Annotated in this window: 51 protein-coding genes and 2 pseudogenes (2 of these 53 cut by a window edge); 23 read left to right on the top strand and 30 right to left on the bottom strand. The window is 70.2% G+C overall.

Translation table 11 applies throughout. The features are described 5' to 3' along the window. On the top strand, positions 1-248 hold the 3' portion of the coding sequence (locus tag ACT3S3_RS01905; protein ID WP_441582224.1) for a hypothetical protein. 46 nt of this gene lie to the left of the window's left edge; only the last 248 of its 294 coding nucleotides appear in the window; its start codon lies beyond the left edge, outside the window; its stop codon occupies positions 246-248. A 111-nt stretch (positions 249-359) separates the two neighbouring features. Here ACT3S3_RS01905 and ACT3S3_RS01900 read toward each other — a convergent pair whose 3' ends face one another. From ACT3S3_RS01900 to ACT3S3_RS01875, 6 genes are all read right to left on the bottom strand, one after another. Next, a complete protein-coding gene (locus ACT3S3_RS01900) occupies positions 360-1,328 on the bottom strand; it encodes a TauD/TfdA dioxygenase family protein (RefSeq protein WP_441582225.1) in 969 nt (322 codons plus the stop codon). Between the two features lie 274 nt (positions 1,329-1,602). After that, entirely contained in the window at positions 1,603-3,963 is a 2,361-nt protein-coding gene (locus tag ACT3S3_RS01895) for a sulfatase-like hydrolase/transferase (protein WP_444626121.1), read from the bottom strand. Further along, entirely contained in the window at positions 3,963-5,573 is a 1,611-nt protein-coding gene (locus ACT3S3_RS01890) for a dipeptide ABC transporter ATP-binding protein (RefSeq protein WP_444626119.1), read from the bottom strand. The genes ACT3S3_RS01895 and ACT3S3_RS01890 overlap by 1 nt, the downstream gene beginning before the upstream one ends. 27 nt (positions 5,574-5,600) lie before the next feature. Further along, entirely contained in the window at positions 5,601-6,539 is a 939-nt protein-coding gene (locus ACT3S3_RS01885) for an ABC transporter permease (RefSeq protein ID WP_444626117.1), read from the bottom strand. Next, on the bottom strand, positions 6,536-7,537 hold the full coding sequence (locus tag ACT3S3_RS01880; RefSeq protein WP_444626115.1) for an ABC transporter permease: 1,002 nt from the start codon (positions 7,535-7,537) through the stop codon (positions 6,536-6,538). The genes ACT3S3_RS01885 and ACT3S3_RS01880 overlap by 4 nt, the downstream gene beginning before the upstream one ends. A 19-nt stretch (positions 7,538-7,556) precedes the next feature. Then, positions 7,557-9,143 (bottom strand): ABC transporter substrate-binding protein, encoded by a 1,587-nt coding sequence (locus ACT3S3_RS01875; protein ID WP_444626113.1) that lies wholly within the window; start codon positions 9,141-9,143, stop codon positions 7,557-7,559. A 456-nt stretch (positions 9,144-9,599) separates the two neighbouring features. Here ACT3S3_RS01875 and ACT3S3_RS01870 point away from each other — a divergent pair, with 456 nt between their 5' ends. From ACT3S3_RS01870 to guaD, 4 genes are read left to right on the top strand one after another with little or no spacing between them, the layout of a single operon-like run. Next, positions 9,600-10,154 (top strand): 2-oxo-4-hydroxy-4-carboxy-5-ureidoimidazoline decarboxylase, encoded by a 555-nt coding sequence (locus ACT3S3_RS01870; protein WP_444626111.1) that lies wholly within the window; start codon positions 9,600-9,602, stop codon positions 10,152-10,154. Then, positions 10,151-10,480, top strand: coding sequence for a hydroxyisourate hydrolase (gene uraH / locus ACT3S3_RS01865; RefSeq protein WP_301444141.1), 330 nt, complete (start codon positions 10,151-10,153; stop codon positions 10,478-10,480). The genes ACT3S3_RS01870 and uraH overlap by 4 nt, the downstream gene beginning before the upstream one ends. Positions 10,481-10,488: 8 nt before the next feature. Continuing rightward, on the top strand, positions 10,489-11,949 hold the full coding sequence (locus ACT3S3_RS01860) for a nucleobase:cation symporter-2 family protein (RefSeq protein ID WP_444626110.1): 1,461 nt from the start codon (positions 10,489-10,491) through the stop codon (positions 11,947-11,949). Then, positions 11,946-13,229, top strand: a complete 1,284-nt coding sequence (guaD, locus tag ACT3S3_RS01855) for a guanine deaminase (protein WP_444626108.1) — start codon at positions 11,946-11,948, stop codon at positions 13,227-13,229. Before ACT3S3_RS01860 ends, guaD begins: the two co-directional genes overlap by 4 nt. A 15-nt stretch (positions 13,230-13,244) precedes the next feature. On the opposite strand, the gene ACT3S3_RS01850 is transcribed toward guaD, so the two are convergent. After that, a complete protein-coding gene (locus tag ACT3S3_RS01850; RefSeq protein ID WP_444626107.1) occupies positions 13,245-14,117 on the bottom strand; it encodes a hypothetical protein in 873 nt (290 codons plus the stop codon). Positions 14,118-14,249: 132 nt separating this feature from the next. Between ACT3S3_RS01850 and ACT3S3_RS01845 the strand changes: the two genes are divergently transcribed. Further along, complete coding sequence (locus ACT3S3_RS01845; protein ID WP_444626105.1) at positions 14,250-15,317, top strand: MBL fold metallo-hydrolase; 1,068 nt, start codon at positions 14,250-14,252, stop codon at positions 15,315-15,317. A 6-nt stretch (positions 15,318-15,323) separates the two neighbouring features. Here the strand turns inward: ACT3S3_RS01845 and ACT3S3_RS01840 are convergent, their stop codons facing one another. After that, entirely contained in the window at positions 15,324-15,812 is a 489-nt protein-coding gene (locus ACT3S3_RS01840; RefSeq protein ID WP_301442786.1) for a glutathione peroxidase, read from the bottom strand. A gap of 352 nt (positions 15,813-16,164) precedes the next feature. Between ACT3S3_RS01840 and ACT3S3_RS01835 the strand changes: the two genes are divergently transcribed. Next, a complete protein-coding gene (locus ACT3S3_RS01835; RefSeq protein WP_444626104.1) occupies positions 16,165-17,553 on the top strand; it encodes an MFS transporter in 1,389 nt (462 codons plus the stop codon). 9 nt (positions 17,554-17,562) lie between these two features. Next, a complete protein-coding gene (locus ACT3S3_RS01830; protein ID WP_301442788.1) occupies positions 17,563-18,447 on the top strand; it encodes a helix-turn-helix domain-containing protein in 885 nt (294 codons plus the stop codon). 271 nt (positions 18,448-18,718) lie between these two features. Here the strand turns inward: ACT3S3_RS01830 and ACT3S3_RS01825 are convergent, their stop codons facing one another. The 5 genes from ACT3S3_RS01825 to ACT3S3_RS01805 all read right to left on the bottom strand — a co-directional run bounded on the left by ACT3S3_RS01825 (position 18,719) and on the right by ACT3S3_RS01805 (position 24,940). Then, the gene (locus tag ACT3S3_RS01825) at positions 18,719-19,225 is read right to left on the bottom strand and encodes a GtrA family protein (RefSeq protein WP_444626102.1); all 507 of its coding nucleotides are present in this window, start codon (positions 19,223-19,225) and stop codon (positions 18,719-18,721) included. Between the two features lie 83 nt (positions 19,226-19,308). Continuing rightward, entirely contained in the window at positions 19,309-20,820 is a 1,512-nt protein-coding gene (locus ACT3S3_RS01820; RefSeq protein ID WP_444626101.1) for an NAD(P)-binding domain-containing protein, read from the bottom strand. Between the two features lie 131 nt (positions 20,821-20,951). Then, on the bottom strand, positions 20,952-22,001 hold the full coding sequence (gene alc, locus ACT3S3_RS01815) for an allantoicase (protein ID WP_301442790.1): 1,050 nt from the start codon (positions 21,999-22,001) through the stop codon (positions 20,952-20,954). An 18-nt stretch (positions 22,002-22,019) separates the two neighbouring features. Then, positions 22,020-23,588 (bottom strand): allantoinase AllB, encoded by a 1,569-nt coding sequence (allB, locus tag ACT3S3_RS01810; protein WP_444626099.1) that lies wholly within the window; start codon positions 23,586-23,588, stop codon positions 22,020-22,022. Then, positions 23,585-24,940, bottom strand: a complete 1,356-nt coding sequence (locus ACT3S3_RS01805; RefSeq protein ID WP_444626098.1) for a DUF6986 family protein — start codon at positions 24,938-24,940, stop codon at positions 23,585-23,587. Before ACT3S3_RS01805 ends, allB begins: the two co-directional genes overlap by 4 nt. Positions 24,941-25,154: 214 nt before the next feature. Between ACT3S3_RS01805 and ACT3S3_RS01800 the strand changes: the two genes are divergently transcribed. Next, on the top strand, positions 25,155-26,672 hold the full coding sequence (locus tag ACT3S3_RS01800; RefSeq protein WP_301442795.1) for an MFS transporter: 1,518 nt from the start codon (positions 25,155-25,157) through the stop codon (positions 26,670-26,672). Further along, complete coding sequence (locus ACT3S3_RS01795) at positions 26,659-27,213, top strand: TetR/AcrR family transcriptional regulator (protein ID WP_301442796.1); 555 nt, start codon at positions 26,659-26,661, stop codon at positions 27,211-27,213. Before ACT3S3_RS01800 ends, ACT3S3_RS01795 begins: the two co-directional genes overlap by 14 nt. A gap of 21 nt (positions 27,214-27,234) precedes the next feature. Here the strand turns inward: ACT3S3_RS01795 and aztA are convergent, their stop codons facing one another. Then, the gene (gene aztA, locus ACT3S3_RS01790; RefSeq protein WP_444626096.1) at positions 27,235-27,870 is read right to left on the bottom strand and encodes a zinc ABC transporter ATP-binding protein AztA; all 636 of its coding nucleotides are present in this window, start codon (positions 27,868-27,870) and stop codon (positions 27,235-27,237) included. Between the two features lie 29 nt (positions 27,871-27,899). Here aztA and aztB point away from each other — a divergent pair, with 29 nt between their 5' ends. From aztB to aztD, 4 genes are all read left to right on the top strand, one after another. Beyond that, positions 27,900-28,751 (top strand): zinc ABC transporter permease AztB, encoded by an 852-nt coding sequence (aztB, locus tag ACT3S3_RS01785; protein WP_444626095.1) that lies wholly within the window; start codon positions 27,900-27,902, stop codon positions 28,749-28,751. A gap of 9 nt (positions 28,752-28,760) precedes the next feature. Then, entirely contained in the window at positions 28,761-30,029 is a 1,269-nt protein-coding gene (locus ACT3S3_RS01780; protein WP_444626094.1) for a hypothetical protein, read from the top strand. Then, positions 30,029-30,943 carry a zinc ABC transporter substrate-binding protein AztC gene (gene aztC / locus ACT3S3_RS01775; protein ID WP_444626092.1) on the top strand — a complete coding sequence of 305 codons (915 nt, stop codon included), beginning with the start codon at positions 30,029-30,031 and terminating at the stop codon, positions 30,941-30,943. The genes ACT3S3_RS01780 and aztC overlap by 1 nt, the downstream gene beginning before the upstream one ends. 75 nt (positions 30,944-31,018) lie before the next feature. Beyond that, positions 31,019-32,305 (top strand): zinc metallochaperone AztD, encoded by a 1,287-nt coding sequence (gene aztD, locus ACT3S3_RS01770; RefSeq protein ID WP_444626172.1) that lies wholly within the window; start codon positions 31,019-31,021, stop codon positions 32,303-32,305. Positions 32,306-32,562: 257 nt separating this feature from the next. Here the strand turns inward: aztD and ACT3S3_RS01765 are convergent, their stop codons facing one another. Beyond that, positions 32,563-34,122, bottom strand: a complete 1,560-nt coding sequence (locus ACT3S3_RS01765) for a bifunctional NAD(P)/FAD-dependent oxidoreductase/class I SAM-dependent methyltransferase (RefSeq protein WP_301444017.1) — start codon at positions 34,120-34,122, stop codon at positions 32,563-32,565. Between the two features lie 66 nt (positions 34,123-34,188). After that, positions 34,189-35,631 carry a YibE/F family protein gene (locus tag ACT3S3_RS01760; protein ID WP_444626090.1) on the bottom strand — a complete coding sequence of 481 codons (1,443 nt, stop codon included), beginning with the start codon at positions 35,629-35,631 and terminating at the stop codon, positions 34,189-34,191. A gap of 162 nt (positions 35,632-35,793) precedes the next feature. On the opposite strand from ACT3S3_RS01760, the gene ACT3S3_RS01755 reads away from it, so the two are divergent. After that, positions 35,794-36,246 carry a hypothetical protein gene (locus tag ACT3S3_RS01755; RefSeq protein WP_444626089.1) on the top strand — a complete coding sequence of 151 codons (453 nt, stop codon included), beginning with the start codon at positions 35,794-35,796 and terminating at the stop codon, positions 36,244-36,246. Continuing rightward, positions 36,246-36,470 (top strand): hypothetical protein, encoded by a 225-nt coding sequence (locus tag ACT3S3_RS01750; RefSeq protein WP_301443988.1) that lies wholly within the window; start codon positions 36,246-36,248, stop codon positions 36,468-36,470. Before ACT3S3_RS01755 ends, ACT3S3_RS01750 begins: the two co-directional genes overlap by 1 nt. Positions 36,471-36,491: 21 nt before the next feature. Here the strand turns inward: ACT3S3_RS01750 and ACT3S3_RS01745 are convergent, their stop codons facing one another. The 3 genes from ACT3S3_RS01745 to ACT3S3_RS01735 all read right to left on the bottom strand — a co-directional run bounded on the left by ACT3S3_RS01745 (position 36,492) and on the right by ACT3S3_RS01735 (position 38,615). Further along, a complete protein-coding gene (locus tag ACT3S3_RS01745; RefSeq protein ID WP_301443989.1) occupies positions 36,492-36,626 on the bottom strand; it encodes a hypothetical protein in 135 nt (44 codons plus the stop codon). Between the two features lie 149 nt (positions 36,627-36,775). Continuing rightward, a complete protein-coding gene (locus ACT3S3_RS01740) occupies positions 36,776-38,011 on the bottom strand; it encodes a Dyp-type peroxidase (RefSeq protein ID WP_444626088.1) in 1,236 nt (411 codons plus the stop codon). After that, complete coding sequence (locus ACT3S3_RS01735) at positions 37,998-38,615, bottom strand: copper chaperone PCu(A)C (RefSeq protein ID WP_444626087.1); 618 nt, start codon at positions 38,613-38,615, stop codon at positions 37,998-38,000. The genes ACT3S3_RS01740 and ACT3S3_RS01735 overlap by 14 nt, the downstream gene beginning before the upstream one ends. Before the next feature lie 184 nt (positions 38,616-38,799). Between ACT3S3_RS01735 and ACT3S3_RS01730 the strand changes: the two genes are divergently transcribed. Beyond that, positions 38,800-40,302 carry a PepSY-associated TM helix domain-containing protein gene (locus ACT3S3_RS01730; protein WP_444626085.1) on the top strand — a complete coding sequence of 501 codons (1,503 nt, stop codon included), beginning with the start codon at positions 38,800-38,802 and terminating at the stop codon, positions 40,300-40,302. On the opposite strand, the pseudogene ACT3S3_RS01725 reads toward ACT3S3_RS01730, so the two are convergent. Next, positions 40,283-41,643 (bottom strand): annotated as a pseudogene (locus ACT3S3_RS01725) (L-serine ammonia-lyase). The gene ACT3S3_RS01730 and the pseudogene ACT3S3_RS01725 overlap by 20 nt on opposite strands. A 44-nt stretch (positions 41,644-41,687) precedes the next feature. Next, complete coding sequence (locus ACT3S3_RS01720) at positions 41,688-42,887, bottom strand: amidohydrolase (RefSeq protein ID WP_301443758.1); 1,200 nt, start codon at positions 42,885-42,887, stop codon at positions 41,688-41,690. Between the two features lie 96 nt (positions 42,888-42,983). On the opposite strand from ACT3S3_RS01720, the gene ACT3S3_RS01715 reads away from it, so the two are divergent. Together ACT3S3_RS01715 and ACT3S3_RS01710 are read left to right on the top strand one after the other, a co-directional pair. Then, positions 42,984-43,997: an Lrp/AsnC family transcriptional regulator gene (locus ACT3S3_RS01715; RefSeq protein WP_301443759.1), complete on the top strand. Its 1,014-nt coding sequence runs from the start codon at positions 42,984-42,986 to the stop codon at positions 43,995-43,997. Between the two features lie 183 nt (positions 43,998-44,180). Further along, a pseudogene (locus ACT3S3_RS01710) lies at positions 44,181-45,583 on the top strand (DUF3100 domain-containing protein). A 105-nt stretch (positions 45,584-45,688) separates the two neighbouring features. Here ACT3S3_RS01710 and ACT3S3_RS01705 read toward each other — a convergent pair. Genes ACT3S3_RS01705 through ACT3S3_RS01690 form a run of 4 tightly spaced genes read right to left on the bottom strand, consistent with a single transcriptional unit; the run spans position 45,689 to position 49,381 of the window. Continuing rightward, entirely contained in the window at positions 45,689-46,447 is a 759-nt protein-coding gene (locus ACT3S3_RS01705; RefSeq protein WP_444626083.1) for a class I SAM-dependent methyltransferase, read from the bottom strand. Then, a complete protein-coding gene (locus ACT3S3_RS01700; RefSeq protein WP_444626081.1) occupies positions 46,444-47,244 on the bottom strand; it encodes an ABC transporter ATP-binding protein in 801 nt (266 codons plus the stop codon). Before ACT3S3_RS01700 ends, ACT3S3_RS01705 begins: the two co-directional genes overlap by 4 nt. Continuing rightward, complete coding sequence (locus ACT3S3_RS01695) at positions 47,241-48,245, bottom strand: ABC transporter substrate-binding protein (protein ID WP_444626079.1); 1,005 nt, start codon at positions 48,243-48,245, stop codon at positions 47,241-47,243. Before ACT3S3_RS01695 ends, ACT3S3_RS01700 begins: the two co-directional genes overlap by 4 nt. Further along, positions 48,242-49,381, bottom strand: coding sequence for a FecCD family ABC transporter permease (locus ACT3S3_RS01690; RefSeq protein WP_444626077.1), 1,140 nt, complete (start codon positions 49,379-49,381; stop codon positions 48,242-48,244). Before ACT3S3_RS01690 ends, ACT3S3_RS01695 begins: the two co-directional genes overlap by 4 nt. 117 nt (positions 49,382-49,498) lie before the next feature. Between ACT3S3_RS01690 and ACT3S3_RS01685 the strand changes: the two genes are divergently transcribed. After that, entirely contained in the window at positions 49,499-50,437 is a 939-nt protein-coding gene (locus ACT3S3_RS01685; protein ID WP_301444123.1) for a hypothetical protein, read from the top strand. 58 nt (positions 50,438-50,495) lie between these two features. Here ACT3S3_RS01685 and ACT3S3_RS01680 read toward each other — a convergent pair whose 3' ends face one another. From ACT3S3_RS01680 to ccmA, 3 genes are read right to left on the bottom strand one after another with little or no spacing between them, the layout of a single operon-like run. Next, positions 50,496-51,134 (bottom strand): TetR/AcrR family transcriptional regulator, encoded by a 639-nt coding sequence (locus ACT3S3_RS01680; protein ID WP_301444122.1) that lies wholly within the window; start codon positions 51,132-51,134, stop codon positions 50,496-50,498. Beyond that, the gene (locus ACT3S3_RS01675; RefSeq protein WP_444626076.1) at positions 51,131-51,859 is read right to left on the bottom strand and encodes an ABC transporter permease; all 729 of its coding nucleotides are present in this window, start codon (positions 51,857-51,859) and stop codon (positions 51,131-51,133) included. Before ACT3S3_RS01675 ends, ACT3S3_RS01680 begins: the two co-directional genes overlap by 4 nt. After that, on the bottom strand, positions 51,856-52,611 hold the full coding sequence (ccmA, locus tag ACT3S3_RS01670; RefSeq protein WP_444626074.1) for a heme ABC exporter ATP-binding protein CcmA: 756 nt from the start codon (positions 52,609-52,611) through the stop codon (positions 51,856-51,858). Before ccmA ends, ACT3S3_RS01675 begins: the two co-directional genes overlap by 4 nt. Before the next feature lie 116 nt (positions 52,612-52,727). Between ccmA and ACT3S3_RS01665 the strand changes: the two genes are divergently transcribed. The 3 genes from ACT3S3_RS01665 to ACT3S3_RS01655 all read left to right on the top strand — a co-directional run bounded on the left by ACT3S3_RS01665 (position 52,728) and on the right by ACT3S3_RS01655 (position 55,039). Continuing rightward, positions 52,728-53,111, top strand: a complete 384-nt coding sequence (locus tag ACT3S3_RS01665; protein WP_444626073.1) for an ArsR/SmtB family transcription factor — start codon at positions 52,728-52,730, stop codon at positions 53,109-53,111. Between the two features lie 9 nt (positions 53,112-53,120). Further along, the gene (locus ACT3S3_RS01660; RefSeq protein WP_444626072.1) at positions 53,121-54,116 is read left to right on the top strand and encodes a calcium/sodium antiporter; all 996 of its coding nucleotides are present in this window, start codon (positions 53,121-53,123) and stop codon (positions 54,114-54,116) included. 80 nt (positions 54,117-54,196) lie between these two features. Then, a complete protein-coding gene (locus tag ACT3S3_RS01655; protein WP_444626071.1) occupies positions 54,197-55,039 on the top strand; it encodes an alpha/beta fold hydrolase in 843 nt (280 codons plus the stop codon). A gap of 4 nt (positions 55,040-55,043) precedes the next feature. Here the strand turns inward: ACT3S3_RS01655 and ACT3S3_RS01650 are convergent, their stop codons facing one another. Further along, the gene (locus ACT3S3_RS01650; RefSeq protein ID WP_444626170.1) at positions 55,044-55,664 is read right to left on the bottom strand and encodes a DUF6308 family protein; all 621 of its coding nucleotides are present in this window, start codon (positions 55,662-55,664) and stop codon (positions 55,044-55,046) included. A 130-nt stretch (positions 55,665-55,794) separates the two neighbouring features. Continuing rightward, positions 55,795-55,842 carry the final stretch of a TetR/AcrR family transcriptional regulator gene (locus tag ACT3S3_RS01645; RefSeq protein WP_444626069.1) on the bottom strand. It continues 594 nt past the right edge of the window, so 48 of the gene's 642 nt are visible here — the last part of the coding sequence; its start codon lies beyond the right edge, outside the window; the stop codon is at positions 55,795-55,797.

Here is a 55,842-nt window from a genome sequence, read left to right as displayed (position 1 = left end):
CTCTCCTCGCCCTCTCCTTGCTCCTCCTGGTGTCCGGACTCTCCTTCATGTTCCCCGTGCCGGCGCTGCTTGGCGCATGGTCACTCTGGCGCGCGCGTCAGATGCCGGCCGACCGGCGCCCGGTGGTGCTCGCCGTCCTGTCGTTCGCGCTGGCCGCGATGATGATCGTCGTGCTGACGGTCCTGACCCCCGTGAACTACGTGGACACGGAGGAGTTCCCGTCGACCGGCTGGGCGGAGCAGGAGTAGCGGGTCTGCCGAAAGCGGCGGCGAGGGGCCAAGATCGAGCGTGGGATGTTTGAATCCGGTGATTCAGGCATCCCACGCTCGATTTTGGCCCCTTGCCCGTGAGGTGTGGGGTCAGAGGTCGGCGGCGTCGCCGAGGTAACCGACCAGCGGACGCGGTTCGTCGATGACGGAGAAGTCCGTGGCGTCGCCGGTGATGATGCGTGACCTCTCGCCGCCGACCGCGGTCGGCACCGCGCCGGCCAGCGTCACGCGTCGGATCTTGCGGTGGTGGTCGCCGAAGTCCTTCACCCCGTAGTGCTGGGTGGCGTGGTTGTCCCAGAGCACCACGTCGCCGTCGTTCCAGTTCCAGCGGAAGGTGTTGTCCTCCTTGGTGATGCGGTCCTGGAAGGCGGAGAAGAGGTCCTGGAACTCGCGCGGCTTCAGCCCGGTGAAACCCTTCACGAAGTGGCCCAGCAGCAGGGAACGCTCGCCGGTCTCCGGGTGGACGTGGACGACCGGGTGCTCGGTCTCGAAGACGTTGCGGGTGAACTCGCGGCGGTGTTCGGAGTTGTCCTCGGACTGGTGGCCGGCGGCGTAGTCGTATTCGTTGGAGTGCGTGGCCCAGAGGTTGTCGGCGAGGATGCGCAGGGGTTCGGGCAGCGCCTTGTAGGCGGCGGTGGTGTTCGCCCAGATCGTCGCCCCGCCGTAGGGAGGCAGGTCGATGGCGCGCAGGATCGAGATCTTCGGGATGCGGTCGACGAAGGTCACGTCGGTGTGCCAGGAGTTCGCCGCACCTTCGAGTGTGAGACGTTCCAGGCCGGTGGAGTGCACGGTGGGGTGCGCCTGGGTGGGCGTGCCGAGTCGTTGGGCGAAGGCGTACTGGGACTCGTCGGTGAGGTTTTGGTCCCGGAAGACCACGGCCTTGTGGGTGGCCAGGGCGGTGCGGATGAACTCGACCTCGTCGTCGGTGATGTCGCCGCCGAGCCGGATGCCGTCGACCCGGGCGCCGATGTTCTGGCCGAGGCGGGTGACGGACGGGGCGGGTGCTGTGTTCCGGGTGGCTGCTGCGTTCTCGGTGGGCGCGGTGAGCGTGCTGGTCATGGTGGTTCCTTCTTTCCGTGGTGGACTCGAATAGACTGCTCTGTCTGCTCCGGTACGCTACGGAAGGGCCACCACGCGCGGCCAGCCTTCGCCTCACCCTGAACGGAAGTGCCGGGGGCCGAAATCGAGCGTGGGATGTCTGAATCACCGGGTTCAGACATCCCACGCTCGATTTCCGCCCCTCTCCCAGGTCCAACTTGGTACCCCTGGCGCCGCGTCCCCGCCTCGCCGCGGTGCGCGCAACGGCCTGCCGCCCGTCGATTGGCTGGGCGGCTCAGTCGAAGGCGTCGGCGGCGTCGCGGGCCAGTTCGGCGAGGACGGCGGGGCTGTACGGTGCGCGTTCGCCGGGCACGTAGCGCACCGAGTGCAGGTCACCGCTGTACCGGTGGGAGCCGTGCGCCTCGTAGAGTCCCCAGTGCACCGGCCCACCACGGTTCACGCCCACGTCGATGCCGCTGAACGGTGCCATGCCCACGAACGCCCACAACCCCGCCAACGTGCCGGACGTGCCGGACGCGCCGAGCTCCGCCTCCAGCGTCCACGTCGTGCGGAAGTCGGGCAGCGCCGTCGAGCGCAGCAGGACGCTCCGGCGTCCCTCCCGCAGGACGCCGGCGGCGACCTCGTGCAGCCGCCCGTACTCGTTGACCGCCAGGCGCACCTCGCAGGACCCGCCGTCGACGTAGACCACGTACCCGCCGCCCTGGTCGCCGTGGGCGACCAGCACCCCGGCGTCCCCCGGCGTGTACGTCACGTCGATGACCACCTCGAAGGAGCGCAGCTGGGTCAGCGCCGAGGAGCGGTAGCGCTCGAGTTTCGGGGTGCCCGGCAGCAGCGTCACCGGGTCCGACAGGCGGGACTCGGCGGGACGACGCAGCGCCGCACGCGGGTCGCTGTGGTCGTTGAGCGGGAAGACCGTGTTCTCCCACGCGGCCTTCTCCCAGCGTGCGGCGAGGTCGCGCAGCACGTCCGGGTGCCCGGCGGCCACGTCGTAGAGCTCGTTGGGGTCGGACGCCACGTCGTAGAGTTCCCACTCGCCGTCGTCGAAGGGGGTGCCGGGACGGTGGTCGGCGACGACTTTCCAGCCGTCGGCGTAGTAGCCGCGGTTGCCGCCGAGCTCGGCGTACTGCTCCGGGTGGGTGGACGGGTGCGCGGCGTCGCGCAGCACCGGCGCGAAGCTCACGCCGTCCGGCGTCTTCGCCGGACGCCCGCCGCGGGTGCCCGGGTGGGCCACGCCGGCGAGGTCGAGGATGGTGGGGGTCAGGTCGGTGACGTACTGGTACTGGTCGCGCAGCGAGGAACCGTCGGAGCGTCCCAGGCCTCCCGGCCACGACACCAGCAGCGGTACCCGTACGCCGCCGGCGTAGGTCTGCCCCTTGTAGAACCGGAAGGGCGTGTTCGACGCGTGGCCCCAGCCCTCCGGGTAGTGCGCCATCGAGCGGGGTCCGCCGATGAAGGACGGGTCGACGTCCACGTCGCCGTCCCAGTCGGACGGCAGCCCGGCGACGTGGGCGAAGCGGCTGAAGTAGGAGCGTGTGCCCTCCGGCCCGCCCTCGGCGGTGCCGCCGTTGTCGGAGGTGAACACCACGATGGTGTTGTCGCGTTCGCCCAGCTCGTCGAGCAGGTCGAGGACCCGGCCGAGGCTCTGGTCCACCGAGTCGACCATCGCGGCGTAGACCTCCTGGTAGCGCGCGTAGATCGACCTGGTCTCCTCGTCGAGGGAGTCCCAGGCGGGGATCTCGCGGCCGAGCTTGCCCTCGCGTTCGGGCAGCGGCGTGCCGGCCGGGATCACGCCGAGCTCGACCTGCCGGGCGTGACGGTCCTGCCGGACGCGGTCCCAGCCCACGTCGTAGCGTCCGCGGTGGTTCCCGATGTCGGAGTCCTTCGCCCCCAGCGGGCCGTGCATGGCGGTGTGCGCGAAGTAGAGGAGGAAGGGTTTGTCCGCGTCCGAGGCACGCAGGGCCTTGATCGAGCCCAACGCCTCCTCGGTGTAGTCGTCGGTGAGGTAGTAGCCGTCCGGGGTCTGCTCGTGCTGGACGACGGTGTTGTCGCGCACCAGCTGGTTCGGGTGGAAGAAGGAGTTCAGCGCCTCCATGGAGCCGTAGTAGTGGTCGAAGCCGCGCTGCACCGGCCAGGACGACTGGTCCGCCGCGGCGTTCAGCAGGGCGTCGCGGGTGAGGTGCCACTTGCCCACGCCGAGGGTGGCGTAGCCGGCGTCGCGCAGGATCTCCGGGAGCGTGGCCACGTCGTCGCCGAGCTCCAGGCGGACGCCGGGGAAGCCGGGGTCGGAGTTGGCGACGTGGGCGAAGCCCGCCCGGTGCGGGTTCAGCCCGGTCAGCACCGCCGCGCGCGCCGGGGAGCACACCGGGGTGGTGTGGTAGTTGGTCAGCACGCGTCCCTCGTCGGCGAGGCGGTCGAGGTTCGGGGTGGGGATCTCGGAGCCGAAGGGGCCGATGTCGGAGTAGCCCATGTCGTCGACGAGCACGACGACCACGTTCGGTGCCCCGGGTGCGGCGCGGTTCTCCGCAGGCCAGGACGGTTCGGAGTCGGACAGGGTGCGTCCCACGCGGCCGTCGAAGTGCTCGTAGCCGCGGGCATTGGCGGGGATGTGGCCAGGGATGTGGTCGGGTGTTCCCATCACGCACCCACCGTCGCGGGCCGCACGCGGGCGTCGCCGATGGACGGCACGGCCGCCAGCAGCTCACGGGTGTAGTCGGCGTCCGGGTGGGCGAACACGGCGTCGGTGTCGCCGTACTCGACCAGCTGGCCGCGGCGCAGCACGGCGACGGTGTCGCTGACCTGCGAGACCACCGCCAGGTCGTGGCTGATGAACACCATGGCGAACCCGAGGCGACGCTGGGTCTCGCGCAGGAGCCCGATCACCTCCGCCTGCACGCTGACGTCCAGCGCACTGGTCGGTTCGTCGGCGATGACCAGTGTCGGGTCCAGCGCCAGGGCGCGGGCGATCGCCACGCGCTGACGTTGCCCGCCGGAGAGCTCGGCCGGGTGACGCTCGGCGGTCCCGGGCGGCAGGTGCACGGCGCGCAGCAGTTCCTCGACGCGGTCGCGCCGGGCGGCCCGCGTGCCGACCCGGTGGATGTCCAGGGGTTCGCGCACGCTCCACCCCACGCTGTGGCGCGGGTCCAGGGAGGACGCCGGGTCCTGCGGCACCACGGCGACGAGCGCGTCCGTGGTCACCGTGCCGCCGGTGGGGTGCTGGATCCCGGCGATCACACGCCCCAGGGTGGACTTGCCGGAACCGGACTCGCCGACCAGCCCGAGCGTGGCCCCGGGGGCCACGGACAGCGTCACCGCGTCGAGCGCGGGGGAGGACGCCCGGGGGTCGTAGACCACGGTGACGTCCTGCACGGCCGCCGCCGGCGGCACTGCGCCGGACGTGCCGGACGTGCCGGACGCACCGGCGTCGTGGCGTCCTGGGGCGAAGCGGGGGACCGCGGCGATGAGCGCGCGGGTGTAGGACTCGCGCGGGGCGTCGATGATGCGGCGGGTGGGGCCCTGTTCCACGACCTCGCCGTGGCGCAGCACCACCACCCGGTCGGCGTGCTCGGCGACCACGCCCATGTCGTGGGTGATCAGCAGCACGCTCAGCCCACGGGTCTCGCGCAGCCGGTCGAGCAGGGTGAGGATCCCGGCCTGCACGGTGACGTCCAGCGCGGTCGTCGGCTCGTCGGCGAGCAGGACGTCCGGCTCTCCGGCGAGCGCCAGGGCGATGGCCACGCGTTGACGCTGCCCGCCGGAGAGCTGGTGCGGGTAGGCGTCGAGCCGGGCGGCGGCGTCGGGGATCTCGACGGTCTCGAGCAGCTCCACGGCGCGGCGCCGCACGGCGGCCCGCTGCGTCCTGCCGTGTTTTCGACCCTGTCTCCGGTCCTGCGTGTGCGCGGTGATCGCCTCGGCGAGCTGCCAGCCGACGGTGCGCACCGGGTTCAGCGCGGACTGCGGCTCCTGGAAGACCAGGCCCACCCTCGCGCCGCGCACGGCCAGCAGGTCGGACTCGTCGGCGTTGAGGATCTCGGTGCCGTCGAGCGTCACCGAGCCGGTCGCCCGGGCGCCGGCGGGCAGCAGGCCCAGCACCGCACGCGCGGTCATCGACTTGCCCGAGCCGGACTCGCCGACCAGGGCGAGCAGCTCGCCACGGCCCAGGTCGAAGGACACCGAGACCACCGCCGGACGCGGGTGGGAGAAGGAGATGGACAGGTCACGGACGGAGAGGACGGGGGAGTTGTTCATGGTCGCCTTTCGGGACATTTCAGGACGTCAGGGGTTGCGGGTGGCGCCGGACAGCGCCCGGGAGATGAGCAGCAGGCCGAGGATGAGCACCACGACCACGGCCAACGGGCCGACGGCGAAGAAGGGCGCGTGGTAGGCGTAGGCCACGCCCTCCTGGATCAACGTGCCCAGCGACGGGGTCGGCGGGACCACGCCCAGGCCGAGGAAACTCATCGCGCCCTCGATGAACACGCCCACCGACATCGCCAACGCCAGCTGCACGACCAGCGGCTCCAGACTGTTCGGCAGCACGTGGTGGCGCAGGATCCAGGTCTCCGAGGCGCCCGCGGTCCGGGCGGACTCCACGTAGCCACGCTCGCGCACGGACAACGCCACCGAGCGGGCCAGACGCCCGAAGACCGGCACCTCCGCCAGGGCGACCACGATGAACACGGTGGTCAGCCCCGGGCCCAGCACCATCGTCAGCGCGATGGCCAGGATGATCGTGGGGAACGCCAGCACCAGGTCGAAGGAACGCTGCAGCACCGTGTCCGCCCAGGGGCGACACCGGGCCCACTGCGCGCCGGCGAGGCCGGCCAGCGTGCCCGTCGCCGCACCCAGCGGGACGGCGAGCACGATGATCAGCAGGTTCACCCGGATGCCGTACAGGGTGCGCGAGAGGATGTCCTGGTTGGCGGTGTCCGTGCCGAACCAGTGCGCGGAGGACGGGCCGAGCAGGTTCGCGCCGGGGATCTGCTCGTCGGGGGCGTACGGGGCGATCAGCGGGGCGAGCAGTCCGGCGAGCACCACGGTGCCGGTCAGGAGCACGCCGACGAGTCCGCGGCCGTGCGTGAGCGCGCGCAGGAGGGGACGGTCTGGGCGTCCGGTGCGTCCGGCATGTCCGTCGCGGCGCGCGAGTGCCGGGTCGTCCGGCGTGAGGTCGGGGCGGTTGAGCGAGGTGGTCGGGGTGGTCGGGGTGACAGTCATCGTGCGCCCTCCAGTCGGATGCGGGGGTCGAGGTTGGCGTGGATCAGGTCGGTGACCAGCTGGATCACCACGAACAGCACCACGGAGAGCAGCAGCAGGACCTGCACCACCGGGTAGTCGCGCACGGCCACCGCCTGGTGGATGAGGTGGCCCAGGCCGGGCCAGGCGAACAGGGCCTCGATGATCACCGCGCCGCCGAGCAGCTGGCCGATCTGCAGGCCCAGCACGGTGACCGCCGGGGGCAGGGCGTTGGGCAGGACCTGGGTGAGCAGGATGCGTCGCCGCGGGATGCCCAGGGCGCGGGCGGTGGTGGCGTAGGGCTGGCCAAGTTCGGTGCGCACCGACTCGTCGAGGAAACGGGTCAGTGCCGCCGCGGCCGGCAGCGCCAGGCACACGGCGGGCAGCAGGAGGTACTGCGCGGTGATGTCGGGGCGGTCGAGCAGCCCGTCGCGCGGCACGCCGCCGGCGGGCAGGACGACGAACACCACGCCGAAGACGATGATCGCCAGCGCGCCGGTGACGAACGTCGGCAGTGCCACGCCGAGGGTGGCGAAGGCGGTCGCGGCGGAGCGCGCCCACCGTCGGTCGACGAGTTCGGCGCCGACGCTGACCACCAGGGCGAGGACGACGGCCAGCAGGACGGCGGTGGCGGTGAGCAGCAGGGTGCGTCCTGCGGCCTCCCCGACGAGGGTGGCGATGTCGCCGCCGATGACCAGCGAGCGCCCCGGGTGCAGGGTCAGCAGCGAGCCGATCCAGGAGAGGTACTGGCTGACGGGGGAGGCGGTCAGCCCGAGGTCGTCGCGCAGGGCGGCGACGGCCTCCGGCGGGGCGTCGGACCCCGCGAGGGCCTCGGCCGGGTCGCCGGGGATCAGCCGGAGCAGGGCGAAGACCACCACGGACCCGGCGGCGACGACGGCGATGGCGGAGGGCAGGCGTCGCAGGAGGAAGGGCAGGACGGTCGGGCGGGTTCTGGTCGGAGTTGTGGTTGCGGTTGTCACGGTGGGGTTCCTCACGGGGTCAGGAGGTGAAGGTGGCGTGGGCGAAGACGGGTTCGGAGCGTTTGGTCCAGGTCACGCCCTTGAGGTTGGAGGCGGTGACCAGCGGGGCGTCGGGCCGGATGAGTTCGACGAGGAAGGCCTCGTCGAGCAGGATGTCGTTGAGCCGGCGGTAGGCGGCCTGCGTCGCGGGGGAGGACGGGTCGCCGGCGAGCCAGGCGTCGGCGGCCGCGGCGGAGTAGGCGTCGCTGCGGAAGTTGGAGGTGTTGTGCTCGGAGTTGAAGGGGAAGGCGCTCACGGTCAGGGTGGCCGGGGTGTACTGCACGAAGTCGTGGCTGAGCAGCCACATGCCGTCGAAGCCGGCGTTGCGCAGCTTCTCGCCGTGCACGCCGGCCTCCAGGGGCTGCAGGTCCACGGTCACGCCGATCTCGGCGAGGTCGGCGCGGATGATCTGGGCGGTGTTCTGCTCGGTGGGGTCCGCCCCGCGGTAGGACAGGGTCGCACCCGGCAGCGGGCCGTCCTCCTCCTCGACCTGCCCGACGAGCTCGCGGGCACGGTCGAGGTCGCGCTGGTAGGTGTCGTTGCGTTCCTCGTCGTAGGCGGCGGAGTCGGCGGGCCACGGCAACGACTGGGTGTAGCCGCGGCCCTGGTAGACCTCGTCGAGGATGCGGTCACGGTCCACGGCGTAGGCCACGGCCTGGCGCACACGCCGGTCACGGAAGGTCGGGGCCTGCACGTTCATGCCCGTGTAGTAGGTGGCCCCGGTGCCGGACTTCTCCGTGACGTCGAAGAGGTCGTTGTCCTCCAGGGCCTCGGCGTCGCGGGGGTCGACGGCGGGCAGCACGTCGAGCTGCCCGGAGCGCAGCTGGGCGAACTGCGTCTGGCTGTCGGGGACGACCACGACCTCGATGCCGTCGATCGCGGGCGCGCCGGTGCGGTATCCCTCGTAGGCGCCGAGGTTGAGGTGGCTGCCGCGCTGCCAGTCGTCGAAGCTGAAGGGGCCGGTGCCGACGAAGGCGGTGCCGTCGTTGAAGCCGTCGATCGTGGAGGCCTCGATGACCGGCACGAACTCGAAGAGGTCGAAGACGTTGTTCACCGCCTGGGCGAACGTGAAGTCCACGGTGAGGGGGTCGGGGGTGTCGATGCGCTCGATCTGCTGGGCGGTGCGGGCGAGCTGTCCGGAGCGCGCCGGGTCGGAGTAGTTCTCGAAACTGGCCTTGACGTCGCCGGAGTCCAGGTCGGCACCGTTGTGGAAGGTGACGTCGTCGCGCAGGTGCACGGTCACGTCCGTGCCGTCGTCGCTGACGTCCCAGGACTCGGCGAGGACGGGCTGCGGCTCGAGTTCACCGCCGTCGTTCTCTCCCTCGGCGTCGTACTTGGTGAGGGTCTCGAAGACGTTGCCGGTCACGGTGAGTTCGGCGATGCCGCCGCCGGAGTACAGCGTCTTCGGGCTGAGGTCGTTGGGCGTGCCGACGCGGGCGGTGCCGCCGTCGACGGGTTCGCCGTCGGCCGCGGCGAGGCGTTCGCCGACCGCGGAGGTGCAGCCGGCGAGCACGGCGAGGACGGTGACGCCGGCGAGGAGCGTCAGGACGGGGGAGTGGCGGGTCACGGCGGGTGGCCTCATTTCATTCCGGTCAGAGCGGATCGGTTGCAGGCGGGGCCTGCGGGAGGGGTGTGCTGAGCCAGAAGTAGACCATGCTGTCTATGTAGGTTCACACCGTTCCATTCCCGGTGAGCCGATCGGGCCCGCCGTCGCGGCGGCGTGTGCAGACGGCGAGGGGCGGAAATCGAGCGTGGGATGTTTGAATCCCCGGGTTCAGACATCCCACGCTCGATCTCCGCCCCTCTCCCCGAACCTGTAGGGGTGCCAGGTCCAGCTTGGTCCCCCGGGGCCAGGCGGTCGGCCCGGAAGCAGCCCGAAGCAGGACGCCGCGCGCCGGGGGTGGCGCGGGCAGGTGCGCTCAGCGGCGGCGTCGGCGTCCGGCGGGGGTAGCCACCGGGAAGTTCTCGACCGGGAAATTGCGGTTTAACCCGCGAGAAACAGAAAACGTCGACACTGTTACCTATGACAACATCAGTGACACCTATACCGGCCACCGTCACGCCCGAGGTCTTCAACGCGGCACCCGCCGCCGCCCTCGTCGACCGGGTGGCGGAACTGTTCGCCAGCAGGACGCTCGCCGCGTCCGTCGTCGAGGCACGCCCGTTCGCCTCCGTCGACGCGCTCTGCGCGGCGGCGTCCGACCTGCTGCGCGCGCAGGACGACGCGGGCGTCCTGGAGTCCGTCAACGCACACCCGCCGATCGGCGGCACCGTCGCCGCCGGCAGCCTGTCCGCCGCCGAACAGTCGAAGGCCCAGGACTCGGCGCAGGACGGCGACAGCGAGCTCCAGGCGCTGCGCAACCTGCAGCCCACCTACCGGGAGAAGTTCGGCTGGAACTTCCTCATCCGCGCCGCCGGACGCGACAGCCGCCAGATCCTCGACAACCTCGTCGAACGTCTGGCCCGGGAGCCGCAGGACGAGTGGCCGACCGTGGTGGACAACCTCGACGCCATCAACCAGCTGCGACTGCGCGGCTTCGTCACCGATTCCGAGAACACGAAGGAGGTCCAGGCATGAGCCTGTCCACCCACGTCCTGAACACCACGACCGGCCTGCCCGCCGCGGGCCTGGACATCGCCCTGGTCACCGACCAGGGAGCGCCGGTGGAGTCGGGCGCGACCGACGCCGACGGCCGTCACCGGTTCACCACCCCGCTGGAGCCGGGCACCTACCGCCTGCGCTTCGACACCGGCGCCTACCTGGACGCCTCGCAGACCGCCTCGCTGTACCCCTTCGTGGACATCACCTTCCACGTCACCGCGCAGCGCGGCGGGGCGGACGGGCACCTGCACGTCCCGCTGCTGTTGTCGCCGTTCGGCTACTCGACCTACCAGGGGAGTTGAGGCGCTGGATGAGCACCACCGACGAGTACATCCCCGGCACCATCGGCGCCGTCGCCCCGGACGGCACGCACCCGGTCGACCAGAAGCCACCGTTGCTCAGGACATTCATCCTGGGCCTGCAGCATGTCCTGGCGATGTACGCCGGGGCGATAGCCGTGCCGCTGATCGTCGGTGGTGCACTCGTCGCCGCCGGCGAGTTCGAGGCGGAGCACATGCACCACCTCATCGTCGCCGACCTCTTCGTCGCCGGCATCGCCTCGGTGATCCAGTCGCTGGGTTTCTGGCGCTTCGGGTCGCGATTGCCGTTGATCCAGGGTGTGTCGTTCGTGTCGGTCGCCCCGATGATCTCCATCGGGTCCGAGCACGGCATCACCGCGATCTACGGGTCGGTCATCGCCACGGGTGTGCTGATGATGCTCATCGCACCGTTCTTCGCCAAGGTGGTGCGGTACTTCCCGCCGCTGGTCATCGGCACGGTGATCACCGTGGTGGGGCTGTCCCTGCTGTCGGTGGCGGCGGGGTGGCTGTTCAACCAGAACGGTCCGGCGAACGAGCAGGGTACGGGGCAGAACTTCCTGCTGGCCCTGGGCACGCTCGTCGTGGTGGTGTGCATCCACCGTTTCGCCCCGGCGGCGTGGAAGTCGATGGCGGTGCTCGGCGGCATCGTGGTCGGCACGGTCGCCGGCGTGTTCGTCGGCGCCAGCGACTTCTCGGCGGTGGGCGAGGCCGACTGGGTGGGTGTGCCCATGCCGTTCCAGTTCGGTACCCCGACGTTCGACATCGCCTCGATCCTCACGATGCTGCTCGTCGGTCTGGTGATCATGACGGAGACCAGCGGTGACATCGTCGCCGTCGGCGACATTACCGGACGCCGTGCCACGCCGCGCAGCCTCGCCGACGGCCTGCGCGCCGACGGTCTGGCGACGCTGCTCGGCGGCGTCTTCAACACCTTCCCGTACTCCGCGTTCGCGCAGAACGTGGGGCTGGTGTCGTTGTCGCGGGTGGCGAGCCGTTACGTGGTCACCGCCGCGGGCCTGATCCTCATCGTGCTGGGCCTGCTGCCGAAGGTCGGCGAGATCGCCACGGGCATCCCGTCGCCGGTGCTCGGCGGTGCGGGCGTGGCGTTGTTCGGCATGGTCGCGGCGTCCGGCATCAGGACGCTGGCCACGGTGACGTGGACCGAGACGCGCGCGTTGATCGTGGGCGTCTCCGTTGCGCTGGCAATGCTGCCGGCCGTGTTCGACGGCCTCTACGCCAACCTGCCGGACAGCCTGGAGATGATCCTGGACAGCGGCATCACGGTGGGCGCGGTGTCGGTGATCCTGCTGAACCTGCTGCTCAACCGGGAGGGTGGCGGCCACCTCGCCGAGGACACGCTCCTGGAGGACGAACTGCAGGACGCCCCGGCCGCGCCGTCCGGCCTGCGCGCGGTGCCCGCGCCGGCCCCGACGGGGAGCGTGGAGCGATGACGGCCGCCGCGCGTCCCACCGTCGTGCTCGGCCACGTCGTGACGCCGACGTCGGACGGCACCACGCTGGACGTCGCGTCCGGCGCGGTCGCCCACGCGGGTGGACGCATCCTCGACGTCGGTGCGGCCCGCGACGTCCTGCCGCGTCACCGTGGCGCGCTCGTCGAGGACCACGGCGACGCCCTGCTCGTCCCCGGCCTCGTCGACGCCCACGTGCACTTCCCGCAGGTCGGCATGATCGCCTCGCCGGGACTGCAGCTGCTCGAGTGGCTCGACAACTACACCTTCCCGGCGGAGGCCCGGTTCGCCGACGACGCCCACGCCGACGCCGTCGCGGACTTCTTCACCGACCAGCTCGTCGACAACGGGGTGACCACCGCCTGCGTGTACGCCACCGTGCACCCGGGCAGCGCGGAGGCGCTCTTCCGTCACGCGCGGCGCAGGAACCTGCGCGTCATCACCGGCAAGGTGTGCATGGACCGCAACGCCCCCGAGGTCCTGCTCGACACCCCCGACTCCGCCGTGGCGGACAGTGCCGCACTGCTGGAGCGCTGGCACGGGGTGGGACGCCTCGAGTACGCCATCACCCCGCGGTTCGCGCCGACGTCCTCGGACGCGCAGCTCGCCGCGCTCGGTGAACTCGCCGCGTCCCACCCGGACGTCGTGGTGCAGACGCACCTGTCGGAGAACACCGGCGAGATCGACTGGGTGCGTTCCCTGTTCCCGGACGCGCTGGACTACACCGACGTCTACGACCGTGCCGGGCTGGTGCGCCGGCGTGCCGTGTTCGGCCACGGTGTGCACCTGGGTGACCGCGAACTCACCCGGCTGGCACAGGCGCAGGCCTCCGTGGCGCACTGCCCCACGTCGAACTTCTTCCTCGGCTCGGGCATGTTCGGCGTGACCCGCGCGCAGTCCTTCGACGGCCTGCGCGTGGGCCTGGGCTCCGACGTCGGCGCGGGGACCAGTCTGTCGCCACTGGTCACCCTGGGTTCGGCCTACACGGCGTCCCGGATGCTGGGCGCCCCGCTGGACGTCGCCGCGCTGTTGCGCCTGGCCACGCTGGGAGGGGCGGAGGCCCTGGGAGTGGAGGCCTCCGTGGGGTCCCTGGAGACCGGGAAGGACGCCGACCTGGTCGTCCTCGACCCCCGCGCGGGCGCCAACTCCGACGTCCTGCGCCGACGCGCCGACGAGGCCACCACCACCGACGAGCTGCTCTTCGCCACGATGGTGCTCGGCGACGAGCGCGCCGTGGTCCGCACCGTCGTCGCCGGCGTGTGAGGGGGCCGGCGCCGGTCAGGACGGCAACTCCGAGTCGAATACGCGGTTGAGGGTCGCTGCCTGGGGGAAGTCCAGGTGGGCGACACCGGGGAGGACCTCGAGTTCCACGTCCGACGCACCGTGGCCGCGGTACCAGGCGGCTCCCTCCCGGGCGGCGGTGAGCGCGTCGAACCGGTCGTACCCGCGCGTTCCGTCGTCGAGGTCGCCGACGGACCACCGCAGCGGCACATCGGGGATGCCGGAGGACGGCGCGTCCGACGCACCGGGGGCACCGCCGCCGGCCATCATCACCGCACCTCCGGTGACGAGCCCGTGGGTGCGGCACAAGATCCCGTAGCTGATCATCTCGGCACCACCGGAGTAGCCGGACCACCAGATGTTGCCCGTGTCCAGGCCGGGATCGTCCCTCACCCGGTCCGCCACCAGCGCGCCGAGCCAGTCGGTGTTGCTGTCGAGCCGGCGCCACCAGGTCGACCCACGACGATGGTCGGGGGTGCGGGGTGCGATGAGCACCATGTTGCGCGAGGCGGCGACCCGGGCGAGTTCACCCAGGGTCGGTTCGGCGTTGGCGCCGTGGTCGAACTCGTCGGCACCGTCGCCGTGCAGGTGGATCAGCACGCCCTTCGGGGGCGTCCTGCCGCCGGTGCTGCTGCCGCTACTGCCGCTACTGCCTAAGCTGCCGAAACTGCTGCCGCTGCTGCCAGCACCTGGGTTGGTGCTGCCGCCTGCGCAGTCGAAGGTGTAGACCTGGCTGCTCCTGCCGTCGTGCCGGAACTCGCTGACCTGCGGTGGACAGGCGGCGGTGTCCGATCCGTCGCCCCGGTCACGCGGCAGGGCGGGGGCGATGATCCCGACCGTGACCCCGACGCCGACGGCCGTGAACGCCACGGCGGTGGCACCTCGGGTCCACCATCCGTGCCGCCTCTGTGTGGGTTCTCTGCTCACACCGCCAAGCCTAACCGTCCCGGGCGGACGGCCGGACGGTTCAGCCCGGCTGCGGTGCGGGTACGCTGACTGCACATGGCGACACGTTCAGACAGCCGCATCACCCCCGTCTTCCGCGTCCAGCACCAGGCCGCGACGGCCGGCAAGGTCCCCTCGCCGGTGCGCGTGAGCACCGTCGACGGGGAACTGTGGGTACGCGCGGTGCCGATGCCGGGCGCGGGCGTGATGAACAGTGTGCTGTCCACCGTCCACCTCGGCGACGGCGGCGTCACCGTCGTCGACCCGGGCTGGGCCGGCGGCAAGGCGCAGGACGCCGCGGCGAACGTCCTGCGTCCGCTGGACGCCTTCCTGCGCGAGCACGGCCGACGTCTCGAGGACGTCACCGACGTCGTCGTCACGCATGCGCACCCCGACCACGTCGGCGCGGCCGCGGAGATGCTGGGCGCCACCGGCGCGCGCTACCACCTCGGCGCGGTGGAGCAGCGCAGCGTCGACGCCGCACGCACCGGCACCTCGCAGGACGACTACGCCGTCGAGCACCACGCGGTCGGCGCGCCGGACGGCGTGCTGGAGAAGTTCCCCTTCTCGGAGAGGGAGCGGCGGCTGCCGCCGTTCATCCCGCGGCAGCGTCCGGACGTCCTGCTGCAGGACGGTGACCTGCTGCCCGACCACGGGGTGACCGGGGAACTGGGCTGGCGGGCGGTGCTCACACCCGGGCACACCCCAGGGCACCTGTGCTTCGCCGACGACGCCCGCGGACTGCTGATCGCCGCCGACCAGGTGCTGCCCGAGATCTTCCCCGGCATCGGCCTGGGGGTGGGCTCACTGGGCGGCAACCCGGTGAAGGACTACCTGGCGTCCGTGGAGCGCCTGGCGGAGTTCGACGACTACACCGTGATCCCGGGGCACGGGTTCTGCTTCACCGGGCTGGCCGAGCGGCGCGCGGAGACCACCGCGCACGTCATGGAACGTGCCGAAGAGGTGTCGCGTGTGCTCGAGTGGAACCCGGGCATCAGCGTGTGGCGCCTGGCGGGACGGCTCACGTGGAGCGGCGGATGGGACTCGCTGGCGGACTCGCCGATGGTGTGGTCGGCCATCCGGCAGACGATGATGTACCGCGACCTGGTGCTGGAGAAGGCGTAGCTTTTCCTACAGCGCCGCCTCGACGGCGGCGACGACCTCGGGGGCGTCCGGCACGGTGGCGGGGCGGAAGCGGGCGAGCACCGCGCCGTCCTTGCCGACGAGGAACTTCTCGAAGTTCCACTCGACGTCGCCGGCCTTCCCGTCGGCGTCGGGGGTCGTGGTGAGCTCGGCGAAGAGCGGGTGGGCGTCCGGCCCGTTGACGTCGAGCTTCTCGGTCATCGGGAAGGTGACGCCGTACGTCGCCGAGCAGAACTCCGCGATCTCCTCGGCGCTGCCCGGCTCCTGGCCCATGAACTGGTTGCACGGCGCACCGACGACGGTCAGGCCGCGGTCCCGGTAGTCCTGCGCGAGTTTCTCCAGGGCGGTGTACTGCGGGGTCAGCCCGCACTTGGACGCCACGTTGACGACGAGCAGCGGGCCGTCGAACGCGGCGAGGTCGAGCTCGCCGCCGTCGAGGGCGCGGACGGGGATGGTCTTGATGTTCGTGGAAGCCATGTCCGCGAGGATACTGCCGGCGGCGGCGCAATTCACTGCGGCCGCCGGTGCCGTCGGTGCCGTCGGTGCTGACGGGGCCGACCCCGCGCCACGTGCCGGATCCGGGGTCCCCGTGCCACGAATCGACCGGATTGTGCACGCGGCGCGGGGGCACGAGGATCACAAATTCTCTCAATGAACGCTGAGAAAAGAGCGTGGCCAGGGGGTCTGCGCGCCACAGATGCAAGGGGAATCATCGGTTGCCGGTCTCTGCCGGGCGGAGATGTCATGGATGCAGAAACTGCCCTCGACGAGAGCGGACATCAGTCCGCTAATGCTTCCTCGTCCCCGAACCAGAATCCGGAGTGACACTGTGTCTGCCACGACCCCTCAGAACCCACGGAGTGATGCGCTGCCCGGGCTCTCCACCGGCACCACCGCGGTGATGCTCCTGGCCTCGATCCTTCCGTTGATCGATTCGAGCCTGGTCAACGTCCTCCTCCCTTCCATCAGCGCTTCTCTGGGGGTGCCTGAAAGCTCTGTGCAGCTCGGCATCTCCGGCTACATGCTCGCCGCGACGGGCGGCATCATCCTGTCGACGACCTGTCTACGACGCTTCGGCTCACGGCAGGTCTGGTTCGTCGCGGTGGCCGGGTTCGCGGTTGCCTCCGCACTCGTCGGATTCGCGACGAGTCTCCCCTTCTTCGTCGCGGCCCGCGTCGTGCAGGGCGCGGCCTGTGGGTTCATCATGCCGGCCGTCCAGCAGCTCACCGCGGAGATCGTCGGACGCCAGGGGATGCGGGCCGCGTTGGCGACGCTGGGTCTCCCCGCCGTCGTCGCACCGGCGCTCGGGCCGCTGCTCGGCGGCATCCTGGTGGACGCCGTCGGCTGGCGCGTCCTGTTCCTCGTCAACGTGCCGGTCGCCGCGGCGGCCGCGCTCATCGCGGTGAGCGTCCTGCCGCGCACCCGGGGCGTCCGGACCCGGCTGGGGATCGCCCAGGCGGCCCAGGCGGTGCCGGCACTTCTCGGGATGGTCGGGTTGTTGTGGGTCGTGAGCAGCGCGCCGACCCTGCCGACGTGGGGCGTCGTCACGGCGTCCTGCCTCGCCGTCGCTCTCATTACGGTGTTCTGCGTCCTGGATCTGCACGCCCGGACGCCGCTGCTGGACGTGTCGTTGTACCGTCGTGCCTCCTTCGCCACGGTGATGGGGCTCTGCCTGGTTGTGGGGGCGGTGTTCTACGGGACGTTGCTGTCCACGTCCCTGCACGTGCAGGGAGATCTCGGTCAACCTTCCTGGATGGCCGGGGTGCTCCTCGGCGTGCAGGGCCTCGGTGCCTGGGTGGTGCGGAGCCTGATCAGGGGGCCGTGGAAGTCGGCCAACGCCTTCGGCGTCATCGCCGTCGGGCTGCTGGTCGCGTCGGCGGGGACGGTGGGGGTTCAGGCAATCACCACCTGGGACGCTGTGGCGTTCGGCGTGGCTGTGACCTGCTCCTTCATTCGCGGGTTGGGGCTCGGTGCCTGCACATTGCTGGCGCTCTCTGCCGCGTACGAGGTGGTCACGGATGATCAGGCGCCGGCGGTCGGCGCGCATTCCAGGTTGATGCTGCAATTCGGTGGGGCCCTCGGCACTGCTCTCGTCGGGGTGTGGCCTGGCTCGGCGGTCGGGCTCGGTGTGGCGGTGGCGGTCGTCGCGGTGCTCGGGGCGTCCGGCGCGGCCGTGCTGGTGGTGAGACAGCGGACGGCAGGGGTACCGACACCGTAATCTGGGCGCATGGATGACGCGGTGATGTTCGGACGTCGACTGCGGCACGCACGTACCGACCGCGGGGTGTCACAGGCGGGGCTGGCGTCCGGGATCTGCTCGACGAGCGCGGTGTCGCGCTGGGAGGGCGGCCAGAGCGTCCCGCCTGCAGATATCATCGTTGACCTGGCTGAACGACTGGGCCTGGGTGTCAGCGTTCTCACCGGCCGGGGCTTCGACTCCCGCCTCGCGGAATCCCCGGACGGCTTCGACGCCCTGGTGACGGTCGCCTTCGGATCATCACCGAGGGATGCCACCTCGCCGATGTCCGCCTGGATCTCACGGGCGCGCCTGGCACTGGAGCGCGCCGACCCGTGGTCGCAGGGAGACCCACGACCTGTTGTCGATGACCTGCAGGTTGATCCGCTCACGGCGACGACACCGGCAACCTTGGAGATCGTCGAACTGCTGGACGCGTTGGCCCATGTCGCAACAGACTCGACTGCCCGGACGGTGGACACGCTAGTCGCGACCCTGACGTGGACGCAGGACGCCCCGGGGATCTTCCGGCGTGCGGCGATGGAGACGGTGGTGTCAGTTCTCCTCCTCGCGGACATGCCGCTCGCCGCCCGCGGAGCGGTGGCCCGGGTGTCGCCGGCCTCCATCACCGAGACGACGCGTCTCCTGCTGACCTGGGATGATGCAGTTTCCGCGGAGGGTGCGACATCGGTGCCGCCTCTGCCGGCAGCGCACGCCCGGCGATCGGCGCGGGACGTGGCCTTCTCCGTCCTGCATGGCACGAGGAATAGAGGGCCCCTGGATCCTGGGATCGTCGATGCAGTGGTAGCGTCCTGCCCCGGCGACGGGCTCGTCGCCGAGTGGGTTGAGGCGCGCTCGGAACCTGACGGTCGGTGATCACGGGGCCGACCCCGCGCCACGTGCCGGATCCGGTGTTTCCGTGCCACGGATCGACCGGATTGTGTACGGCACGCGGGGATAGGTGGGGCACCCAACCGGAGCCGGCTCCGCGGTACCGACCAGGCCGCCTACGCCGGGCCGAACTTCAGGACCTCGACGCGTCCCATCCCCACCCAGCCGATGGAGTCGGAGACCATGCGCGGCTGGTGGACGTGGGCCAGGATCCACCGGTCGTAGCGGCACGGCGGTCTGAGGTACGTCTGGAGAACTACGTCCGGCTCGGCGACGTCGTGCGGAACACCCAGAAGTTCTGCAGTAGGAAGTTCAGTACCGTGGCCACACCCTGGGACACGAACCAGGACCAGAAGAATACGTTCGGCAGTGTGGGGACGATGATGCCCACGAGATGGTCCACGAGCACCGCCGCGCTGAAGCACAGAAGGTAGGAGACGGCGGCCCGGGTCTTCTCCGCCCGGGTGCGTTCACCGTTGAAGGTGACGTGGCTGTTCAGGTAGTAGGCGACGGTGCTGCCGACGATGTAGCTGCCTGCCCGGGCGAGGGGCTCGGGGACTCCCAATGCGTAGAGCAGGGCCTTGGTCGAGAAGTCGACGACGGCACCGACGACGCCGACCGTGCCGAAGCGAAGGATCTTCCGGAACAGGGCGGCCTCCGGTGAGGGTCTCGGGGGAGTGGGGCACAGAACCGGTTCACGGTAGCAGCCGGTGATCAGGGGCCGACCCCGCGCCACGTGCCGGATCCGGAGTCCCCGTGCCACGGATCGACCGGATCCGGCACGTGGCGCGGGGTTTGGTGGGTACGGCTGGCTCTACCGAGCCAGTGCCCCGCCAGCGACGCGTGTCAGTACCGGGGCGCCTGGGCGAACCAGGCCTCGCCCTCGCGGTGGCGTCCCACGTTGCCGACCTCCTGGTGCTCGAAGGAGGTGAAGTCGGCGAAGAAGTCCGACCAGTTCTCCTTCGTGATGTCGGTGGCGATCCGGCTGCTCATCCGCGTCAGGCCCGCGTAGATGCCGGACAGCTGGTTGCCGGCCACGCCGTGGGAGGCGCGCGCACCGGTGGACAGGTGGAAGAGGCGCGACACGTAGGACGAGTCGCCACCGTCCTTCGCCTGGAACTGGAAGCCGTCGCCCAGGTACGGGCACTGGCCCAGCGGGTGGTTCTCGGCCGGGCCGAACCGGTCGGACCACAGGGCGATGTCGGGCAGGAACTCGCCGAGCTCGGGACGCAGCCCCAGGTCCACGGTGTACCCGGTCGCCGAGATCACGTAGTCGCCGACGTGTTCGGCGCCCTTGTCGTCGGTGACCACGACCTCGCCGTCGCGAACCCCGGCGTCCGCCCAGCGGGTGTCGGTGGACAGGTGGAAGTTGTCGTGGGAGAAGGCACGCCACACCGAGGGTTGCGTCGGCGGCTGCGGGAGACCACCGTTGAACAGGGAGAACTCCCACTTCTGCTCATCGGTGAGGTCGTAGAAGTGCTCCTGCATGCCGGGGAACTCCATCCAGCGCAGCGAGTTCTGCCGCGGGATGTCCGCGCGGCGCACATGCATCTCCACGCTCGCGGCACCGGCCTCGAGGGCAGCGGAGGCGTTGTCGAAGCCGCTGGCACCGCCGCCGAGCACGATCACGCGCTTGCCCTGGAGGGCGGTGAAGTCGATGTCGTCCTCGGTGTGGGCGCGCACGTTCTCCGGCAGGGCGTCGACGAGCGGCGGCAGGAAGGTTCCGCCGCCACCGACGAGGCCCATGGCGAAGACGATGCGTCGGGTGCGGTACTCGACCGGCGTCCCGTCCTGCGTGGCGGTGATGTGGAAGCACCCGTCGGCGTCCGGCCGGGTCACCCCGGTGATGCGGGTGCCGAAGTCGACGTCCGCACCGGTCACGCCGCGGTACCAGGTGAGGTACTCATTCCAGTCCTCACGCGGGGTGAGGTCGGTGGCGGCCCAGGCATCCACGCCGTACTTGGCCTCGAACCAGCGTCCGGTGTGCAGCGAGGGGATGTCGAGCTCGATGCCCTTCATGTTCTTCGGGCTGCGCAGCGTGTGCATGCGGGCGTAGCGGGTCCAGCAGCCGACCTCCTGCTCGGGGCCGGCCTCGATGACCTTCACCCCGCCGATGCGGTGGCGCGACAGGGCGAACGCGGCGCCGAGTCCGGCCTGGCCGCCACCGATGACCAGCACGTTGTAGGCGTCCTCGGCGGGGGCGGGGACCCAGTCGTGGTTGTGGCCGATCAGCGCCATGTCGGCGCGGGCCTGCGCGGCGAGGGCGTCCAGGTTGGCCTGGGCGACGTCGGCAGGCAGGGGTTCCGGGCGGTGTCGCTCGGGCAGGGTGGTGTCGTTGCGGGGGATCACGCGGGTCATCGCGAGCTCGGCTCCGTTCTCGTCATCGGTGCCTGGGGGCAGGCGGTCGTCCGAAGGGAAATATTAGGGGTGCACTGTTTCGGGAGGGTTTCGCACAGAATGCGGCGCGAATGCGCCGCAGGAGAGGTGGCCTACCAGCGGCTTTCGATGTCGAGCTGGCCGTCGTCGGTCAGTTCGCCCCACACGCGCAGGCGGGAGATGCCCCCGTCGGGGTACACGTCGGCGCGCACGGCGACGATCGGGGTGGGACCGGTGGTGCCCTCGGCGGCGTCCGAGATGGCGAAGCGGTGGCGGGTGTCCGGCAGCACACGGGTTTTACCGACGAGTTCGAACTCGGAGCCGTCGGCGGTGATGCCGGTGAGTTTCACGTCGCCGGGGGCGTTGAAGACGAAGTAGGACGTGTCGAATTCGATCCAGCGCACGCGGCCCTCCCCGGCGAGCTGCACGGTGACGGAGTCGTTGCCGGCGTCGCGGCGTCGGGCGTTCTCCCAGCCGCCGCCCATGTTGTGCGCGCGTCCCAGGGAGATGATCTGGTTGGGGTGCGAGTAGAACATGTTGGTGCACTCGGTGACGCGCCCGCCGTTCTCCACGGCGGCCAGGTCGATGGTGCCGGTGATGAAGCGGGGGTCCGGGGCGGGCTGGCCGTGGACGCGCAGGCGGGCGATGCCGCCGTCGGGGATCATCTCCAGCTTCACGTGGGTGACGCGCCTGGCGGCGGCGTCGCCGGCGGGGAAGATCTCCACGTGGTGCTTGTGGTCGCCCGCGGCGTCCATCGGGGCGACGAGGGTGAACCACCGGTCGTCGGGCAGGGCGGCGAGCTCCTCGCCGGAGAGGTACTCGTCGCAGGTCAGTCCGTGCACGGCGAAGCGGGGCGGGTAGTTGCCCTTGAACCAGGCGGTGTCGACGACGACACCCTTGACCTGGCCGGGGACACCGAGGCGCACGATGGCGGCGTCGTTGGAGCCCACCTCGTCGTGGCGACGGCGCCGGGTCTCCCACCCGTCGTAGACCTTGCCCTTGTTGCCGAACTCGTCCGGGTCGAAGGCGGGCTCGTGCGGCATGATGAGGTTCTCGCGCTCGGCGAAGGACTCGTCGGACGCCCACACCACCGAGCCGGCGAGGGCGCGGCTGGCGAGGTCGGGGTAGGAGAGGAAGTCGTGCTGCTCGTGCTGCTCGTTCATCGGGGTTCCTGATTCTCTTTAAGCGGTGGGGCGGAGGGTGAAGGGTCGCACGGCGGCGGGGAAGACCACGTCGTCCTGCAGGTCGGACGCCGGGACGTGCGCGGTGGCGGGACGGACGTAGACCGGCTCGCCGCCGATCCACGTGCGCGTGACCACGCCGGCCAGGGCGCGTTGGGCGTAGGCGGTGACCTTGTTGCGCTGGTGCAGTTCATCGGGCAGGACGACGAAGGCGTCGTCGGCGCTGACGGTGGCCACGTCGGCGCGGCGTCCCTCCTGGATCGCTCCGCGGTCGGTGAGCCCGGCCCATTCGGCGGGGGCCTGGCACATCCAGCCGATGACGTCGGCCAGGGCCAGTCCGCGCAGGCGCGCCTGGGACCACACGACCGGCAGGCCCAGCTGGACGGAGCCGATGCCGCCCCAGGCCTCACCGAAGGAGCCGCCGGAGCCGCGCCCGTCGGCGCCGCCGGCACCGAGGTCGTTGCCGGTGGCGGCGAGCGCGGAGAAGGCGGTGAGCTCGTTGTTCTCGTTGGCGGACGCCTGGGCGTCGGCGACCTCGGCGAACTTCTTCAGTTCGGCGGTGCAGGGGGAGTGGTCGGAGACGACGGTGGAGATCACGCCGTCCACCAGTCCCTTCCACAGTCGTTCGCGGTTGCCGGCGGTGCGGACGGGCGGGCAGCACTTGTACTGGGTCGCGCCGTTCTGGATCTCCTCGGAGAACAGGGCGAGGTAGTGCGGGCAGGTCTCGGCGGTGATGCGCACGCCGCGGTCACGGGCGGCGGCGATCTGGTCGATCGAGCCGGAGTCCGACAGGTGCAGGATGTGCGCGCGGCAGCCGGTGGCCTCGGCGGCCTCGATGACGGTGGCGATGGCCTTCGCCTCGGCGGAGGACGGGCGCGACGCCAGGAAGCTGTCGAAGGTCTCGTCGATGCCGCCGGCGGCATCGACCTTCGCCTCGCCGGCGGCGATCTCGTCGGCGTCCTCGGCGTGGACGATGAGCAGGCCGTCGAACCCGGCGATCTCGGTCATCGCCTGGTGCAGTTGCGCGGGTGACAGGGGCTGGAACTCGTCGACGCCGGAGTGCAGCAGGAAGCACTTGAAGCCGAACACGCCGCGGTCCCACAGGGCGCGCAACTCGCCGGTGCCGATGTTCTCCGGTACCGCCCCGCCCCAGAAGCCCACGTTGACCTTGGTTTTCGGCGCGGCGACGTCCTGTTTGGTGTCGAGGGCGTCCACGGTGACGGTGGAGGGGACCGAGTTCAGCGGCATGTCCAGCAGCGTGGTCACCCCGCCGGCCGCGGCGGCGCGGGTGACGGAGGCGAAGCCCTCCCACTCGGTGCGTCCGGGCTCGTTGACGTGCACGTGGGTGTCCACGAGGCCGGGGATGAGCACCTGGTCGTCGGGGACGTCGACGACGGTGGCGTCGGTGTAGTCGTACTCACCGGGCACCTCGGCGTCCCGGCCGTCGAGCACGGCGACGATGTTCTCGTCGGCGACCAGCACGGTCGCCGGCGCCTGCACCGGTGTGCGCTCGTCCCCGGGCAGGACCACGGCGTGCTCGGCACGGTAGATGGTGGTGATGATGGTCATGGGGTTACTCCTTGAAGTCGGCCGCTCACCTGGAGGGTACGTAACTGTGTGTCGTCGAGGCCGGTGACCTCCAGTTCGGCGTCGGTGACCGCGCCGCAGGCCCGCGCGCGCACCAGGTAGCCGGCCATGGCCTTGGCGGTGGCGGGTTCGTCCATCCAGCGGCTCGTGTCGCCGGCGACGTAGGCGCGCAGCCGTTCCGCGCTGACCCGCCAGTCGGCGCGGAAGTAGGCGATGGTGGTCAGGTGGCGGGTGACGAGCTGGTTGGCGTGCAGGTCCCAGCCCTGCCGGACGCCACGACGCAGGTGGCGTCCCACCAGGTCGTGGTGGATGCGCCAGCCCTCGAGGATCTCGGTGGCGGTGCCGACGGGGATGCGGTTGGTGGAGCCGTCGGACAGCTCCACGCCGACGGCGGTGGTCGCGACCTGCAGGACGTCCTTGGCGTGGTCGGCGACCGGGTGCTCCATGGACTGCTCGGCGGCGTCCACGCCCAGCGACGCGGAGTAGTCGTAGGTGCCGTAGTGCAGGGACAGGACGCGGCCCGCGCCGGCGGCGATGAGGCGGGCGGGTTCGGCGGCACCGTCGGAGGCGAGGATCGCCTGCGGGGTCTCGACCTGCACCTCGAAGGGGATCTGGGGGACGTCGAGGGCGCGCTCCAGGGCCTGGAGCACCTCGACGAAAACCTCGACCTGGCGGTGGTGCTGCACCTTCGGCAGGGTCAGACGCAGCGCGCGGCGGTCGCGTTTGAGCACCCGGGCCAGCACACCGTCGCGTGCCAGGCCCTGCAGCACGATGGTCAGCGTGCGCAGACCACGCTCGCGCACGGCGGGGTCGAAGGACTTGAACCGGATCCCGGCGAAGGCCGGTGCGCCGTCGGCTGCACCGCCGTCGCCACCATCGAGCCAGGACGCCAGGACGTCGGCGGCGCGCGCCGCCAGTGCGTCCTCGTCGGCGTCCCGTGCGTCCTGCGGGACGCCACGCTGGGTGAAACCGTCCTCGAAGTCGATGCGCAGGTCCTCGACCGGTTCGCGGTGCAGCTTGTCGAGGGTCAGTTCGCCGACGGTCTCGGCGTGCCCGTCGGCGACGCCGAGGTCGCGGGCCAGCGCGGCGGCACCGCCGTGCGCCCTGAGGGCGTCCAGTGCGTCCTGCGCCCAGCGCCGCGGCAGGTCGGTGCCCTGAGCGCTCTCACCTGTGCTGTCCCCCACGATGAGGTGCGCGGGCACGTAGACGGTGTGCACGGGCTGGCGCCAGGTGACCGGGGTGGCCCAGGGGCCGGTGACCAGGGGGTCGACCTCGGCGAGGCGGTCGTCGGCGAGGGTGGTGATCCCGGTCAGGACGTCGGGATCGGCGGGCACGGGCACAGGTACTCCTAGCTCGGGGAGGTGCGGACGTCACAGGATGTTACGTCATCGTCCGGACCTCTGACGGGGATACCGGGAACGTCCCTGGTGAGCCGCCTCACAGGAGTTGTAACTGTAACGTACGTTCGGTACAGTTCCGGGTCTCAGACATAACAAACGCAGGAGGTAAGGAAAAGTGAGCGACACGACCACGGCGACGGGACGGACGGTGGGACGTCCGTCCGGCGGCACCGGCGGCACCGGGAACGCCGCGGCCACCACACCCGCCCAGCGCTGGAGCTTCCTGGGCATCATCAGCCTGGGCCTGTTCCTCGTGGGTGCGGACAACTCCATCCTCTACACGGCCCTGCCGGTGCTGCGCGACGAACTGCACACCACCGCACTGCAGGGACTGTGGATCATCAACGCCTACCCGCTGGTGCTCGTCGGGCTGCTGCTCGGCACCGGCACCCTGGGCGACAAGATCGGCCACCGGGTCATGTTCCTCACCGGTGTCAGCGTCTTCGGCCTGGGATCGCTGCTCGCGGCCTTCTCCCCGAGCGCGTGGATGCTCATCGCCGCGCGCGCCGTCCTCGGCTTCGGTGCGGCCACGATGATGCCCGCCACCCTCGCCCTGATCCGGCAGACCTTCACCGACGTGCGCGAACGCAACACCGCCATCGGCATCTGGGGGTCGATCGCGGTCGTCGGTGCGGCGTCCGGCCCGGTGCTCGGCGGGTTCCTGCTCGAGCACTTCCACTGGGGCACCGTCTTCCTGATCAACGTGCCCGTGGTCGTGGTGATCCTCGTGGCCACCGCCGTGTACGCCCCGGCGAACCAGGCCGACCCGTCCCGGCACTGGGACGTGCTGTCCTCGGTGTGGGCGATGCTGACCATGGTCGGTGCCGTGATGGCGATCAAGGAGCTGGCGAACTCCGAGGGCTCCGGCGGACTCGTCCTGGCCTCCGCCGCGGTGGGTGTGCTGGGTGCGGTGCTGTTCGCGCACCGTCAGGGGCTGCTGCGCCGGCGTGGGATGCCCGCCCTGCTGGAGTTCGGCATCTTCCGTGACCGCATGTTCGCCGGCGGCACCCTGGCGGCCATGTTCGCCATGTTCGTGCTGGCAGGCACCGAGCTGATGACCACGCAGCGCTTCCAGACCTCGGGCGGCTTCAGCCCCCTGGAGGCCGGGCTGCTGGTGGCCTCGGCGGCCGTCCCTGCGATCCCGGCGTCGATCCTCGGTGGCATGAACCTGCACCGACTGGGCTTCCGCACGCTGATCACCGGTGGTTTCTCCGTGGTGGCGCTCGGTGTGGCCGTGGTCGTGTGGGCCGTGCCGGACCAGCCGCTGTGGGCCGCGGTCATCGGGCTGGGCCTGGTGGGTGTCGGTTCCGGCTGCGTGATGTCGGTGTCGTCCTCGGCGATCATCGGGTCCGCCCCGGAGAGCAAGGCAGGCATGGCGTCCTCGGTGGAGGCGATCTCCTACGAGTTCGGTACCCTGCTGTCCGTGGCGATCCTCGGTAGCCTGATGCCGATGTTCTACTCGCTGCGCGCCCCGGCCGAGGTGGCCGACGACGTGGACCACGGGGTCGACCACCCGGTGTTCGGTGCGGCGGCGTCCAGCGCCTACGACACCGGCTACCTGCTGGTGCTCGTGATCGCGGGTATCGTCGCTGTGGTCGCCGCCCTGGTGACTGCCTGGTGTTTCCGTGGAAACCCGAAGGAGGCGAAGTACTCTGCGCACGAGTAAGAAGGACGTGATCCTGCGCGCCGCCGTCGGGATCATCGAGTCCGACGGTCTGGACGCGGTGACCTACGAGTCACTCGCCGAGGCGTCCGGCATGTCCAAGTCCGGGCTGATCTACCATTTCCCCTCCCGCCACGAGCTGATGCTGGGGGTGCACCGGTTCCTCGCCGGACAGTGGGAGGACGAGCTGGTCGCCGTCGCCGGTGGCCCGGCGTCCGAGGTGTCGCAGGCCGACCGGCTGCGGGCGATGGTGCTGTCGCTGAGCCGCTCGGCGACCCGCGCCGACCTGCTGCTGCAGGTGGACTCACGCACCCACCGCGACTTCGCGGAGGTCTGGCGCGACGTGGACCGGCGCTGGCTGCCGTCCGTGGACGGGGTGGACGGTGACGGTGTCGGTGAGCAGGACGCCGCCCTGGCGCGCGCGGCGTACCTGGTGCAGATCCTCGCCGACGGCCTGTGGCTGCACGACCACGTCCACGACGACGCCCTGACCGACGCACAGCGCAAGGCCCTGACCGCCGCCATCCTGGAGCTCATCCCGTAGGCGTTGCGGTGGGGCATGGGGTTATGTCGGTTCCACCACCCTCCCGTGGTCGAGGACGATGACCCGGCCCGCACCGTCCGCCTGGTGGCGGTGGTGGGTTGCGATCACGACCGTGGTGCCGGCCCGGGTCACCTCGTGGACGGCTCTGTCGATCAACGCGACCGTGGTGGTGTCCACCGAAGACAGTGGTTCGTCGAGAAGCAGCAGCGGGGCCCGCTGTGCCAGTCCCTGGGCGATGAAGGTGCGCTGGCGCTGTCCGCCGGACAGGTCGCCGAGGGTGCGGTCGGCCAGGTCGGTGATCCCCATGCGTGCCATGGAGGTGTCGACGACGGCCCTGTCGTGCCGGGTGAGGGGACGGAGCAGCCCACGGTGCCGCCAACGTCCCATGGACACGGTCCTGCGGACGGTGACGGGGAACAGGTCGGGAACGGCGCTGTGCTGGGGGACCAGAGCCGTGTTCTCCGGGACCCCGGTGACGGTACCTGACGTGGGACGCAGGGTGCCGGCGAGGATGCCGAGCAGGGTGGACTTCCCGGAACCGTTGCCGCCGACGAGGGCGGTGACGGTACCCGGATCGACCGTGAGGGTGATGTCCCGGAGAGCGGGGACCCGGGCGTAGCGGTGGGAGATGCTGTCGAGGTGGAGCGGTTCACGCATTCCTTGATGATAATGGTAATCATTATCAAATGGAACTTCTCATTGCTCCTCTCGAGGTCTCGTTTGTCTTCCGGGCTTTGTTGGCCGGTGGGTTCGCCGCCGTGCTCTGTGCGTGTATCGGCACGTGGGTCGTCCTCCGGGGGCTCGCGTTTTTCGGGGACGCGATGAGTCACGGCATGCTGCCCGGGGTGGCGGTCGCGGCGCTCGTCGGTGGAAACCTCATGCTCGGGGCGGCCGTCAGTGCGATGGTGATGGCCCTGGGTGTCGTGACGGTCAGTCGCACGTCGCGGTTGTCGCAGGACGTGAGTATCGGCCTGCAGTTCATCACGATGCTGTCGCTGGGTGTGGTGGTCGTGTCGCACTCGGGTTCCTTTGCGGTGGACCTCACCGCCTTCCTTTTCGGTGACGTCCTCGGTGTCACGGGTGGCGACGTCGTGGTCATCGCAGTGGCTGCCGTGGTCGGTGGGCTGGCCTGCGTTGTACTGCACCGACCGTTCACCGCGTTGACGTTCGACGAGTGCAAGGCACACACCCTCGGTATGCGTCCCGGGGCGGCTCACGTGGGGATGCTGGTTCTCGTCGCGCTGGCGACGGTGGCGTCGTTCCAGGTGGTCGGCACACTGCTGGTCTTCGGTCTGTTGATCGGTCCGCCGGCGACGGCGTTGCTGCTGGTCCGGGGGATCGGTCGGGTCATGGCGGTTGCGGCCGCGATCGGAGTGGTGCAGGTCTACGTCGGTCTACTGGTCAGCTGGTTTGCGGAGACCGCTGCCGGAGCGACGGTGACCCTGCTCGGCGGTGTCAGCTTCCTGGTCGTGTTGGCGGCAAAGACGGTTCTGTGTAGAGTCACCTCCCGTAATGCAAATGATAATCATTATCAGTAGAGGAGAACGATGACGCTACTGCGCAGAACACGCGCTCGACCACCTGTCCCGGCCGGTCGGCTCGCCGCCGTCCTCGCCGTCCTGACCCTGGTCGTGGGACTGTCCGCCTGTGGGACGGAGGACTCCGGGACGGAATCGGCCACTGCCTCCGGTACAGCAGAGACGCCCCACGGCTATGTCGAAGGAGCTGATGAAGCCACAGAACCGCAGCTGAGACTGTCCGCCGTCGACGCCGACGGTGGTGGAATCACCCTGGTCGACCTGCTGACGGGGGACCCCGTGGAGGCGCCGGGAGAGCCCGAAGGGGTTGGGACCGCCGTGCTCAAGGAATCTGACGGTCGGTTCCTGTTCACTGCGGACGATGCAGGTGTCACCGTCACGGACACCGGCGTGTGGACCGTCGACCACGGCGACCACAGCCACTACTACCGGGCCGAACCGTCCGAGGTCGGCACGGTGGACGGCGACACTCCCGGCCATGTCGTCTCCAACAGTTCGCAGGTCGCGATGTTCTTCGACGGCGACGGCGCGGTGAAGGTCTTCCCGCGGCAGGGACTCGGTGACGGAGAACTGGCCGAGGACGTCTCTTTCGAGGTCGGTGCCCACCATGGCATCGCAGTTCCTTTCGAGGACCACGTCCTGACCACGGTCCCCGGGGTCGACGACGAGGAACTCCCCGGGGAGATCTCCCTGTACGACGCCAGTGGTGAGGACGTGTCGGACGAACTCACCGGTGAACACACCTGCCCTGAGATCCACGGGCTGGTTGGACTCCGTGACCACGTGGCTTTCGCCTGCGGGGACGGTGTCCTCACGGTGGACGACGATCTCAACGCCACCGTCACCCCGTATCCGCAGGACGCGCACGGGCGTGCGTGGTCGCTGGTGGCGGGCCGGGACCTCGTGGCCGCACCGTTCGAGGACGGCGGCCTCGGCGTTCTCGATCCGGAGTCCGGAGAATGGCGGATCGCCGGAACAGACGCTCCGGTGGTCTCCGCCGCTGTCGCACCGGACGACTCGACCGTCTTCGCCGTTGACGAGGACGGCACGGGATATGTGGTCGACGCCGGCTCCGGCGAAGTCACCGCGCAGCGACAGCTGGTGGACGGCGGTGGCGACACGGCTCCGTCGGTCGTCCTCACCCGGGAGCGCGGATATGTCTCCGATCCGGTAGCTGGCACGGTCTCCGAGCGCGATGTGCTCGACAACCTGCGCGAAGCCCGCAGCGTCGACGTCGGTGGACACCCGGCGGCAATCGCTGTGACGGGGGACAAGTGATGAACCGCCTCCGGACCCTCACCGCAGCACTGGTCTCCGGGGTGCTCGCATCCGTCCTCGTGGCCTGTGGCAGTGACTCCGGCCGCCCGAGCATCGTGGTCACCACGAACATCCTCGGCGACGTCGTCTCCCGCCTTGTCGGCGATGCCGCGGATGTCCGGGTACTGATGAAGCCGAACGCCGACCCGCACTCCTTCGGCATCTCCGCCCGTGAGGCCGGGGACATGCAGCAGGCCGATCTCATCGTCGCCAACGGCCTCGGGCTCGAGGAAGGACTTGAATCGAACCTCGACAACGCCCGTGACGAGGGGGTCGACGTCCTCGAGGTCGGTGACGAGATCGCCCCGCTGCCCTACGCCTCAGGAGGGGACGAGGGAGACCTTGACCCGCACTTCTGGACGGATCCCGGCCGCATGGTCACCGCCGCCGACATCATCGCCGACCACCTGGTAGACGCGGTCGACAATGACGTCGGCAAGCAGATCCGGTCCTCCGCCGAGGCATACCGAGCGGAGTTGGACGACCTCGACACCGAGGTGACGGAGCTCCTGGGCTCTGTGCCGGAGGACCGCCGGAAACTGGTGACCAACCACCACGTGTTCGGCTATCTCGCCGACCGCTTCGGCTACGACGTGATCGGCACGGTCGTTCCCGGTGGTACGACCCTGGCAGCACCGTCGGCGGCGGACCTGCGGGACCTGAGCACCACCATCCGTGACAACCGGGTCCCGGCGATCTTCGCAGATTCCTCCCAGCCCCAGCGCCTCGCCGACGTCCTCGCCGACGAGGCCGGAATCACCGTCGATGTCGTCCCCCTGTTCACCGAGTCGCTCACCGAGCCGGACGGCGAGGCAGGGAACTACATCGACATGCAACGCACCAACGCCGAGCGCATCAGTGATGCGCTCAGCTGACACCTGACTTTCATCTGCCCCTCAAGAAGGAGACCCATCATGTCCTCAACATTCCTGATTCACAACCCACGCCGCATCCGCCGCAGCGCCACCGCTGCGGTCGCTGCGAGCCTCTCCGCCGTCCTGGCCCTGTCCGCCTGCTCCTCCGACGAGAGCGGCAGCAGCGACAACACCTCGGCCGAGGAGACGTCGCACGACGGGCACGACCACGGTGATGAACCTGCTGCCGAGGCACAGGAGGTCGATGCAGCGGAGCCACGCATCCTGACCACCTACGACGGTGGTTACCTCACGCTGGACGCCAACACCCTGGAGGTGATCTCGGACGAGAAGATCGACGGCTTCAACCGGGTGAACCCGCTCGGCGATGGTCGTCACGTTCTGTTGTCCACCGGTGACGGATTCCAGCTCATCGACGTCGGCGTCTGGACCGAGCCGCACGGCGACCACACCCACAGCTACGCCGGTGATCCCGTCCTCACCGACACCGTCTTCGGCACCGACACCCCCGGTCACGTCGTCAGTCACGACGGCAATGTCGCCCTGTTCGGTGACGGCGACGGGAGGATCCAGCTGTTCACGGCAGAGGATTTCCTGGACATCTCCGGCGGTGACGGCGACGATGTTCCGGAGCCGACCGTGCAGGAGACGGACGACCCCCACCACGGTGTCGCCGTCGAGCTGTCGGACGGGACCCTGCTGCACACCGAAGGAACGGACGAGCACCGGGACACCGTTGTCGCGCTCAGCTCCGACGGCGAAGAGATCGCCTCCAGCAACGACTGCGAAGGCGTGCACGGTGAGGCGACCGCAGCGGGCGAGGCGGTCTCCTTCGGCTGTGAGGACGGCGTCCTGGTCTACAAGGACGGTGAATTCACCAAGATCGACGCCGAGGACAGCTACGGACGCACCGGAAACCAGGCCGGCACCGACGAGTCCCCGGTGGTACTCGGTGACTACAAGGTGGACGAGGACGCAGAACTGGAGCGTCCGACCAGGATCAAGCTGACGAACACCGAGGACAACACCGCACGACTCGTCGAGCTGGGGACGTCCTACAGCTTCCGCTCGCTGGCCCGCGGGCCGGAGGGTGAGGCTCTGGTGCTCGGCACCGACGGTAAGTTGCACGTCATCGACCCGGAGACTGGCGAGGAAACCGACGCATGGGATGTCGTGGATGAGTGGGAGGAGCCGGTGGAATGGCAGGAAGCCCGCCCCACCCTGTTCGTGCAGGGAGACCGGGCCTATGTCTCTGAACCGTCCAGCAACGAGCTTCACGTGGTGGACCTGTCCAACGGAGAGATCCTGACCTCCGCGGAGCTCCCGGAGACCCCGAACGAACTGACCGGTGTGACCGGTTAGGACGCCACGGCTCAGCAGTGGGCGTCGGCAACCACTTCTGGCGGCCGGTCGTTCACCCCGGCGGTCTTGCGGGTCGCGTAGGTGCCGGCGCACAGCATGATCGCGTTGTCAGGTGGTGCGAGATAGAGCCCGACGTGACCGTCGCAGTGCCCTGCCCCTGGGAGTTCGGAACCGACAAGCGCCTCGGTCGCTGGGTGGCTGGGCGGCTGGGCGGCGTGACGAGGAGGCCGAGGGTTCAAGGTGGGGCAGTGCAGTACCTACCTCCGGCGCAGCAGGACGACGCGGTCCGGGTGCCCGCCGATCTCCCCGTCGAAACCGATGACCGCGCGGTCCACCGTCTCGTCGCGGACGAGTTCCCAGGCGTCGAGGTCGAAGCCCAGGGCGTCGACGGCACCGGACTCCTCGGGCGCGGCGTCGGGCATCACGTGCGACAGGATGAACAGGTGGCCGCCGGGGGAGACCAGTTCACCGGCATTGAGCAGCAGGGAGGAGCGCCGACCCTGCGAGGGGGCGTGCAGGTAACTGGCGGTGACCAGGTCGAAGCGCTCCCCGTCGGGGATCCCCAGCACGCCGGCGTCGGTGAAGCGGACACCGTCGACACCGGCGGCGACAGCAGCGTCCCGCGAGCGCTGGGCCGCGGTGGACGACACCTCCACTCCCAGGGCGTCCCAGCCCTGCCGCGCGAGCCAGATCGTGTCCGCGCCCTCGCCGCAGCCGATGTCCACGGCACGGCCTCGCGTGGCACCGAGCTCCTCGGTGAGCACCCGGACCAGGGCAGAATTCGGGCGTCCCGACCAGCGCGGCGGTGCCTGGGCGTAGGTCTCCTCCCAGAAGTCGTCGTCGGCGACGTCCGGCCAGGCGTCGTGCGAGGTCGGGGCGGTGAGCGCGTGCACGGCGTTGTCGGTGTCCTCCGTGACCAGCGTGGTGTTGAGCATGCCGGCGGTCATCGACGCCTGCCCGGTGGAGGCGGGCACGTTCAGGCGCGGGTCGATCACGTTGCCCGCGGCCCACACACGTGGGTGGCTGGTGCGTCCGAACTCGTCGGTGGCGAGGAAGGAGCCCATGCCGGGCAGCTCGGTGCGCTGCAGGTCGAGCGGGGCGAGGAAGGTGTCACGCGGCCGGGCCTGCGGGTGCAGCCCGATCGCGTCGACCGCGTGGACCGAACCGTCCTGGGTGCGCACGCCGGTGAGCGCACCGTCGGTGGAGAGCACCTCGGCGACCGGTGAGGTGACGATGGTGGCGCCGCGCGCCTCGAGGCGCTGGCGCGTGGCGTCGTCCAGCGCGTCCGCGACGTCCTGCGCGGTGACGAAGACGGTGAGTTCCGCGGTCCAGTTCCGCAGGAGCTGGGCGTACCCGAAGAGCATGGGGGAGGACGCCAGCACACCGATGCGCTGGTCGCGGTGCTCCCACCCGTGGCAGTAGGGGCACTGGAAGATGCTGTCGCCCCAGTGCCCGGCGAGACCCGGGATCTCCGGGAGGACGTCGTCGATGCCGGTGGCCACGAGGACGGCGCGGGCGTACTCCACGGTGCCGTCGGCGCAGGTCACCTTCAGGCCGCGGACGACCTCGGTGACCGACGCGATGTCGTTGGTGGTCAGTGAGACGCCGTAGGACGCCAGCTCCGTGCGTCCCTTCTCCAGCAGGTCGAGCGGGGGCAGGCCGTCGTGACCGAGGACGCCGTGCATGTTCGTGGCGAAGCGGTTGCGCGGGGCGCCGGAGTCGATGACGAGGACGTCGCGGCGGGCGCGTCCCAGCAGCTCGGCGGCGCTGAGACCGGCCGCGCCACCGCCGATGATGATGATGTCGTGTGCTCTCATGACCACGATCTTGCTGCGCCGCGGGCGGGGCGGCAACACGGGTTGCCGGAACGGCACACGCGGGAATCAGTGCGACTGGGTCTGTTTCTGGGTCTGTTTCTGGCGCCACACCGACGACGTCGTCACCGCCGCGATCGCGGTGGTCAGCGGTACCGCGGCGACCAGCGCCAAGGAACCGGTGACCGAGCGCATCAGCTCGGTGGCCATGATGTCGGAGGTCAGGATGTGCCCGAGGTCGCGTCCGGACACGCTGAGCAGCACCAGCAGCGGCAGTGCGGCACCGGCGTAGGACAGCACCAGCGTGTACACCGTGGACGCCAGGTGGTCGCGTCCCACCCGCATCGCCGTGCCGAAGAGGCGCAGGTTCGAGGCGGTCGGGTCGAGCTGCCGCAGTTCGGCGATGGTGGAGGCCTGCGCCACGGTCACGTCGTTGAGCACACCCAGGGTGCCGATGATGAACCCGGCGAGCAGCAGCCCGCTGATCGACAGGCCGGGCAGGTACAGCATGATCTGCATGTTGTTCTCGTCGGCCAGCCCGCGCAGCTGGTTGGTGTCGATCGCCAGCCACGCCAGCGCGGTGCCCACCAGCATCGCCGCCAACGTGCCGCCGAGGGAGGACGCCGTCTTCCAGCTCATCCCGTGCACCAGGAACAACGCCAGGTACAGCACCGCCGAACACGCCGTGACCGCCAGCAGCACCGGGTCACCGCCACGCGCGAGGGCGGGCAGCAGGAAGACCCCGAAGATCCCGAGCGTGACCCCGAGCCCCAGGATCGAGCGGAAGCCGCGCCACGCACCGACCACCACGATCGCCACCACGGTGAGCAGCAGCCAGATCCACACCGGGGTGGTGCGCTCGTAGTCCTGGAAGCCGTAGGTGTGCGAGCCGTCCTCGGTGGTGCCGGTGGTCATCAGGATGTCCTGGCCCACGGGCAGCTCGGCGGACCCCTCGGAGTCGGTGACGGCGAGCAGGGTGCGGCGTCCCTCCTCGGGGCCGGACGTGATGTCCACGATGACCTGGTCGCATGTCGTGGCGTCCGCACCGTTGGCGCTGGGGTGCGCCGAGGGTGGGGAGGTGTCGAAGGACCGCCCGATCGACGGAGAGTTGCACGCCCCGGTGGTCTCCAGGGCGACGGTCCCGGTCGACACCTCCTGCGCCAGACCCGAGGTCTGGTGGAAGCTGTCGCCGGTCTCCGGCTCACCCTGCGGCCACTGCGCCACCACGGCCACGGCGGTGGCGACGAAACCGGCCACCAGGACGATGAACAGGATCGAGCGCGGAAGCGTCCAGGTGATCCGGCGCGGGTCGAGGTTGCGCGGGTGCATGCGCTCGCGCAGCGGACGGTCGTCGGACGGTCCGTGGCTGTGCACGTGGCTGTGACCGTGTGGACCGTGCGCGCCGTGCGGCGCCGCAGAGGCGTCGGACGCTACGTCGGACGCTGGGGCGTCCGGTGCGTCCTGCGCGTTCCTGTTCTTCCTCGCGGGGGCGGGGGCGTGGTGGCGTCCCAAGGTGTCGGCTGCTTTCTGTCGCGGGGATGGTGGGGTGTTCCGCACCTGAGGATAGCCGGGAGCAGGGCGGGCCACCGCAGTCCGCGGCGTCGGCGGGCGGGAGGCCGGTGCCCGCACCTCGCAGATATGACCCTGTCCACCGGAGAAGCTAATCTGGGAGACATGTCCACAATCAGCCATGTCCCGGCCGCGGCGGCCGACGGTGCCGGTGACGCCGGCACTCCTGCCGCGCCCGCACGGGAGCGGTCCGTGTCCGCCGCGGACCGGTTCATGCTCCGGCTGCTGCGCGTCAAGGAGATCGACCGGATCGACATGGAGGCCCTGGCCGGCGCACACCGCGCGTTCCGCTGGGCCATCGTGTTCTCCGCGGTGCGCTGCACGATCACCTACCTGCTGGTGCCGATCCTCGTGCCCGTCGTCAGCGCGGCGGGCATGGTCGCCACACCGCTCAGCATTACCCTGTGCGTGCTGGCCATGGTGAACGGGACGGTGAGCATGCGTCGGTTCTGGAAGACCGACCACAAGGGCAAATGGGTCTACACGTGGTTCATGGCGGTCATGTTCGTGATCCTCATCGGCACGGTCGTCTACGAGGTAATTGGGTTGGTGTCGTGATGTCGCAGTCGCAGTCTTTTGACGCGGAGAATCTGGAGGACGGGGAGTACGTCGAGGGGGCCGATAACGTCGACGACATCGACGACATCGACGACGCTGACGACGAGTGGGAGGAGTACGAGCGCCAGGAGATCCCCGGTTCCTCCACCGCCGACGTGGTGACATTGCTGTTCATGGCGGCGATGATCATCGCCACCGTCTTCTGCTTCGTCTTCCTGATGTGAGTGACGCCGGGCTGAACGGCGTCAGTCGTTGAGCAGCTCCCGGCACTGCTCGGCGGTGTTGGCCTCCAGGCACTCCGACCAGGCGATCTGCCCGTCGACCCACGGGTGGCTCGGCGTCTGCCCCTGGTTGAGTTGCCACATGTAGTTGTCGCACATGATCGCGGTGCCGTCGTGGGCTGGGGTGCCGGTTCGTCCACGACCTGAGTCCTCACCCCGCGTCGCGTGCCGGATTCGGGCCTCCCGTGCCACGGAACGCCCGGATCCTGTACACGACGCGGGGTCGGTCGGAATGAACCCAACCCCACTCACCCCAGCAGCGACTCGCCCCAGTACTCGTCCTCGGTCGTCCCGCCGGGCACGTGGAACACGGCGGAGCCGACGTGGGTGATCCACTCGTTCAGCCGGTCGCCGTCGGCGAGGCGGCGCTGCACCGGGATGAACGCGGTGTCCGGGTCGCGTTGGAAGCAGGTGAAGATCAGTCCGGTGTCGGAGAGGTCGATCAACGCGGCGTCCTGCAGGCCGGCGGGCCCGGCGGTGACGGGCAGGTCGTAGTTGTAGGCGCGGCGCAGCATGCGTTCGGCGTCGCCGTTGCGCGAGGTGGCCATCGCCACGTGGGAGTGGGTGTCGATCAGGGGCAGGCCGTCGTGGCCGAGTTTGTTCACGTCGACGTCGCTGAACTCGCCGCCGCCGCTCAGCGGGGCGCCCTCCACGATGGTGCGTCCCATGGCGACCTCGCGGGTGCCGCGGTCCACGGACTCCCACTCGGGCATGTCGAAGGCCACCCGGCGCACGATCATGCAGGTCCCGCCGTCGTCGTTCCACACCTGGGCGTCGAACTCGGCGTCGGAGCGCGGGTTGACGGTGCCGTCCTTGAAGCCGAAGAGGTTGCGCGGGGTGCCGGGGTCGCCGTCGTGCACGGGGATGTCGAGGAAGCCGGTCTGGCTCCAGGACGGCCGGGCGTGGTCGGCGCCGCCGCGCACGAGGACGCGAAGCGCGTGGGAGACGGTGGTGCGGTCGTCGCCGCAGATCTGCAGGACCACGTCGCGTCCGCCCCAGGTGTCGTCGAGGGCGTCGCCGGTGAAGTGGGGCAGGGGTTTCAGCCAGGACGGCGCCTTGTCGGCGATCCCGGCGGCCTCATAGAGTCCCCGGCCGAAGCCGCAGGTCACGGTGAGGTTCCCGGGGTCGCTGGCGAGCTCGGGTTCCAGGTCGGCGAGTACGGGGTCGCCGGAGCAGAGACGTCGGGCGTCACCGGTCCAGATGCGCAGCAGGCGTTGCACGGTGGTGCGGTCGGCACCGTCGCGCAGGGTGAACGCGACGGTGGTGTTGTGCGCCTGCGGCGCGGTCGCCACGCCGGACTGGTGTACCCCGTCGAAGGGCACGGAGGACGGCCCGGCCGCGCCGGACGCTGCGGCGTCCTGCGTCCCGCCGGCGTCCTGCGCGCAGGACGTGGTGACGGCGGCGGACGCGCCGAGCACGCCGAGAGTGCCGAGGCTTCCGAGGAAGCCGCGGCGGGTGACGCGGTGGGGACTAGTGCCCGGCATGCTCGTCGTGTTCAGCCGCATCGTCGGTGGCGTCGTCGGTATCGCCGGTGCCGTAGTCCTCGTGGGCGGACTGCTGCACGCGAACGGGGATGTCGGCGACCTCGTAGGTGGTGCCGTCCTCGGCGGTGAGGGTGAGGGTGAGGGCGTCGCCGGCGGCGATCTCGTCGTTGTTCTCCATGATCATGATGTGGCTGCCGCCGGGCTCCATCGTGATGCTGCCGTTGGCGGGCACGGTGAGGCCGTCCTCGGTCTCCTGCATGATGCCGTCGACGGTCTCGTGGAACTGGTAGACACCCTCCAGGTCACCGGTGACACGGGTGAGGTGGATGTCCTCGTCGGTGGTGTTGGTCAGCTCGCCGAAGACGGCGGTCATGGAGGTCTCGGTGTCCTTCGCGCCGACGTAGCCGTCGGTGAGGGTGAGCGCGTCCGTTGACTGGTCGTCGGACTGCTCGGCGGACTGGTCCGTGGTCGCCGACGCTGCACTGCTGGAGCTGCCTGCGCTGCTGTCGCCGCTGTCGTCGTCGTTGCCGCAGGCGGTGAGGCCGAGGGCGAGGACGCCGGCGAGGGAGGCGGCGGCGAGGCGTCGCGTCGTGGTGACGGTCATGGGAACACTCCTGGAAGGTGTGGAGGGAGTCGCTGTTGCGGGTCACACTACTAGTCGGTTCTATCGTCAGAAGAGTTCCGGACCGTCGCCGGGATCACGTCCGGGGGTGCTGCGGTGTGCCCGGTGACACCCCCACGGTGGGAGGGTCCGGAACCGGAGGGACCGTGGATCCGACAACTGCACCGTGACCCCAACTCTTCCTGACTCTCTCCGACCGCCCGGCCGCGCCACGTCGCGCACCGACGACCGCCAGGTGAACGGGCTGCTCAAGCGCCTGCACTTCTTCGCCGGGGTACTCTGCGCCCCGCTGATCCTCATCGCCTCGGTGACGGGTCTGCTCTACGCGTTCGCCCCCACGGTGGAGCAGGTGATGAACCACTCGATGCTCACCGCCGAGGCGCCGGAAGGTGCGGGAGCGGGTGAACGTCTGCCGGTCAGCGACCTGGTGGACACCGCGCAGGCCGAGCACCCGGACCTGGTGTTGGCAGGGGTACGCCTCGGCGACGACGACGAGACGACCCGCGTCCTGTTCACCGACCCGGAGCTGCCGGAGTCCACGGTGCAGGCGGTGTTCCTGGACCCGTGGACCGGCGAGGTCACCGGCGACACCACCCAGTACGGCAGTGCCGGGTCGTTGCCGTTGCGCCAGTGGATCGCCGAGGGCCACCGCACGGCGTGGCTGGGCGAACCGGGCCGGTTGTACTCGGAGACCGCGGCGAGCTGGCTGGGCGTGCTGGCCGTCGGCGGTGTGGTGATGTGGTGGCGGCGCCAGAAATCGGGCCAGAAGTCGGGCCGGGGGTCCACCGCCAGGCTGCGGGCGATGTTGCGCACTGGCGGTCGCGGACGCACGCGCACGATGCGCCTGCACGGGGCGACGGGCACCCTCGTGGCCGTGGGCATGGTGTTCCTCACGGTGACGGGGCTGACCTGGTCATCGGTGGCGGGCAGCACGATCGGGGACGTGCGGGAGAAGCTGAGCTGGGGTACGCCGTCGGTGTCGGCGTCGCTGCCGGGGATGCAGGACGCACCGGACGCACCGGACGCCGCCGGCACCGCTTCCGGTGGCCATGCCGGTCACGCCGGGCACGGCGTCGCTGCCGGGGCGTCCTCCCCGGTGCGGGTCAGCGGCCTGAACCAGGGTTCGGTCGACCGCGTCGCGGAGACGGCGGTGGAGGAGCTGCGCACGCCGGTGACGATCACCCCGCCGAGCGCGGAGGGGCAGGCGTGGACGGCGACGGAGGACCGGGTGGCCTACCGGCTGACCAACGACGCCGTGGCGATCGACTGGGCCACCGGTGAGGTGACCGAGCGTCTGGACTTCGCCGACTGGCCGGTGGCGGCCATGGCGACGGGCTGGCTGATCCAGCTGCACATGGGCACGCTGTTCGGCCTGCCGAACCAGCTGGTGCTCGGCGCGCTGGCGGCGGCGATCATCGCGATGGTGTGCTGGGGCTACGCGATGTGGTGGCGGCGCAGGCCCGCCGGACGCCTCGCCGGGCCGCCGCGTCGGGCAGGGTGGGAGCGTCCCACCGCCGGCACGGTGGTGCTCGTCGTCGCGCTGGTGGCCTACGGGTTCGTCGCCCCGCTGTTCGGGGTGACGTGCCTGGCGTTCGTGGCGGGCAGCGTGATCTGGGACAGGGTGGATGCGGCGCGCGAGGCGCGCGCGCTCAGCACTCCACCACGTTGACGGCCAGGCCGCCGCGGCTGGTCTCCTTGTACTTGTCGTTCATGTCCGCACCGGTCTCACGCATGGTCTGGATGACCGCGTCGAGGGAGACGATGTGGGAGCCGTCGCCGGCCAGCGCCAGGCGGGCGGCGGTGACGGCGGTGGACGCGGCCACGGCGTTGCGTTCGATGCAGGGGATCTGCACCAGCCCGCCGATGGGGTCGCAGGTCAGGCCGAGATGGTGTTCCACGGCGATCTCGGCGGCGTTCTCCACCTGGGCGGCGGTGCCGCCGCGCAGGTGGAGAAACCGGCGGCGGCCATCGCGCAGGCGGAGCCGACCTCGGCCTGGCAGCCGCCCTCGGCGCCGGAGATCGAGGCGTTGGCCTTGATCAGCGAGCCCACGGCGGCGGCGGTGAGCAGGAAGGTGCGCACGTCGCGCAGGGTGGCGTCCGGAGTGGTACGCCACATGTAGTGCAGGATGGCGGGGATGATGCCGGCGGCCCCGTTGGTGGGGGCGGTGACCACGCGTCCGCCGCCGGCGTTCTCCTTGTTGACGGCCAGGGCGTAGACGTGCAGCCAGGCGTCGACGGCGGAGGCCGGGTCGTCCTCCAGGCGGCGGCGCATCGCCGCGGCGCGTCGGGGGACGTGCAGGCGTCCGGGCAGGACGCCGTCGGTGTGCAGGCCGGCGTCCACGCAGGTGCGCATCGCCGCCCAGATGGCGTCGAGTCCGGCGGTGACCTCGTCGGGGTCGCGGCGGGCGCACTCGGCGGCCCAGGCGACGTCGGCGACGCTGCGCCCGTCGGTGCACAGGGCGAGGAGTTCGGCGGCGGTGCGGAAGCCCGGGCCGGCGCCGGCGCCGGCACCGTTGCCGGACGCTTCCTCGGTGACCTGTTCGCCGACGCGCTCGATGAATCCGCCACCGACGGAGAGGTAGGTCTCCTCCAGTGCAGGTTCGGCAGGTGCCTCCCCGTCCGTCCACGCCTGCAGCACCATGGTGTTGGGGTGGCGCAGGCCGGAGGACGGTGGGTTGAGAACCACGTCGTCACGGGTGAAGGGCACGTCCACGGTGCCGTCGACCAGCAGGTGGGAGTCGTCGTTCAGCCTGCCCCAAGCACCGCGGACGGCGTCGGGGTCGCACGTCTCCGGCTGCGCGCCGGCGAGCCCGGCGACCGCGGCGTCCGGCGTCCCGTGGCCGTGACCGGTCGCCGACAGTGACCCGTAGAGCTGCACGCGCACCCGCGTGAGGCCCGGCAGGGCGGCGGCGCGGCGTGCGAAGTCCGCACCGGCGCGCATCGGTCCCACGGTGTGGGACGATGACGGGCCGATGCCGATGGAGAACAGGTCGAGTGCGGAGACGTACACCGACGTGATCGACGTGGCTGACGTGATCGACGTAGCTGACATCGTCAGGACTCTACCGTGGTGGCACCCACGGGCCGCGCCGCCTGGCGGGCCAGCAGGTCAGCCCTGGTTTCGGGGGTAGTTGCCACGGTGGCGGCGGCCAGGGCGAGCCCCTTGGCCGCCACGATCGCGGCCTCGTCGCCGGCGGGGGTGGCCGCGGCGGCGGCGAAACCGACGGTGTGCGGCGGGGCCTCGTGGCCGAGCAGGGAGATCATCGGGTGGATCGAGGGGACGACCTGGGAGACGTTGCCCATGTCGGTGGACCCGCCGACGTTGCCGGGGTGCGCGGCGACGGTGCGTCCCAGGTCGACCAGGGCGGTGTTCCAGGCGTCGGCGAGCAGCGGCTCCTGCACCAGGCTGGCGTAGCGCGGCTCGGTCGGCTCGCACTCCCAGGAGCAGCCGGAGGCCAGGGCGCCGGCCTCGAAGCAGTCCATCACCCGGCGCTTGGCGTCCTCCAGGATGTCCATGTCGAAGGCGCGGACCTCGGCGTCGACCTCGGTGTGGTCCGGGATGATGTTGGTGACGTGCCCGCCCTCGGTGAGTACGCCGGCCACGCGCACGGAGTCGGCGAGCTGCTGGCGCAGCAGGCCGATGCTGGTCAGGGCGATCGTCGCGGCGTCGAGGGCGTTGACACCCTTCTGCGGGGCGGCCGCGGCGTGGGCGGGTGTGCCGGTGTAGGTGACCTTGAACCGGTCGACGGCCTGGCTGGTGAAGTCGCTGCAGCGGGCGTCGGCACCGTCGCCGGCGTCCTGGCCGCCGTGGACCATCAGCGAGATCGTGGCGTCCTCCCAGGCGCCCTCGCGCAGCATGAGCACCTTGCCGCCGCCGTGCTCCTCGGCGGGCGTGCCGAGGAGTTTGACCCGGATGCTGGCCTCGTCGGCGATCTCCGCCAGACCCAGGGCCGCGCCGAGCCCGGCGGTGGCGATGATGTTGTGGCCGCAGGCGTGGCCGATGGACGGCAGGGCGTCGTACTCGGCGCAGACGGCGACGACGAACTCGCCACTGCCGTAGGTGGCCTCGATGGCGGTGTCGAGGCCGTAGACGCCGACGGTCACGTCGAAGCCGGCGTCGCGCAGTTCGGCGGCGACGAGGGCGGCGGAGTCGTGCTCGGCGAAGGCGAGTTCCGGGTTGGCGTGCAGTGTGTGGCTGATCTCCAGCAGACGGTCGCGGTGGGCGTCGATGCGTGCGGTGACGTTCTCGTTCATGGGTGCTCCTGGGCGGTACGGCGGTGGGGCGGTGTTACGGGGCTAAGGTAGTGAACACGATCAATTCTGGCGGTACGGGGCAGGGAAGTGACGAAAATGGACGACAACACGCAGGAAATGGGTCTCAGCACCCTCGACGAGCGCATTGTTCACGCGCTCCAGGTCGCCCCGCGCGCACCGTGGGCGGCGTTGGCGCCGGTGGTGGGCGCGGACCCGGTGACCCTGGCGCGGCGGTGGGCGCAGCTGCGCGCCGACGGGGTGGTGTACGTGACCGGCTACGGCGGCGACGCGGACGCGGTCATCGCCCTGATCGAGATCGAGTGCCGTCCGGAACGCACCGTCGACGTCGCTGACGCGCTGGTCGCCGAGCGGAGTGCGTTCACCATCGACTTCACCGCCGGCGCGCGCGACATCATGGTCACCCTGCAGACCCAGGGCACCACCGGTCTGGCGGACTGGACGCTGGACCGGGTGCGCCGCCTCGACGGGGTGCGGCGGGTGCGCACCCACCTGGTGTCGCAGATCGTCACCGACGCGCGCGAGTGGCAGCTGCGGGCCCTGTCGAAGGACGAGGTCGCCGAGATCCACCGGCGGGTGCGTCCGGCGACCTCGCCGACGATGCCGCGGCTCAGTACCGCCGAACGAGCCGGTGTGCTGGAAGCCCTGGCGGTGGACGGTCGGGCGTCCACCGCCGACATCGCCGCGGCGGCGGGCATCACCGCGCGTAAGGCCCGTGAGGCCGTCGCCGCGTTGACCTCGACCGACCGCTACATCATCCGGGTCGACGTGGCCCGGGCCCGCACGCCGTGGCCGGTGTCGGTGTGGTACTTCCTGCAGGTCTCCGCGGACAAGCTGGCGAAGGTCGGCCCGCTGCTTAGCCGTATCGACGAGGTGCGTCTGGTTGTCACCGCGACCGGTGAGTACAACGTGATCATGGCGGCGTGGCTGCGGTCCCTGCTGGACGTCAACCGGCTGGAGGCGGTGCTCGAGGAGCGGCTGCCCGGGGTGCGCATCGTGGACCGGTCGGTGGTGCTGCGTTCGCTGAAGCATCTCGGCCACGTGCTCGACGCCGACGGTGACGCGACAGGGCGTACCGTCCCCGTCCCGTGAGGTGTTTCCTGCCTGATCCTGCAATTGCTCCTTGATTCGCGGTCATATCCTGCATCCCGGACGCACACCGGGGCATGGTCGAGTACTTTCGCGCCATCCCCGCGCGTCGGGGACGGGCGGCCGCAAGGATGACGACCACGGCCCTCACACCGCAGGAACTCACCACGAGAAGAGAACGAAGCCATGAGCGAGACACCACCGGCACAACCGACCCCGCCGACACCACCGGCCGCCACCACGACGACCGACACCACGCAGGACGCCGCGGCGCCGCCGCGCATCATCGCCCCGGGGCTGCGCGACCGCGGCCTGTGGCTGGTCGGCGGGCTGATCGTGGTCATCGCCGCGGTCGCCCAGGCCATCGGCACGCTCGAGATCTCCCTCGGTGTCGCCGCACTGACACTGTTGCCGATGATCTGGGCGCTGGCGATGGGGGTGGTGGTGTCGGTGCAGCGAGTACGCCCGCTGCCGGTCGACCTGCAGCACGTGGCGAACGTGATCATGGGTGTGGCGGTGCTCGTCCTCGTCGCCCGGTTGTCCTTCACCCTGGGCCCGAACATCCCCTTCCTGCTGGACGCCGGCCCGGCGCTGCTGCTGCAGGAGGTGGGCAACATCATCGGCCCGATCTGCCTGGCCCTGCCGCTGGCGGTGATGCTGCGCATGGGCTCGGCGACGGTCGGCGCCACGTTCTCCATCGACCGTGAGGGCGCCTTCGCCATGGTCACGGAACGTTTCGGCACGAACTCGCAGCAGTACCGCGGCGTGCTGTCGATGTACATCTTCGGCTCGGTGTTCGGTGCGGTGATCATCAGCATGATCGCCTCGTTGGCCTCCTCGCTGGGCATCTTCGACTGGCGGGCGCGGGCGTGGGTTCGGGCTCGATGATGGCCGCCGGGTCGGCCTCGGTGACCGCGGCGCACCCGGAGTTCGCCGACCAGATCCTGGCGTTGAGCACCACGGCGAACCTCATCGCCTCGATCGCCGGGGTGTACCTGGGCATGTGGGTGGCCCTGCCGCTGGCGGACCGTTTCTACCGCTTCCTCACGCGGCGCCAGGGTGACGATGAGCCAGGCGCGACATCGGCGCCGTCGTCGAAGGCCCTGAAGTCCTCCGAGGCGCTGGCCACCGCGGTGACGGAGGCCCCGCTGGTCAAGCTGCCGTTGTGGGTGTCGCTGCTGATCATCAGCGTCGCCGGTGTGGTGGTGTCGGTGGTGTCCTCGGGGAGTTTCTCCTGGGACATGGTCCTGACCTTCGTGGCGATCAGCCTGTTGACCGCCGCGGGTATCGGGGTGGCGAAGCTCACGCGCGGCAAACTGCCGGCGATCATCGTGGTGATCACGGTGGGCACGTTGCTGACCGTGCCGGCCTCCCCGGTGGCACCGTGGTTGCTGGAGGTGTCCTCCAGCGTGGACTTCCTGTCGGTGATCACCATGATGCTGGCGGTCGCGGGTCTGAGCATCGGCAAGGACATCCCGCTGCTGCGCCAGATCGGCTGGAAGATCATCCCGGTGGGCATCGTCGTGATCGTCTCGACCTACCTGGCATCGACGATGATCGCCGAGGGTGTCCTGCGCTTCATCGGGTAGGGAAGAACCCCCGTCAGATCACCTGTCACCTGAGTCATGCCCCAGGTAGAAAAACCGCCGTTCTTCTACCTGGGGCATGACTCAGCTGACATTGGCCCTAAGCCATCAGCCCCGCGCCGTGACCACCACGTGCGGGCGTGACTCGTGTCCGGGTGCGACTCCGAAACGCCGGTCGAGCTCGGCAACCTCGGGCAGCGGGTCGACCTCCACGGAGGCAAACCCGGCCTCGCGGAAGACCGCACCGAATTCGGCGGTGTCGGCGGCGGTGGCCAGCGGTAACGCGTCGAGGGTGGAGGTGGAGTAGGTGCGGGTGAAGGCGTCCTCCCCGTCCGCGGAGGGGACCTTCATCGACGGGTCGACACCGTGGGGGAACCAGGTGGCGTCCACGGCGACAACGACCCCGCCGGGGCGCAGCATCCGTCGCCACGCCCGTGCCGCGGCAACCGGGTCGGGCAGCGTCCATAGGACGTAGCGGCTCACCACGGCATCAACGCTGGCTACGCCGTCAACCCCTCCGACCTGCGGGTCGTGGGCGTCGCCGACGTCGAACCGCGCACCACCGCCGGACGCCCCGGCCACCGCGATCATCCCCGCCGAACTGTCCACCCCGGTAACCCGGTGCCCGGCGGACGCCAGCAGGTTGGCGAGGTACCCGGAGCCGGTGCCCACGTCGAGCACGTCGAGCACGTCGAGTACGTCCGGCGCCTCGCCGCCCCGGGCGCCTCCCAGCCGGGACCCGAACACCGTCGACCACAGTTGCCGGTCCAGCGGCGCGCGCGGCCCGCTGACCTGGTGGTCGTGGTAGTCGGCGGCGCGTCCAGACCAGTAGGAATCCAGCTGGGACTGCAGGATGGATACGCTCACGGCCGGCCCACCAGTCCGCGGTCGGTGGCACGGTCACTACTGCGGGGGAAGACGAGGGTGATCTCGCCGTCGATGTCCACCCGTGTCACGCGCCTCCCGTAGACGGGTTCCAGGACGGTGGGGACGAGCACCTCGTCCGGGGTTCCCTCGGCGACGACAACGCCACGGTCCAGGACCACGATGTGGGTGCAGTAGCGCGCGGCGAGGTTGAGGTCGTGCAGCACGACCGCGCAGCCGGGCAGTCCGGCGACGAGTTCGAGGATCTCGTGCTGGTAGCGCACGTCGAGGTGGTTGGTGGGTTCGTCGAGCAGGATGTGGCGGGTCTGCTGGGCCAGTGCGCGGGCGATGAGGGCGCGTTGGCGTTCGCCGCCGGAGAGTTCGGCGAGGTCGCGCCGGGCGAGGTCGGTCATGCCGACAGCGTCGAGGGCGCCGGTGACCACGGCACGGTCGTGGTCGCTGGTGCGCGGCAGGCGTCCCTGGTGCGGCAGGCGGCCGAGGGTGACCAGGTCGGCGACGCTCATCGGCATGCCGGAGGACGTCGCGTCACGCTCCTGGGCGACGACGGCGACCGCGCGCGCCACGTCCCGATGTCGGGCCGTGTGCAGGTCGGAACCGTCGAGCAGGACGCGCCCGCTGCTCGGCGTCACCGAGCCGTAGAGTGCGCGCAGCAGGGTGGTCTTGCCGGAGCCGTTGGGCCCGACCAGGCCCACGGTGCCCTCGTCGGGCACGGTGAGGTCCACCCCGGCGAGTGCGCGGGTGGCGCCGAAGTCGACGTGCACGTTCTCGGCGGTGATCACGGGTTCTCCTGCAGGTAGGTGGTGAGTTTCTCCAGGCCGTCCACGGCCAGCGGGGTGGGCGGTTCGGCGTAGTTGAGCAGCATCGGCAGGATGTGCCGGGAACGTCCGGCGGTGGTGCGGTCGATGCCGGGAATCTGGTTGACGGCGTCGAGCACCTGCTCCTCCCCACCGTCGGAGTGCAGGGCGAGGATCACGTCCGGGTTGCGCTCCACGATGTCCTCGGCGGTGACCTCGAAGACGCGGTCGGCCTGGTCGCCGTAGACGTTGGATGCCCCGGTGGAGGCGACGATCGGGGCGGCCATGGACCCGGCGCCGTAGGCGTAGGTCACGCCGCCGCCGACGGTGGGGTACAGCACGGCGACGCTGCGTCCTGCCGCGGCGTGGGAGGCCGCCTCCTCCTCGACGGCGGCGAGCCGGGCGCGCAGGTCGTCGACGGTGGATGCCGCGACGTCCTGCCGGTCGAAGACGGTGCCGTAGAGTCCGACCTGGTCCCAGACGTCGTCCCAGGTGACGGGCCCGTCGATGGCGTCGCAGAAGGCGGGTTCCTCGATCAGCGGGATGTCGGAGCTGGCCAGGGTCTGCCGGTTGACGGTGTCGGTCTCGCCGAGCACGAGGTCGGGGGCGGCGGCGACGACCTCCTCGCGGGAGATCTGCAGGTGGCCGGACTCGTCGGTCTTGTCGGTGATCGAGGGGATGTCCGCCAGCGCCTGGTTGGTGGCGTCGTCGAAGTACTCCTCGGGGTACTGGCCGGCGCGGTTGCCGACCCGGTCGAGCACACCGAGGTCGGCGAGGGTGGTCACGGCGGCAGGTTTGAGCAGGGTGACGTTGTCCGGCGGGCCGTCGAGGGTGACGGTGTCGCCGCAGTTCTCCACGGAGATCGCGGCGTCCCCGGCGCCGTCGGTGCTGCCGTTGCCGCCGCTGCCGCAGGACGCGAGCAGCAGGGAGGACGCCAGGACCAGCGTGGTGGTCACGGTGGGCGCAGTGGTTGCGGGGCATTTCATGGGGCGACTCCGTGGTGCATGCGGCGGACGAGGATGAGCAGGAAGGGTGCGCCGACGAGGGCGGTGATGATGCCGACAGGGATCTCCTGCGGGGCGAGCAGGGTGCGCGAGCCGATGTCGGCCCAGCACAGCAGGACCGCGCCGAGCAGTGCGCTGACCGGGATGACGGCGCGGTGGGCACCGCCGACGAGGCGTCGGGCGAGGTGCGGGACGACCAGGCCCACGAAGCCGATGGAGCCGGCCATCGCCACCACGGTCCCCACCAGCAGGCACGACAGCACGAGCAGCAGGATGCGCATGCGTTCGGGGTTCACGCCGAGGGTGAGGGCGGTGTCGTCGCCGGCGGTGAGGGCGTCGAGGCGGGGGCCGAGGACGAGCAGCAGTGCGGTGACCACCAGAACGACCACCACCACGGCGGCCAGGGGGCCGGACCAGGACGCCAGGCCGAGGGAACCGAGCAGCCAGAACATCACCGAGCGCGAGGACTCGGCGGAGTCGGAGGCGAAGATCAGGAAGCTGGTCAGCGCGGACAGGGCGTAGCCGATGGCGACGCCGGCCATGATCAGGCGGGTCGGGGTGATGCGCCCGCCGGAGCGGGCGACGCCGAAGACGACGAAGGACGCGACGACGGCGCCGAGGAAGGCGCTGGTCTGCAGGACGTAGTCGCCGAGGCCGGCACCCATCCCCGTCCCTACGCCGGTAAGGATGGCGGTCGCGGCGCCGACGGAGGCGCCGGAGTTCACACCGAGGACGTAGGGGTCGGCGAGGATGTTGCGCACGGTGGCCTGCAGGACGACCCCGGCGACGGCGAGGCCGGCACCGACGGCGGCCCCGAGGACGGCCCGCGGTGCGCGGATCGTCCAGATGACGGCGTCGTGCCGGGCGAGGTCCGTGCCGCCCTGCACCTCCAACCCGGTGCCGAGCAGGTGGTGGGTGAGGATGCGTGCGGAGTCGGCCGGGGAGACGGACACCGAGCCGAAGCCGACGCTGAAGACGAGCGTGACCAGCAGCGCGACGGTGAGTGCCGCGGTCCAGGAGAGCACGCGCCGACGTGCGGCGGCGTGGCCGAGGATATCGCTGCCGGCGCGTCCTGCGCGTTCGGCGGCACTGCTCCCGGGGGATTCTGTGGTGGTCACGGGGGATCACGCTACCGGCCGGAGAGCCTCGTTTGCACATTCAAGGGACTGTTTGAATGAAGGTTTTACCTGCTGGAAACACGGCGGGTCCGATACCCCGTAGGGTATGTTTGTTCTGTGAGTGAAAATCCATTCAGTGGTGACGGGCGGGGAGCCCAGGGTGCGTCGGGGATCTCCCGGAGGCAGGCGAGGGCGATCATCGTGCTTCTCGGCGCGATCGTGGTGCTGGCGGTGGCTGGCCTGGGGGTGTGGTTCGTCCGGCAGGGCGGAGGTGGGGACGACGCGTCCGCAGGGACGGGCGCCGACGCAGACACGGTCCGTGTCGATGAGGTCGATGAGGTCGATGAGGTCGATGAGGTCGGCGAACTGCCTGCTGAACCGGAGATGGACTCGGTCGCGCTCCTCGAGTCGGCGGGTGTCGAGAGCGTCAACCCTGCGCCGGTCCCGGAGCCGGTCGAGGCCTGGGGCGACTACACGACGTACCGGTCGTGGTCGGGGACGCTCCGTGTCTTCGAGAACGGCGATCCGACACCGCTGCCCGACGAGGACCACGGACGTTTCCCGGCGACGATGAACGCCTGTGGATTGTCGATCTACCTGGTGACCTTCCGTTCGGTGAACGAGGACATCCTGCTCGACGCCCAACTGCTCAACGCCGCCAACACCGTCAGCGCGAGTGAGACTCTCTCCGACGGTTGGATCCTCTCGACGAACTGCATGACGCCCCAGTTCGCCGTCTCCACTTCGACGGGCATCTCGAACCTCGGTGACGTGGCCTACGACGTCACCGAGTACCGGCAGTCGTCGGTGGCGCAACCTGCCGCGGCCCCGGTGGAGGAGCCGGTGGTCGCCGAGGTGCCGGTCGTCGCGGAGCCGACCCTCGTCGAGTGCGAGGACGGTCTGACGATCATGGGGCTGTACAGCGACGGGATCTGGCGTTCGACCCAGGAATGCGACACCCCGGAGCACCGGCGGTCTGCACAGGCCGAGGGGGTCTGCGGTGGTCTCTACGGCAGGGAGGAACAACCGGAGCTCTGGGCGGAACTCTGCCAGTGAGGCACGCGGCGCCCTTGACGACTCTTTATGACTCGCCAACTCATAAAGAGTCATAAAATCACCGGCCTATCGGTGTGATGGTCGCCTGTATCGCCGGGGCATGGACGGCGACGACGGAATCGACGTCCGCCTCCGCCAGTGGCGGGGCCCGGACGACGTAGCGCATCAGGCCGAGGCCGATGAGCTGGCTCGCCACGGACGATGCTCTGAGGTCCGCGTCCGGACCGTGCAGTCGTGCGGCGATCCGCCCCGTCACCACGTCCTCGGCGAAGTTCAGTAGCGGGGGATTGTTGGTAGCGGCAGTGTCGGCGGCACCGCCGAGCGCGCTGCGCACCGCGGCGGTGAACACGTCGCGGTGCGGGTCCCAGGACTCGCAGAACGTGCGCACCAGCCGGGCGCCGAGGTCCTCCAGTGGCCCGTCCAACGCCGTCTCGATGCGGTCCACCGGGTCGAACGGCAGGGCCATCGTGGCCACGAGGAGCCGGGCCTTGTCCCCGAAGTGGTGGTTGATCAGGCTCGGGTCGACCCCTGCCTCCTGCGCGATGGACCGGACGGACGCGCCACGGAAACCGTGCGCGGCGAACTGCCGTCGGGCGGCGTCGACGATCTTGCGGCGTGTCTGCCGCGTCCGCGCGGCACCGTCACCACGGGGACGGCCTCGCCCGCGGCGTACCTCGGGGCGTCCTTCCCCGCTCATGCGGTGCGACGCCGCAGCGTGAGGGCGGCGAGCGCCACCGAGACCACGGTGAAACCGAGCACCACGGCGAGGTCCACGGTGAAGTCGGCGTTCCAGCCGGACACGTGGGTCAGGCGGGTGAAGGAATCGGCGGCGTAGCTCAACGGCAGGACGTCGGAGACGCGGGTCAGCACCACGGCCATACTGTCGCGAGGGGCGAGCAGCCCGCACAGCAGTAGCTGAGGGATCACCACCAACGGCATGAACTGGACGGCCTGGAACTCCGTCCGGGCGAAGGCGGACGCCAGCAGTCCCAGTGACGTGCCCAGCAGGGCGTTCGCCACGGTGAACACGCCCAGCACCCACGGGGAGTCGACCTCCAGTCCGAGGAACAGGATGCCCACGGCGGAGGTCACCGTGGCCTGCACCAACCCGGCCGCACCGAAAGCGACGGCGTACCCGGCGATGAACTCCCCACGGCGCAGCCGGGTGGTCAGCAGGCGTTCCAGGGTGCCGGAGGTGCGCTCGCGGACCATGGTCACCGAGGTCAGCAGGAACATGAGGATGAAGGGGAACAGTCCCAGCATCTGCGGTCCGACCTGCTGGAAGGTCCCCGGGCTGGCGTCGAAGACGTACCTGAACAACCACAACAGCACCGACGGCAGGACGAGGACGAGGGCCAGCGTGCGCGGATCGTGCAGCAGCTGCGCGGCCACGCGGCGCGCGGTGGCGAGGGTGCGGGTCATGGTGCGGTCCTTCCTGTGGCTACAGCGTCTTCCGTGCCGTCGGTGCCCTCGGCGAGCGTGAGGAAGGCCTGCTCGAGGTCGTCCTGCCCGGTGCGTCGGCGCAGCTCGTCCGGCGTGGCGTCGGCGATCAGCCGGCCTCCTCGCAGCAGCAGCACGCGGTCGCACCGGGCGGCCTCGTCCATGACGTGGCTGGACACCAACAGCGTTTTTCCCCGCTGGGCGAGGTTGCTGAACAGTGCCCAGAGGTCGCGGCGCAGGACGGGGTCCAGACCCACGGTGGGTTCGTCGAGGAGGTACAGCTCGGCGTCGCCGAGCAGGGCGGCTGCGAGGGAGACGCGCGTGCGTTGGCCGCCGGAGAGGCTGCCGGTCAGGTCACCCTCCCGGCCGGTCAGTCCCACGCTGGCGACGGCCGTGTCGACGGCGTCCTGCCCGACCCCGCTGAGCCGGGCGAAGTAGCGGAGGTTCTGGGCGACGGTGAGGTCCGGGTAGACGGAGCTGGCCTGGGTCACGTACGCCACGCGTGCGCGGTTCGTGGCGTTGCCCGCCTGTTCCCCGAGCACCGTGACCGATCCTGACCGGATGATCTGGATACCGGCGATGGCCCTGATCAGGGTGGTCTTTCCGCAGCCGCTGGGGCCGAGGATGCCCGTGATGGTGCCGGCCGGGAGCGTGATGTCGAGGCCGGTGAGGACGCGGTGCTTCCCGCGGGTCACGTGGAGGTCGGTGACGGTGACGGCTGGTTTATTCACCATGTGTTTAATATATGTCACGAAATCACCCGGGGCAATGGTTCTTGCGGTGTCTTCTCGGTGTCTTCTCGGTGTCTTCTCGGCGTGTACTCCGCCGGGTTTCGCTACAGTACGGAGTCATGAGCGGGTCACAAGAGAGCAGCGACACCGGCGGCGCCGGCGTTGCCCGCATGCGCGAACTCTCCGACGACTGGGCGGAGACCTTCCGCCTGCTCGGCGACCCAACCCGGCTGCGGTTGCTCACCGTCCTGCACTACGAGGGGCCCGGCACGTTGAGCATGTCCGAGCTCGCGGAGCGCGCCGGGGTGCGTACGGCCACCGCCTCGGCGGCGTTGCGCCTGCTTACCGCCGCCGGCATCGTGACGGCCACGCGGGACGGACGGATGATGCGCTACGCGCTCACCGACGAGCGCGTCCACCGCCTGCTGCACCACCTCGGCGGGACGCACGCGCATCACACGCACCACACGCACCACACGCACCACACGCACGAGGAAGACTGAGCGCCTGCCGTGAGTTGGCTGCTGCTCCTCGCCGGGTTCGCCGTCCTCGTCGTGGGCGGGGAACTGCTGGTGCGCGGGGCCTCGGCACTGTCCGCGCGCATGGGGATCTCCCCGATGGTCGTCGGGCTCACCGTCGTGGCGATCGGCAGCAGCCTGCCGGAGCTGGCCGTCGGCGTCGACGCCGCGGTGCGTGGCAGTCCCGGCCTGGTGACCGGCAACATCGTGGGCACGAACATCGTCAACCTGCTGCTCGTGCTCGGGTTGGCCGCGGCGATCCAGCCGATCATCACCGCACGGCAGATGCTGCGTCTGGACCTGCCGGCCGTGGCCGCGGCGGCGGTCCTGCTGCTCGTGCTCTCGTTCGGTGGGTCACTGACCTGGCCCGCGGGCCTCCTCCTGCTGCTCGTCGGGGTGGCATACACCGCCACGATCCTCTGGTACACGAAGCGGTCGCGCGCACAGGAACTGTCGCGGCAGGCTGCCAAAGTGGATGCCGCCCACGCCGCCCACGCGGAGACACAGCACGCGCCGCCCGCCGGCTGGCGGCGCGGCGCGGTGGACGTCGTCCTGCTGCTCGGGGGCATCGCCCTGGTGATCCTCGGTGCGGACTGGCTGGTCACCGGTGCCGTCGATATCGCCTCAGAACTTGGTGTGTCCGACGCCCTGATCGGCCTGACCATCGTGGCGGTCGGTACCTCCGCCCCGGAACTGGTGACCACGGTGGTGGCCACGCTGCGCGGGCAGGCGTCCATGGCGGTCGGCAACCTCATCGGCTCCAGTGTGTACAACATCGTGTTCATTCTCGGTGCCACGGTGCTCGTCGCCCCGGACGGCATCCCCGTTCCGGACGAGGTGCTGCGCGTCGACATGCTCGTGCTGGTCGCGGTCTCGCTGCTGGTGGTCCTGATGTTCCGGACCGGCCGGAAGCTGAGCCGCTGGGAGGGGCTGCTGCTGGTGGCGTTGTACGCCGTCTACCTGACCTACCTGGTGCTCGCGCGGGTGTGACCGGCACGGGCCCACGGATGCCGGCACAGTCCGTATCCTCGAACCTGCACATCACTCTCGTACCGAGGAGGTCGAGCACCATGAGCACCATCACCACACGTGACGGGGTCACCCTGCACGTCGACGACAGTGGAGAGGCCGGTGACCTGGGACGCACCGTCGTGCTGATCCACGGCTGGCCGTTGTCCGCGGAGTCCTGGTCGGCGCAGACGGAGGTCCTGCGCAAGGAGGGCTACCGCGTGGTCGCCTACGATCGCCGCGGGTTCGGACGCTCCGGCAAGCCGGACAACCCGGAAGGCGCCTACGGCTACGACACCCTCGCCCGCGACCTCGAGGACGTACTCACCGCCCTCGAGCTCACCGACGTGACCCTCGTCGGTTTCTCGATGGGTGGCGGCGAGGTCGCCCGCTACTTCAGCGTGGGCGATACCTCGCGGATCCGCAGCGTGGTCTTCGCCGCGGCGGTGCCGCCGTTCATGATGAACGGCGACGACAATCCGGACGGACCGCTCACGCAGGACGCCGCGAAGGGCATGGAGGACGGCCTGCGCGCGGACCGCGACGCCTTCTTCGAGGACTTCACCACCGGTTTCTACTCCGTCGGCGACGACCTCAAGGTCAGCGAGGAGACCCGGAAGGACGCGGTGCGCCTGGCGCAGCAGAGCGACCAGGACGCCGCCCTGGGCTGCATGGAGGCGTTCGGCACCACCGACTTCCGCGATGACCTGCCGAAGATCGAGGTCCCGGCGTTGATCATCCACGGGGACTCCGACGACATCGTGCCCTTCGAGGGTTCCGGTAAGCGCACCGCCGAGGCCGTTGTGCACAGCAGGACGACCGTGATTCAGGGCGCGCCCCACGGGTTGAACGACAGCCACGCCGCGGAGTTCAACGCCTCGTTGCTGGAGTTCCTCGCCGACTGAGCGTTCAGCCGGGGATGTCGTCGGACGGTGCGTCGTACTTTTCTGGGTCGGCGCCCTTCGATACCCCTTGCATCCAGGTGATCACGTCGAAGATGCGCAGATCACTGATGGATTCCGGCAGCTTCGCGGTATTCCTCGCCACACGGATCCGTTCGATGAGTTTCGGGTCCTGGAATGCCTCACGGATCGGATTGAGGTGCTTGCGGTGCGTCCCGATCTCTGCGATTACCACGGAGTCGAGGATGGGGTAGAGGTGTGGCCGCTTGCGTGCGATGAGTTTGGTGGCACGGGTGAGACCGATGCCTGGGACCTCCCGTAGGAGATTCTCGAGCCGCCATGCCGGAAAGGTCTCCGCGCTGAGTTCTTCGGAGTGCGAGGCCAGGGTCTCGTCCACCGGGATCTGGGACAACAGTGCGCTGATCCGCTCCTTCATCGGCCCCAGGATCACCACGGCCGAGTCCCCACGTACCGGCGTGCTGAGCAGGCTCAGCGACAGCAGGTCGTCCACGGTGATCTCGTTAGGTGTGCAGGACCGTGTGCCGGACGGATCGAAGTCGTCGAACCACGCGCCCGTCTTCGTTTTCTTGTCACTCGGCGCATACCGGGAGCCGTAGTATTCCTGCAGCTTGGCGGCGGCCTTCGCGGTATCCGCTGTCGTTGCACCAGGGATCAGAAGGGTGGGGAGGTGTATGCTGTTGCCGGCTATGATGCTCCTAGAGGGAAGACAGAGTGTGATGTACGTTCCCTCTGGAAATCTACGCGAACTGCCGCTGCACCGATTCGACGAGCCAGCGTGTGTACTT

This window comes from Corynebacterium sp. AOP40-4SA-5, assembly GCF_052377355.1.
Lineage (GTDB): Bacteria > Actinomycetota > Actinomycetes > Mycobacteriales > Mycobacteriaceae > Corynebacterium.
This window is presented reverse-complemented; position numbering and strand designations above follow the sequence as displayed.

Excerpts from the sequence above, each read along its gene's own strand:
- ACT3S3_RS01900 (WP_441582225.1), bottom strand. The coding sequence starts at position 1,328 with ATGACCAGCACGCTCACCGCGCCCACCGAGAACGCAGCAGCCACCCGG.
- ACT3S3_RS01895 (WP_444626121.1), bottom strand. The coding sequence starts at position 3,963 with ATGGGAACACCCGACCACATCCCTGGCCACATCCCCGCCAATGCCCGC.
- ACT3S3_RS01890 (WP_444626119.1), bottom strand. The coding sequence starts at position 5,573 with ATGAACAACTCCCCCGTCCTCTCCGTCCGTGACCTGTCCATCTCCTTC.
- ACT3S3_RS01885 (WP_444626117.1), bottom strand. The coding sequence starts at position 6,539 with ATGACTGTCACCCCGACCACCCCGACCACCTCGCTCAACCGCCCCGAC.
- ACT3S3_RS01870 (WP_444626111.1), top strand. The coding sequence starts at position 9,600 with ATGACAACATCAGTGACACCTATACCGGCCACCGTCACGCCCGAGGTC.
- uraH (WP_301444141.1), top strand. The coding sequence starts at position 10,151 with ATGAGCCTGTCCACCCACGTCCTGAACACCACGACCGGCCTGCCCGCC.
- ACT3S3_RS01860 (WP_444626110.1), top strand. The coding sequence starts at position 10,489 with ATGAGCACCACCGACGAGTACATCCCCGGCACCATCGGCGCCGTCGCC.
- guaD (WP_444626108.1), top strand. The coding sequence starts at position 11,946 with ATGACGGCCGCCGCGCGTCCCACCGTCGTGCTCGGCCACGTCGTGACG.
- ACT3S3_RS01845 (WP_444626105.1), top strand. The coding sequence starts at position 14,250 with ATGGCGACACGTTCAGACAGCCGCATCACCCCCGTCTTCCGCGTCCAG.
- ACT3S3_RS01840 (WP_301442786.1), bottom strand. The coding sequence starts at position 15,812 with ATGGCTTCCACGAACATCAAGACCATCCCCGTCCGCGCCCTCGACGGC.
- ACT3S3_RS01830 (WP_301442788.1), top strand. The coding sequence starts at position 17,563 with ATGGATGACGCGGTGATGTTCGGACGTCGACTGCGGCACGCACGTACC.
- ACT3S3_RS01820 (WP_444626101.1), bottom strand. The coding sequence starts at position 20,820 with ATGACCCGCGTGATCCCCCGCAACGACACCACCCTGCCCGAGCGACAC.
- alc (WP_301442790.1), bottom strand. The coding sequence starts at position 22,001 with ATGAACGAGCAGCACGAGCAGCACGACTTCCTCTCCTACCCCGACCTC.
- allB (WP_444626099.1), bottom strand. The coding sequence starts at position 23,588 with ATGACCATCATCACCACCATCTACCGTGCCGAGCACGCCGTGGTCCTG.
- aztA (WP_444626096.1), bottom strand. The coding sequence starts at position 27,870 with ATGCGTGAACCGCTCCACCTCGACAGCATCTCCCACCGCTACGCCCGG.
- aztB (WP_444626095.1), top strand. The coding sequence starts at position 27,900 with ATGGAACTTCTCATTGCTCCTCTCGAGGTCTCGTTTGTCTTCCGGGCT.
- ACT3S3_RS01780 (WP_444626094.1), top strand. The coding sequence starts at position 28,761 with ATGACGCTACTGCGCAGAACACGCGCTCGACCACCTGTCCCGGCCGGT.
- aztC (WP_444626092.1), top strand. The coding sequence starts at position 30,029 with ATGAACCGCCTCCGGACCCTCACCGCAGCACTGGTCTCCGGGGTGCTC.
- ACT3S3_RS01765 (WP_301444017.1), bottom strand. The coding sequence starts at position 34,122 with ATGAGAGCACACGACATCATCATCATCGGCGGTGGCGCGGCCGGTCTC.
- ACT3S3_RS01755 (WP_444626089.1), top strand. The coding sequence starts at position 35,794 with ATGTCCACAATCAGCCATGTCCCGGCCGCGGCGGCCGACGGTGCCGGT.
- ACT3S3_RS01750 (WP_301443988.1), top strand. The coding sequence starts at position 36,246 with ATGTCGCAGTCGCAGTCTTTTGACGCGGAGAATCTGGAGGACGGGGAG.
- ACT3S3_RS01745 (WP_301443989.1), bottom strand. The coding sequence starts at position 36,626 with ATGTGCGACAACTACATGTGGCAACTCAACCAGGGGCAGACGCCGAGC.
- ACT3S3_RS01740 (WP_444626088.1), bottom strand. The coding sequence starts at position 38,011 with ATGCCGGGCACTAGTCCCCACCGCGTCACCCGCCGCGGCTTCCTCGGA.
- ACT3S3_RS01735 (WP_444626087.1), bottom strand. The coding sequence starts at position 38,615 with ATGACCGTCACCACGACGCGACGCCTCGCCGCCGCCTCCCTCGCCGGC.
- ACT3S3_RS01720 (WP_301443758.1), bottom strand. The coding sequence starts at position 42,887 with ATGAACGAGAACGTCACCGCACGCATCGACGCCCACCGCGACCGTCTG.
- ACT3S3_RS01715 (WP_301443759.1), top strand. The coding sequence starts at position 42,984 with ATGGACGACAACACGCAGGAAATGGGTCTCAGCACCCTCGACGAGCGC.
- ACT3S3_RS01695 (WP_444626079.1), bottom strand. The coding sequence starts at position 48,245 with ATGAAATGCCCCGCAACCACTGCGCCCACCGTGACCACCACGCTGGTC.
- ACT3S3_RS01680 (WP_301444122.1), bottom strand. The coding sequence starts at position 51,134 with ATGAGCGGGGAAGGACGCCCCGAGGTACGCCGCGGGCGAGGCCGTCCC.
- ACT3S3_RS01675 (WP_444626076.1), bottom strand. The coding sequence starts at position 51,859 with ATGACCCGCACCCTCGCCACCGCGCGCCGCGTGGCCGCGCAGCTGCTG.
- ccmA (WP_444626074.1), bottom strand. The coding sequence starts at position 52,611 with ATGGTGAATAAACCAGCCGTCACCGTCACCGACCTCCACGTGACCCGC.
- ACT3S3_RS01665 (WP_444626073.1), top strand. The coding sequence starts at position 52,728 with ATGAGCGGGTCACAAGAGAGCAGCGACACCGGCGGCGCCGGCGTTGCC.
- ACT3S3_RS01655 (WP_444626071.1), top strand. The coding sequence starts at position 54,197 with ATGAGCACCATCACCACACGTGACGGGGTCACCCTGCACGTCGACGAC.